A 57,671-nucleotide genomic window follows, 5' to 3' on the forward strand; every position below is an offset into this window, starting at 1 on the left:
GGTGACCAGTCAGGATATTCCCTACTCCTTGGATCCAAACTAAGGAACCTGCCAATTCGCGGATCATATATCCTCGCTCCGAAGTCTAGACTATTCCCCTCTCCTTTGATCTCATTATCATTCTCCTTTCCATTAAATCCGTACCGATATTTGTCATTACTACTACTCCGTCCCGGCATCCCCATTCCAAAAGGATAGTACTCATGCGTAGACAGTACATCGGCCATAAAATAGCTGATACTGGTGCTATCTGTAGAAATCCCCGTCTTCTTATCTGATATCGTTGCCAGCACATTACCCAGGTAATCGGACAGTTCAAAGAACTTCCTGCCACGTACAAAACCTATACCTATCCCATTACCCAACCCTCGCAAAGTAACTACGTCCAATGGTGACACGTTCTGCACGTCAGTATTCGGTATACCGATCCCCAGGCGCTTACTGCCATACAAATGTGTCTCCGTTTGTGTGAGATCACCACTATTCACAGCGCTATTTCCCTTGGTATATGTGCTCATTACATTGCCGGAAGCATCACGTACATACCATGTCTGTATGCCATTCACGGTCTTACTGATGCGATTAGACGCCACATCATATGTATAATTAATAGTCGTGCCATCCGTTTTAGTGATGGTCGCGATCTTACCATATACAGTCCAGGTTATGCCGCTAATTCCGGCAGCAACATCCTTAATAAGATTGCCCGTGCTATCGTAAGCGTAGTTACCTGCTGCCTGACCATCAATATCTACATCATAATTAGCCGCACTTACAGTATCTCCTATAAAATCCAACTGATTCTTACCTGCCTTATAGTTATAGGTAAGATTATCCATTGCCAGTGGTTTGCTGGCAAACGTATTGTTACCATTACGAACGTAAGTTAAGATATTTCCGTCTTCATCATATGTAACACCCTCTTTGAAATCCTGAATAGCTACAGGCGTCCATTTATTAGTCGTTGTATTTAATCCACGGGTTGCCTGCATTCCTTTAAGGCGGTTCAATACATCGTAACTATAGGTAGATAACAGGGATTCTCCCAAAGCCGGAATATGACGGCTGATTGCCACAATATTTCCATTATACAAAGGCTTATACCCAGTGCCTTCAATCAACGCAAAAGGCGCCAGACTGCCGATCTGGTTGTAATCCCTCACACCATAGTAATACAAGCTATAGCCTATGGCATCCATAGCCACAGTATTACCCGCTACACCATCTTTACCCATATCTGTACTGCCGCCAATCGAAGTTGTATTCACGCCTTTCAGCCAACCTTGCAATGTGTAAGCATAATCCATTCCCTGCACCAGCTGCTGTCCTAATACCACCCTGGCAAGCCCGCCATGTCTGTAATACTGATAATACGCATCATTCTCCCAATACACACTATCCCTACTGGTTTCCACATTTATCAACCTGTTCTCCGCATCATACGTATACCTATGATAGAACGCATCCGCCTGTGAAGGCTGATAAGCCACCTGCTTTACATTGCCACTGATCAGATCATATTTATAAACGATTTTCTTAAACCTGTTCCCCGCGTCTGCCATGCCACCTTTCTTATAGTCCTGCACCAGCGTATCGACATTACCATGTATATCATAACTATAGAACGTAGCAGCAGCATAATTAGCCGTACTTATGTCAGCAGCCTTCTCATATACTGCCGTCCATGCCACCCTGTTAAGAACATTGCGGGCCGACAATACCAGTTGCGCTAACGGTGTATAAGCGGCATCATAGGTAGTACGTGTGATTTGCGTACATGCCGTCCTGGCACCAGACAACCATCTTGCCAGGGCTTGCGCGTTACGGCTGGTAGCATCCGTCATGGTATTGCTACTCGATGTTTGTCCCACTTCGGTCAATCGCCCGAGCACATCATACATTGTATAGCTGTAGTTCCGTGTAGACCGCTGCTGCGCATTTTGTGATATCACCATTCTTCCTAGCCTGTCATACCAGAACCTGGTGATGCCTCCATCCGGCGTCTGCTGTTCAACCACTTCGTTCAGGGTATTGTACCTGTACTGCGTAATCTTTTTATGCGCAGGCACCTTCACCTGCCCAGCCGCACGTGCAGCTTTCACACTGTTCACCCAGGCGGCAGATCTGTCGATCACCACTCCCGCCGGCGGCACTGTCTTCACCAGGTTACCCGCCTGATCGTAGTAGAACAATGTATAGTGATACTCACTCGTATTGTAACTCACTGTAAACACTTCCCTATTCGCCGCCAGCAGTCCGGTGTTGATATAATCCTGACCAAAGCTACCCAGCAAAGAATCACGGTAAGCATTATATAACTCCGTTCCTTTACTGATAGAGAAGAAAGCAGTGTCAGAACAGTTACTCACTGTATTTACATCGGTCGACGGGAATACAGGCGTTGATTTTCCACATAACAAAGGTCCATCATATGCCCCTGGCGGTGTTACAGGCGGCGCACTACCACAGATACCTGAAATAGCCCCACAATTCGCCTGATAGAAGCTATCTATCTGGGCCATCGTGTAGTTAGTGCCTTGCCCGTAGTTATCATTGAAGTAGATCTCGAACTCATTACACCTGTGCGCCTTGTAGGTCACGTTCAGATAGGGAGGTTTAGCGTTGGCATTGGTGCTGGAATTTGACCAGAACACAAACGCATTATATTGCTGCGCCGGCTCCGAACTCAATCGCATTATCAATCCATAGTCAGTACCACTACGGGAAGCCGCATACATATCCCGCACGAGGTTTGTACAAGCTTGGTTTAAATAGTTGGCACTACTCTGTGTAGACGTGATCGGAGGTATAGTAAGCGTATTAGTCGCTACCGTTCCTGGTTGTCCTGCCCATGTTGTCACATTGGCCACTACAGGTCCCAGCGAACGGGAAAATAACAAACTAATGGTACCCGGACTAGCGGAGTAATGCGACAACGAACCACAAACCAGCTCTCCACCAGCGGAAGCCGGCTTTGCAAACAGGTTCATATCAGCATATGTGATATTGGCCCCTCTCGCCACTTTCGCAAAATTGAACACAAGATTATCCCTGAATGTAAACCAGTCACCATTCGTCCATACCGCCGCCCCGAGGGTCAGTGATGAAGCGTATGCGGTGGTCCTGGTACTCAGCAGGTGCGTGACCCTAAGGGTGGGCGCTGTCTTACTCACAGTAATAGAATCGCCCAATGTAGCAGGATACAGGTTCAGGAAGTTGTTCCTGATATTAGTGATCTTTGTACAGGTAGCCGTCGGCGGCGGATCTGCCGGACAGTCATTCATGAACTTCAGATACTCCCATGCCTGTTTATTAAAGCCCAATTCATTATTCATGTAATTGGCAAACAGCGTATTCTTCTTTTGCTGCGTTGTATCTCCTTCTTCTATAGTTGGTGTGATGCCAGGGAACTTAGCCTTGAATCTTGTATACGCATTGTTCACCGTACTACAAGTCACACATGTCTCACCAGTATAACATTGCAATGCAGGTGGCAGACTGATGATCTTTGTAAAGTAAGTACAGCTGCTGGTAGTATTACATGCATTGAGTAACTGCGTGAGATCAGCGTCCGTCATATTGATCCCCCTGGTACGGGCCAGATAACCGGCAAAGCCGCCATCTGTATCGGTATTATACTTAAGATACTCTGCACGGAGATTGTTCAGCTTACGACATTCACAGGTGTCCGGTTTGGAATACACCGGCTTGTTGCCATAGGCGATCTGTTTGTCGTAAGGAGCAGGTGCAGTGATGACGTAACCATTACAATCAACACTGTTGGAAATACCCTGTTGCGCATTAAACTCTTCCAGTACCTGCTGGAAGGTCTTATAAGTATAGGTACTACCAGGTCTTACAGAACTTGATCCCATCGGATGGGAAACATCCGATCCCTCCTTACATACTTCTACTAATCTCGGGATGAGTATATTCAGCATCGCCTGCGTGTATTTGCATGGCGCCAGTTGCTTTACCCAAGCCTTCGCATAGGCATTACAATTATCTTCGTAATGCCGTTTCACGGCGTTATTCGCAGAATCTGAGGCTGGCCCTGATGCACTGGTATTGTTCAGATATCCTAACCCATTCTGCCCGAGGGCATCAGTTGCATTATTAAAGTTGAGCTGTTTTCCCGCAGCGAGCAACTGCGCTGATGTAGGGTTAGTCACTCCGGCAGGACAAGTGGCACTCTTTATCTTATTGTCGAGAATAGCCCTTTTTGCAGACAGGTACAACTGTCTGAAGTTACGCCAGGCCATATCCAGATCGCCTGTACATAATGCGCTCTCATTGAAAGGCGCGGTAGCTGGTGCATAAGCGGTGACACAGCCTGCGTTGTTGCCATCACATTTTACGGTAGCAGTAGCCGTGCTCCACATTGTTAATATCGAACTGCCCGAACCACCGTTAAAATTAGTCAGCTTCGCCTGTAGCGCATTATACATCTCTGTGCTTTCCAGCGACAACGGATCTCTGTTTGCCGTTACAATCGGATAGGACACACTGCTCATACCTATCGGATTCAGGTATCCTTTCGCTTTCGCTTCAGCATAAGTATCTATCTTTTCAAAGTCTCTGTCCCAGGTATAACTTGCCTGGTGTTTCTGGAATTCCAGCCATTTACAATACTCCGGATGGAACTTTAGCAATGCCGGCGCCCAGGAAGCTTTGAACTGGTTCGCAAACTGTTCCGGCCTTAATCGCTGAGGTATCACATAGGTATTACTCAACTCATCATATGCCAGATCGGGCCTGCCTGCTTCGTCCAGATAAGTAACTGTATCGCGCTTATAAGGCGGCAGTGTATTCTCATCCGGCTGATAAAAAATGGAATAGATATTCAGCGTATCTTCCGCATCTGCGTACTGACCGGAAGGCGCTGATACATCCAGCAACAGCGCTGATTTCACGTCGGTGGATTCCGTTGCCTTATCACATAAGGCTTCACAGGCAGTTACCGCCTCGGCATATGCCGCCTGCGCTTCTCCTCTGTAAGTGGCACTATCTGCAATGGCAATACCGGCTGTTGTCATGTACCGGGTACGGAAATTATCCCAGGTGCCAATACTATCCTGACACGCAGCACAACTTGGAATGCATTGTGTATTCACCAGGAAATCACGCTGTTGCTGTATAAACTGCTCCAGTGTCGTACAGAGGTTCTTCTTCATGAAGATGCTATCCCTGTAGTAGGCCATCGCCTCCCTGTTAACAGTCAAACGTTTCGTGATCTGGTAGTTACCTCTCGGCAAACGTAATGTGAACGCTACCTGCAAAGATGGCGGTGTATTACAGTCCGCCACAATCGTTCCTGTATAGTTACGGATGATCGTATCAAAAGGTTTCCCGCCCAGCCGCAGGTTATATGCATCATCGGTGATCTTTATCTCCAGATCATACAGGGCAGTATAACAAACGGTATTATTATTACAATCTTTCTTCTGTAATACCGGCGGCGCCAGTGAATACTTAAACTGGTAATCGCCATCCACAGCCACCAGCTGACTCTGGGTATTCTCCATCACCACGTCTTTGATCACATTACTGTTCATCCTCGACAAGGTATCCGTTACCGGGAAACTGGTGTTCGAAGAAAGATTATCCAGGCTGGCGCTATCGGGTGTACCCGCTAAGGCAGTAGCCACGGTACGGCCATACATATCCAGGTAGGTAATGGCATACTGTCCATTAGCATCCTGCACCATGTTCTTGAAGTAGTGGCTCTTATCGCCTGCCTCCGTACCAAACAGTACATCCAGGTCATTGTCACCAGGCGTACCATAATAGTATCTCGTTTCATGATTACTACCTATCCTGAACACAGGTCCTAATCCACTCTGGCGACTGATCCTCCCGGTGTTATCCTGTGTATATACAGTCTCTGTAAAGGCAAAGCCTCCCGCATCTGGGATGTACTGGTTTATACCATTGTTCTTGTCCGGATTGTTCCCAGAATAATACTGGTTAGCACCGGTAGCAGACGACATCTGGCTGGCTCTCGCCGTAAGATATTCAGATGGTGCGTTCAGCTTGTCATAATTGGATTTATCATATTCCGCGCCATTCAATGCACTGTTAAAGTTGGGCGCATATTTAATGACTGAATTGATGGAAGGTGCAGGCATCACCTGTATAGCAGGCCTGCCTTGATAATCATAAAAGGTCTCTCCGACAGTTGTTTTATTCGTGGTATTATCTTTTGTCACCACCTGCCTGCTCCGCAAACTTCCATCATAATATTCCACTACTACCTTGCGCTTTCCTTCCTCTGCATAATTCACCGTCATCTGCCAGTTCAGCTTTCGCTGGTGACCAGTGAAGCTATATGTTCCGAGTCCGCCGCTATAATCAGAGCTCCAGGCAGTCTCTATCCTGCTGATATTGCTTTTCTGCTGTACCGCCCTAACCCTGAAAAACAGGAGTCCTCCATTATCATACAACAAGGGAATACGATAAGTATTATCAGCAATGGTCACACGGGTGGCATTGTTACTGAACAGCAATACCGGCTTAACAGGATTGCCATATTTATTACTGGTATAAGCTGAAGAATCCACATATGCCCACTCCAGGTCATACATATCGGCGCCCGCAGTGATAGGCCAGCTGACAGTCAATTCATCCGTAGAATCAGTATTAGGTGCGCTGACAGCACTGATACTCTTCACGGCATCATCGGTACAGGACAATTTGTATACAGGAAAAACCTGCATCTCATTCTCCATAACCAGTGCATTTAATATCCTGATAGGTGCCCCCGTGATCGCAACAGTGGCAACTTTGACAGTCACCTTATGGGCATTACCAAATACGAAACTACTCCGGTTGGTGTAGCTTCCTGCTGCGTCATAGTTAATAGTAAAAATCTTATTGACAGAGTCTATCGTCCGGTCAGGCTTGGTATAGATCACCCAGGTGTTAAGGATTACCGAGAACTGTGCGGGCAGGTAAACATTGCTATATTCATTCACCTTGAAGGTGAGGATATTTTTTACCTGGTAGGGCGTATCCAGTTTACTGAGCAGTGCCGGATTAAAATACAGGCTGTCCTGAACAGTAGCGACGGAATCTCTCGCCAGCTGGCCTTTGCTGCCATCCAGTATATTTCTCAGTGTTCTGACTGTACCGGTTTGCGCAAAGCTGTTACCAGCCGCCATCATCAGCAGCAACACCGTCAGCCATAAAACGCTCTTTTTTCGCAAAGAATGCATAATATCTTATTTAATAGGGGGTGCCAGGAATAATTAATCTTTTAACAATGCGCTTCTGGTCTCTTTCACTGTCTTGATACCACTTTCCGTTTCCCGCTTCAACCTGATCAAGGTGCCATCATCGTCATACTCATAGAAGATGGCATAATTGTTCTCGTCCAGCTCCGCCATCAGGCGCAGATCAGCAGGATTGTACACAAAAGAGCGCATAGTCGCATTGTAAGGATGTATACGCAGGTCATCAAAGTAAACAGTTGATTTGCCCGTTGCCCGCAAGCTGACGCTCAGTTCAGTACCACCCACAGGTACTTTTACCAGCTGCTCATATCGTTGCCATCCGTCGATAATAGCTCCCTTGGGCGTTGCGACTATTGTATAAGGTGTTGTACTCCGCGTCACCGAAATCACCACTCTGTTGTTTGTATAGGACAATCCCTTACAATCCGCTTCTTCTTTCACCCATACACTGACCATTATCTCCTTACCCGCAAACGGCGAGTACACAGGAAGTATAGCATCCTTATTCGTACGGATACTACCGAGGACCTGTCCTCCACTCACACAATTGTTGGCATTCTTATTAAACGAGAGATTAAACACACCTGCACTATCCGGTAACATAGCTGCACTGATACCCGCACTCTTACCTGCAGCTACACGCAGACTGTATTTTCCTGTATGTTGTTGTGTAGAATCCAGATCACCTTTGTAGGAAGAGAAGTCAAAGCTTCTTCCGCCGCTACAAGCCGTATCACAGGTAGCGCCACCAAAGTAATAATCCTCAAATCCTTCATAAGCCGCTTCGCGATACTGGCTGTTCTGTACTACAGCTGTAGTTAATGCATCGTCAAATCCATAGATGGCAGCGTTAAAGCGGCCCAATGGATCTGTATTCTCCAGCTCAAATCCTTTTTTGTTATATAAGGTGGTGGTAGTGTTCCATACCCAACGGGTGGTATCATACTGTGGCTGCCAACCGGCAGTACTACCTTTTTTCCAGAAGGCAACGAAGTCTTTAATGGTGCCGTCTGTTCTGACATTGGTAGCTGTAGATGTACTGCTTTCTGTTCGTGCAGCATAGTAAGCATAACTACGTTGCACTTTCCAGTTACCCAGCAGACCATATGTATATGGATTCACGCTTGTATCGGTTACCGCACTATAACAGCTCAGGTTGTAAGGTGCCAATGTGATGTTGACGTCTGCATGAATAGGGTTCATACATATATCTGAATAGATGATCACATGGTAATTACCCCCACTGTTTGCTGTAACGGGAGATAATACCGGGTTCTGTAAGGTACTGCTGAAATGATCTGGGCCGGACCATGCATAGGTGATGGATGTTGTAGGCAGGTTGATGATCTTAAAGGCGATCTGATCGCCGATACAATAGGACAGCTTATCGGAAATAGCCAGTTCCGCCGTCTCGAAATCTATGATCTTCAATCGTTGTACAGCAGCAGCGCCACATTCATCTTCCACACGTACATCGTAGTTCTGGTTCTTTATCAGTGTATACGCTCCGCCCGAAGTAGCCGTGCTGAATTTACCAGTGGTGTTACTGGCCCAGTAAGGCCCGGTGGCCCCCTTTCCTTCAGCCGCCAGCCGGTAGGTAAACACACCCGTCGCGGCCTTACTGCCACCTGCAGCAATAGCTACTATACTACCGGAATTATCAGGAGCACCGGGACATACCCATCCCAGCGAATTATTGACGTCTACGATCAAAGGTTTATAAGCGAAGTTGATGTCTACGGCATTCCTGCCATTCCCTGTCGAAGCATAGTCTGTTATAATACTCGGATACGACGACATCCCCAACCTGTATAACCCTTCCGTTGGTAACAACAGGGAGTCTCCAAGTGTGACAATGGAATTGTCAAACCCTATCCCCCCCTGCGGCCCCCTGAGTATCCTGAAATAAACAGGCATACTGGTACCATGGTACATACTCGTACCTGTAGGTTTTATTTTTAGTCCGGTACAGGTTTGTTCTTGTGTATAGGTAAAGTTATACCTGTATACATCATAGTCTGTCGCCGTCACCGGCAGATCGTAAGTACCGCAACTATCTGTTACTCTAAAGAGATAACTGCCCGGATAAAGGTAGCGGGTAGGGCCTGTAGTCGGGCTGTACACAACCCAGGTATTATTTATATATGAGCTGTCAACCGTTCCTGTATATGTATAATTAGAAGGACTCAACATTGTTATGGTAGTGCCCCGCGTGAGATAGCCGGTAGACTTATAGATCATGAATAAAACAGCACCATCATTTCCCACATATCCTCCGTTATCGCTTATAATAACGGAATACGGATTTGCCACAGCGCCATTCACGACCACGTTACCGTCAAATATCGTCGTACTGTCTGATGTCACTCCTTTCAGGCGATAATTGCCAAAAGGAATGTTTTTCATTGTCTGTGGCCCCGTGCGGCTCTTTATAGTATCGTAACGATATTCATTAGTCGTATTATTCTTAAATGAAACATACACCGGATAGCAAATAGGATAGGTGGTATCTACATAATATCCTTCGTCAAAATTGACATTGCAGTTGAGTTTGTAGAAGTTATACAGGTAGGGAAGGTTTATATTAACAGGATAAACCAACTCATCACCGCAAGGTGTTTTTATATAGTAAGTAATTTTCTTGTTATAGATATCTTTATAGGACTGTCCCGCCGGCAGTGTAATTGTATCAGTGCGACCGAACTGTCCATAAGCCGATTTGGGCATACCATCATACTGGAAGGCGTAGGTAAGCGGTGTATTAGAGCGGATATAGCTCATAAACAGGCTGTTTGTATTCGCAACGGGAGATCTGACCAACATTTTATTGCAGGTATTCCCTATCACACCTAATTGCTGTGTAGCAACGTCGCTCGTTGTCATTAAGGGTAACTCGTCGATAGTCAGCGTCTGAACAGACGCCGCTGCGCCACAGGCATCTGTTATAGAGACGTTATAGTTCCCGGGAGGCATGCTATCAATGACAAAACCGCTACTGGCAGTAAAAGCAACACGTCCGGTATATGCAGCTGGTTTATTCGTAATAGTCACCTGATATGGGAGCAGCCCATTCGAAAATGATACAAAAGCCTGTCCTGTGCTACAACCGCGCAATGCAACACGTTGCTGGCTGATAGCGGCCCTGAAAGGAACATAATTGCCCGGCACGACCACATCAACAGTAGCCGACACCACTGCATTGTTACAGATCCCTTTAGCTAATGCCCGGTAACTACCGGCCGGAATATTTTCAAATACGGAGGAAGTATTGGGCGAAACACTGTAACCACCCGGTGTGAGCGGGTCCAGGCTGAATAACATATCAGTTACATTACCTGCGCCCGTGCCGGTAAAAGACAATGTGATCTTACCGCTCGCAGCACAAAGGGAACGCTCTGCGACAGCGCTGATCCCCCAGGCCGGGCATGTCTGTGCACTGGCGCCAGCGGCCAGCAATAACAGCAATGCCGGTAAAAAGAATATATACTTACACCTGTGTATCTTGTATATCATTGGTATAGCGATAAAGCGGTTAACGAACTACTGTTTCTTTTTATAATAACCCGTACACTCCTGTACCACCGGAAGATTCCTACCAGTGTCCATGAAGGAGGAACGCGGCAGTTCCAGTACCAGTATACCACTGCTCTGCATCTTATACTTGTAAGGCAGGTACGGCGCCTCAAAAGCTGGCTGTCCGGGTATCTCCTGCTGTGGCAAATGCCGTTCTGATTTCTGATATAACAATACTCCCTTCCCACCGATCCTGTATTTGCCGGTCTCAGTAAATCCTGCCGCATTGGTGATCTTACAGGTTTCTCCATTCACTTCTACCTTTACCGGAACGAACCCGGTCACCGTCTTAAATTCTTCCTGCTTCGTCAATGTCTTCTCTTCAAGTACCTGATTATCTTGCTGAGCTAACAACCTGGTCTCAATTTTCACAAGCTCCCACTCCCCTGTTACGGTGGCCTGGCTTTCCTGCGCGGCAGCAACACCATAACCCGATACAAGGATCATCAACAGCGCAAGTATTCTCTTTATAAACATATCATTTGATTTTACGTAGTCAGTTAATTAGCGCAAACCGCCTTCTGTTTCTTTTTATCAGCCACTTTCCAATCCTGTTTATATTCCACGGCATTTGCCTTTATCACTCTTGAATTAGCATCTATCACCAGCTGATATTTATCGCCTTGTTTCACCAACGGGTTATTGAGCATAGACGCCTCTCCAACAGCCAGGTTCATATTCTTTCTTCCCGAACGTACGATCTTCATCATCACATCATTCCCTGAGAATGGCGCGCCATCAGGGTTCACGAAATAAATATCAGGTGTACCTCCACTCACCGCGTTGGCATCCACCGCATACAGCACACTACTGGTGCGGAACGTCGCGATCTGCGGCGTACAATCGGCTCCGCCCGTCTTTACCCTCGACCCTACCAGTATCACATCTCCGCTACTGAAATAGTTAGCTTCCGTACCGGCTGTAATGCCTTTCGTTATTTTGCCTCCGGCGATAAATATGTTATCCAGCAGCACATTCACATTCTTATAGGCGCTACCCATACCATCGTATGTCCATCCCGAAGGCCAGGTAAAGTGATACACCGGATCTCCAAACAGGTTCTGGGTACTGGTCAGCACCACATCGCCTGTCTCGTTATCATATGCGATGTTGCGGATCACTACCCTGCTGCCCTTATCAACCACCACTACACTATCCAGCAAGCCATGCCGGCTGATCACCTTAGTGGCTGCAACAGATTTAAACAATACTTCTTCTCTCTGTGCCAGGTTCCACAAAGTCGGGATAAGGAATACAGGCGGGAGACTGAATGAGAAAAAGTCGCCGTTCACGTTAAAGTTGTTGGCATTGGTCACACTCTTCTGGTGACGCATGTCCAGCATCAGCTCCACATCTTCTCCTACTGTAGCAGCTGTATCCACTACACCATCCGGATCAATAGTCGTAACAGTACTGACCAGATGTTTGAACTCAGCCTTAGGCACCTCTGTTCTGTAGAAATTCTCTGTATAGGAAATAGGATTGTCAGCATCTGTTTCTGCATAAGATGCCTGCGAGCGTATCTTACCGTTCATATCATTCAGCTCCACTTTAAAGCCCTGACTGATGGCCACAAAATGTTTTGCATTGATACGCAGGAAGTTACCCAGTGCTGGTTTAAAGCGTTTCTTGCCATCTGCCACCAATGTCATATCTGTCAGTACCGGGAAATCGTAAGTAGTATAGAAGCGGGTTTCTTCAAAACCACTGGCAGAGCGTACATTCTTTGAATTGATGGAACGTACCCTTACATTTCTATATCCTACAGATGGTGCAGGGAAGAAAGATTCACATAAAGGCTCCTCAGTGTAGCCCATATTTACAGGCGCTAATGCAGCTACCTGTTGTTTGTATTCCAACGGCTGACGCCAAGGGTTCTCTTCATTTCCTATCATCGGCTCATAACTGGCCACGCCACTGCTGATCTCTACAGGAGTCCTGTTCACTTCTTTTGTAGTCGTATACTGATATTCGGTACCATATACAGACTCCTGCTGTTTGGTCATGGCATTCCAGTTATCATATATTTTGATCCGCTTTACACGGAGACCGCCACCATATTTCTTATAGAATGGATTGTCCAGTCTTACCGTCGTTCGCGAGGTATCTATTTCACGCATCCACATTTTGGTTCTGGCAGCTACATTATACGTCAGGAAAGTATTATTGATATTATCTGCCTGTGAAAGCAGGATCTTGATGGCATCGGAGAATTGGAAATCGTCTCCTGTATCTGAACCCGGATAGGCTTTGGAAGGAAGGTTCAGACGGAGATATTGAATGGCTGCCTGTGCCATCGGACTGAATATGCTGGTTTTCTCACCGGTGTCACCTCCTGCAGTAATGGCTTTTACTTTGATCCAGATCGTATTGCCATTATTGAAATAACCATATTCATTATCATCGATGATGGCATAACAAGGTACATATTCACCGCCGCCACCAAACTTATCTCCCGGCACCTGTACATATAGTCTGAAGTAAAGTCTGCCGTTCAGTCCTTCGAGATATCGTGAATAGAGGTCCTGCCTGCTGCTTACCGCTTTGGGAACATTCACGGCAACATACCTGTAGTCTATCAATCCATATAACGCGCGGTTCAGGTCACCTGAGCTACCCGGTGCTGTAGCGGAGAAGCCGGCTACTTTAAACATCTGCGCCGCACGCTTGTTCTGTACATAAGCATAGTCATCGCTCTCATAATCAATCTTCATACGGCCGCCACCGGGCAATATGATAGAATCCAGCGTCCATGCAGCCGCATTGGCAGCTGCCAGTGAGCTGTCCTGCAATGCATAAGGATACTCGGCATTATTGATCTGGTTGGACGATGTATAACCCGGGTTCTGTGTAGCAGGCTTATAATTGCCCCAACGGTCATACGACTTGGCATTATATACCGGGTTGTTCTTGTTGTAGCTAAAGACATAAGGATTTCTTTTGCCTTTATCGTTACCATTGTAGCTAAACCATACACGTTTCAGGGTCAGCTTGCCGGTGTTGTTCAAAGGTCTGTTCACACCAGGACATAACTCATAGGTATATTCAAAGTGAACAGTCTTGATAGGCTTAGCCCCTGTATTATACTTCTGGAAATCTGCTTTAGCATATAGGTTGATCTCATCCAACTTGCGGGCTACACGTCCTGACTGCTTTACACCGTCTTCGTTGATAGCAGGCAAGTCATCACGCTCACTTGTTTTGAAGGTGGCGATCATTGTTTTTGACTCAATAGAATGCAGGTACCAGAGCTCCTTCTCACCTGTTACATAACTGCCTTTATCATCCCTGTTATCAGTTCTCAGTCCTTCATTATAGGCTGCACTGTCATTGGCGGGTGTTCTCCATTGGTAAGGATTCTTTATACCGGCAATCTTTGTGTAATTGAATTTAACAGCCGTTCCCAGGTCATCATCAGAAATACCATCGCCGGTAACATCTGCATAGTCAGGAGAGACGATGCCGGTCAGCAGGAAACTATGTGCAAAGGCAGGCAGCTCCTCACTATTGAAGTAATTGTCATTGCCCTTGTTGTTGCTCAGTGTATTATCAGATCCGATAGCGTACTTTACCATGCCTTCATTCCTGTTACCACCGGAAGCCGCTACAGAGAACGCGACGTCTTTCTGTTTCAGATTGTATACCGGGATACCGTATACATAGCGGCGTCCATCGGTATTCAGCACACTGATCTCCGAGATATGATCAGGCTTGCGGAACTGGTTTACGCGTTTCTCTCTTGACAGCAGGCTGTTACCCACAACAAAAGTATCCTTATCCGGCATCAGGTAGAGATTAGAAGTGGGAATAGGTACTTCTGTGGTAGCCAGTGGCTTCCATAACATTCTCATAACCGCGCGACCTCCAGCCTGATAATATTCGGCTCTGAGATTATATAGTTCCCCTCCCACCAGGTTTACCCAGGCCGTGTCCAGTCGCTCCGGATGATCGTTCCAGCGGTCTATCAGTAATGTATCATTCAGGTATACTCTCACACCATCGTCACTGCGGGTGGTGATGCAATAACGTCCGGTAACATCTGCCTTTAGCCTGCCAGTCCAGCGTATAGAGAAGTTATTATCAAGGCTGACGCCTGGAGGTGCGATAGCGGCGAACTCTCCTTTGTTATTGAAGTTCACCTGGGGATCTATACGCTCAAATAACGGCTCTTCGAACTTCTTTCCTTTGAAATATTCTGCTTTCAATCCGACACCCTGTCCGTTCACATTATCCGGGAAATCAACACTACAACTACTCAGGCTGAACAAGTTTGGTGTATAGTTCTCAATATATTTTGACAGTCCGCCGACACTCGCTTCACTAGCCGTCAGGTAAGAAATAACCTGGCTGCGTTTATCACGTGTACCTTTGTATACGTTATCCGGTGTCAGCGTCTTTTTAGCTACCAGCTTTTTATTACGGTAAGCATTCAGTCTGTTTGTTGCTTCAATAGTGGGACTGCTATTGCTTGGCTGATAGAGGTCTACCGCCACCACATCATCGCCGCCAATAGCATCATAGAATGCCTTGGTATTACCGCTCTTTTCTCCGGGGTTCCTGAAATAAGCACTTTCAAATGTCTTATCAGACTTTTTGAATGCCACGGTAGTCGCCAGTGGATTTTGTTCCACCCAGGGTCCTACCTGTGTATAAGCGCGGGTAAGGCTTAGGTCAACACCACCATGCACGAGGTCTCCGATACCAATATCTGTACTAAGCCTGTCTGATTTATCCCTCGATCTCATTGCATGATCATACACATACCCGATGTCTCCGCGGTAAGCGCGGAACATACCGCCACTGCCTTCTCCGGAGATGGAAAATACATCATAGGTGTAGGAAGGCACGCCGATATTAGGCACCGCAGGCTTTTCTCTGTAGGCGATCTCTTTGTCACGATTATAGTCCAGCAAGGCACCTTCATTTCCATTTGCCTTCTGATAGTTCAGGTATCCATATGCGGGCAATGACAGGCGTTTATCATCATCAGCAATATCCTGCAATGATACATACCCGCTTATATAAAAGCTAGGGTGTACCACCTTCGTCTCATAGCCTATCTTGGCGGTATAACTGTAGGATGTATTGGTGTAGGCAAGATTTATGGAAGGCATGAATGCCGGCTGTGCAAAGGAGATATAGGTAGATGCGGTGCTGCTATGCGAAGGTTCCTCTTTGCTTTTCTTATCATCTGCAGTATATTGACGCACACCTGCGGAGAAGGTCAGCGCTTTCATGCCTTCACGGGCATTATAGGAAAGTCCTGTAGATACGCTGCCACTCATTCCCCCTTCCTGTGATGCCTTCTGATCAGCAAACTTATAACTGAAAGAAGTGCCCAGTGTCACGCCATCCTGCGAGCTGTTGGTAATAGACAAGCCACTGGTCGCCCTGTCCATACTGCGTGAGCCTGCGTTGATATTGGCGTTCACGCTGGTTTCGATTCCCCAGCCTTTGTAATTGTTATACAACACACCCATGCTGCCTCCTATGCCGAAGCCAACAAACTTACTCAGCCCGGTTACTTCCACATCAGCGCCGGAAGTAACACCAATCGTTTTGTTCTCCTTCATGTTGGAAGCCTTCTGCACGGTATCTGTTCCGTTAAAATCATCCGGTAGGCCGCGCATATTACGTGTGATAGATCCCGGGTTGATGTTCCATCCGAGTCCTACCCAGCTTGCTTCCTGGTCCATCGAAATACCGCTGCTGTAACCCAATGCCAGCGGATAGCCGCCTACGTCCATCAGGGGGATGTTATAAGAGAAATCGCCGGAGAACAGGTCTACCATGTTATCGCTGTTTACGGAGTGGAAGGACTGACTTTCCGGTTGTCCCGGCCCCCCGAACTCTTTTTCCGTTGGCAGCTCCTTTAACGTTACATCTGCCGCAACGACGGGTGCAGACAGCGGTTTTCGTGTACTGCCTGTTGTAACATTAACATGGCTGTAATGCCAGGTTATCCGCGGCGCGGCAAATGCGTATGCGGGCAATACTGCTTCACAATAAAGTAAAATAAGCATGGTGATAGCAAATGCTTTCTTACCTTTTGCAGCGGTCTTCAGTATCATTGAGAATATATTTTAGTATAGGAAATAAGGGTCCTGTTCCTCCGGAGAAGAGGATGCACAGGTATATGATTATGCGGCGGGCTACTCTGCCTGTTAGCCGATATACATATGTAACCTTGTATATGCTGAATGGTACAATTGTGGACTGATTCTGCCCATAGGGATAACTCTCTTCATGAGTATAGGTTTTACTGTTATATGCTACGTGAAAGATCAGTCTGTTGTGCGTTACAACATCAAATCCTTAGTTATGCTATATCTATTTTTGGCTTACTGGGCAACAATGCTCGGGCTCGGGTGTCTCTTAATGAAAATATCGGTCGTTGCTAGATTTAACTCACATGGTAAACCTACGCACAATAACGTATATTTCAAAACATTTATTAAAAAAATTTAAAGAACGATCCACCTCCTATCAGATGCTATCATCCGGAAGATGTTTTTCCAGTCCCTGATAAATACGGGGATCCAGTAACTGATTATGTACGGGCCTTACGGTCCGGTTGTAAATGTAATCATCTATAAGTCCCTTTAACGTAGCAGTAGGGTATAGGAAATAGTTCATAAAGGTGATCCTCAATTCCATATTAGGGTGCGAACTATTGGGATCATGCAGAAAGCCAATATCGCTGGCGCCAAAATTGTCAATCATTCTCTTCCCCGACATTTGGAACTGCATCGCAGGCACCAACAACTCTATATTAAATTCTACATTGAGGCAATCGTATTTATTCACCTTTTGTTTACGGACCATCACAATCGCCAGCGAATCCGCTTCCAACTCAACCTTCTTCTCACTGGTAATAAACTCCGGTTCAAGGTTGCTCTGCTGTTCTCCTAACTGGGTACTATCGCCGTCATTAATAGCATCAAACGCCCCTGTTCTTTGCAAAATGAAATGTCCGATTTCATGCAGGATCATTAGTTCCAGCAGAGGTTTAACAGAAGTAGCATCATTAAGGGTATTCTTCATCGCAAACTCCTTAATATAGCCAGGGTTGATAAGAATATAACGTGATTTTATATTTGAATAAGCGGACGATTTAAAGTTCTTCCCATTCGGCGAAAACGGAATGACCAGGATCTGGGAAGTATCCATACTGGCATACTTATCCTGAAATACAATCTTCTTATTTACAATTGGAAAGACTGCACAATTAACATCTTCAATGACCGAATCGAGCATACTTTCAAAGGAATAATCTTTTGAGAGATCATTAGCAGTAAGTACAGCGTTCTCCACTTCCTTTCCATCGATCTTTGCAACATTGCCATTGCATGCAATAATCATCCATATCGCTATCAGGCTAACTATCCAGTTCTGTCTCATACTCTTTAATTACGCCAGGTTTACCATTAGCATCTGCTTTATTGTAGGCAGCAAAGAATTGCGTTCGCCTTGTTTTTAAATCACCTACATTCTTAAAAGCTTCGGTCTTGAGTTGATTAAAGTGATTACTTGTAAAATTCACAATTGTAGAACAAAAAACCAGAACAGCCAGTATAATAGCAAATCGTTGTGGGTTAGTAGTGTTCTCTTTTTTAGCCGCCTGAATAGCAGAAACCAATGTTGCGCCAGCAGTCAAAATGGTGACAAGAAAACTACATAAGAAATAATAGTTCTGGTCTTTCTCGCCATCTGTGTTATTCTTCTCGATCTTTTGACTGAATTTTGCCAGTACCCGATTATAATCATCATTCGGATTAATATCTTCAAAACCTTTGATATCTGCATAGTTCACCCCCGCCCGGCTGTAGAGCTGATATGTGAGGTTAAAAGCGCTGATAACAGCTATTACTAAGGAAATGCCGGCAAAGGCATAAAACAATGTTTTCATATTATGCTAAAGGGGTTGAGGTTATGATATGAAATTATCACTATTACAAGGAAGTTAAAATACCAAGTAGTTGGTATTTTTAATCATATTCAAAGCAGGGTTACTATATTTTTGCAAATAAAGTCCGCTGTTCCTGTAGCCTTGCTTTATCCGGCCAGGAAGCCTGTAAATTGCAACCCGATCAAGTCCAACTCAAGTCCTGTTCATATTCGATTCAAGTTCGATGGTACTAGCTCATTACAGTCTGATTATAAGTACATTACAATAACCTTGAAGGATATACAAGGACCGTTTTTATCCCCTTATAATGTACCTGATGAATAGAGAATTATTCGAAGCTTGGCCCTGATTATCAGCCAGTTTTTCCGTAAATTGAGTTATAATCTATTGCAAGTTATGGCCCAAAACTTTAACATTCTTACCCAGGGTCTTTCCGGTCATGTCGGAGACCTGATTTATTACGAACGCAACGGCAAACAATTTTGCCGTAAAATGCCCCAGTATGGCCCGGACAGTATGTCTACCGCCAGCAAACAAAGCAGCCGGGAATTTGCAAAGGCCAGTAAGGCCGCAAAATCGATCCGTTCTGCCCTGAATGGTATCTGGCAGCCCGCACAGGACGCAACGACCGTATACAGGCTAAATAAGGCCGTTTATGCGGCTTTGAGAGAGGATACCCAGCATGTCCGTGGCAAACGTGTATTCAGTCCCGCAGCCCTGCATCAACACCTGAAAGATTTCCGGTATAACCAAAAGGCCGTCATGACCGTCGGCGGGATAGACACCATCCGCCAGGAGAATGGTAGCGTGATGGTAAAACTGCCCACTAACTGGCAACACTGGCTGAAACCTCCTAAAGGCGCCCGTTATATACAGCTACAGGCAGTAGCGCTGGATATGGACCTTGAGCAGCATACCTGCCTCGGTAGTACCACGGCGGCCAGTTGTGTGCCCTTGGGCGAAAAGCAACATACCCTGCTGTTACCGGTTACCCCGATGAGGGCAACTGCTACGATTGTTCTCTTACAGATCCGCTTTTTGCATACCGATATAGGCATTCAGTCCTCCGGCACCGCCAGCAGCGAGCAGGCATTTGTGACGGCTGTGCTGGAACCAGTGTTACCGTTGGTAGAACAGGCAAAAGATCCGCAGCCAGCCAAAGCCCCCAGGATTGTAAGGAAAAGCCGCTCTGCAGCAGATATGCTGGCTGTCAGTCAGCAAAGCAAAGTACGTATACCTGTTTGCAGAGAGGAAATCAGCGAACCCCTTATTCAAAGAATAAATATATCCGCAGAAAGCCTTTCACTAGCAGTATTTCATCAATACGATTATGATCAGTTTTTGGTCTGACATAATACTTCCTTCCGGTTAAAGGCGAATTACAATGACACGATGTGAATCGTGCTTTTTTCCTATGCAAAAAAGACATGGGCGGAGATGTAATTGCCGACACCATTCCTCATTTTTAAACGAACAGTTTAAAATTATTCTCTAAATTGTGTGCATATACCTACAACGCTATGCCACATGAACATCATGCCACTCAGACCAATCAGACGGCCACTCGTTCTGTAGCGGATAATCAATATTCATCGGGGATATCGAAACCTGCTGTTCAGCCATTGCAAAGGATGCCAGTCTCCGCTCCTGCCGGGACTAACAACAGTCAAAACACCCAACCATTTCAATTAAAGCCAAACGATACGGGCCTTCCGGACGATTTAAAATCCGGTATTGAAAGCTTGAGTGGGTACTCTATGGATGATGTGAGGGTGAACTACAATTCTGCCAGGCCGGCGCAGTTGCAGGCGCATGCGTATGCGCAAGGCACAGACATTCATATAGCACCCGGACAGGAACGGCATCTGGCACATGAAGCATGGCACGTGGTGCAGCAGAAACAGAGAAGGGTATCGCCAACGGTCCAATTGCAGAAAGATATTCCTGTGAATGATGATGCGGGACTGGAGCAAGAAGCAGATATCATGGGGACAAAAGCATTGCAAGCTAAGACGACGGCGCAAGCGCCGCTGCAGTATAAGCATATAGACAAAGCCGTATTGCAGGGTGCTTTCCTCGACATAGCGGCCAACAACTTTACGGATTATATTACGGAGCAGGAAACAAAGCAGAAACAAATAGGTGCACATAAGGAATCATTTACCACTGTTGGCTTCGAGCACGAATTCACCCAGACAGAAGGAGAAGGAAATGTGTTAGCAGGTATATCGCATCTGGAGCTCGCCAAAGCCCGTCCGCTGGCTTTCACCAAATTACCTTTTATACTGGAAACTGATGCGGCTAATGCATTGGAACTGGTAAGTCCTCCATTCCTGATCAAAACACTGTCAAACTCCATGATCCCCGATCCTGCAGATGTAGAAAAGGTGGATAGCATCATACGAGCCAGTCTGGACACATTATCGAAGAAGGGAACCATTGATGGAATGATCAAGGGATTCAAGACAGCAGGACTTGATTTCTCCGCCGCTGAAAACCTGAAGATACAGCAGAAGAATGTATCTCATAAGAGCGGGGTAAAAGACTATGACAGCATGCCGGAACTGGATTTTACGGAGCTGAAAAAGATAAAGATCAAACCTTCTGAAAAAGGCGGCGGCATCACCAGTCAGGTAAACTTTGCTACAACAGCGCAGACCTTCGATGATCTGCAAAACATCAATAAAGAAGATGTGCTGGATACTTCCGGAGCGAGAACACCCGGATTTAATCCCAAAGCGATACTGGCCACTCTCGAAGCCGGCATTAAGGCAGCCATTGCACAAACCGGTATTACAGATACACCTGGTCGCAAGATATTCATTAACCAGCTTGCACGTACGCTGAGCGGCCAGTTTGCCGTTCCGGCCATAGAGCATGTGATGAATGAACAGAAGAAGATATTTGATGGCACGTCCGACCTGGCCGATACTCCGGCAGCCACCTCAAAGTTCCGGTTCAATGCTTATCTGTCCAGCGCAGTAAAGGATGTGGACGGGGCCTGGATCAAAGACAGCCTGATGAACATAGGACTGGGTGTATTGAATGACGAAGACTGGACAGCCATTAAGGACATGGTAGCCAATGGCAGATTGGCGGATGGCATCAGGGGCCTGGCATTGCCGGAGTTTACGAATATCAACGGATTTGAAAAAGAAGCAGATAAAGAAGCCGGGAATGCGTTGATACAAGAAACATTGAGATTGGCAAAGGGAAAAATGCTGGCGGCCCTTCCTATTATTTCAGGGCAAATAGACATGGTCTATAACCATGATCTCATGAAGAAAGATGGTAAAAAGACTACAGAGCTGGGGATTTTCCCTACTGAGGCGGTAGCTTTTATGGGGCATAATGATGAGATGATCGGTGCAAGGCAGGATACTTACATTGATACGAGAAAAGCTCAGTTGCCCCAGGTAACCAATGAACGCCTGCATGTGGCAGAAACACGCAAGGACGGCGTAGATAATCTGTATAAGCTGGCTTTTAATACAGATAAGCTGGATGATAAAGGATTGGACGCTATGTTTGCATTTCAGGCTGATAAAGTCGCAGAGATAAATAAAGAGATCGTCGAGTTACAGCAGGCGAAGGCCCTGGCGGAAAAAGATATCCAGGACATTAAAGATAAAATAGTAGAACTGGAGCCCAAGGTAAAGACGCTTTACGAGGGATACGAAGCTGCCTTGGCAGAATTTACAAAGACTTATCAAGGCAAGCCAAAACAACTTAAAGCGCAGTTCGAAAAAGCCTTTGATCCTACAGGTCTCAATGATCAACTGATCAAGCAACAGAAAGCATTGCCCGGAAAGATCAAACAGCAAACGCCAATTATTGACAAGAAGAAGAAAGAAATCACGGCAAAGCAAGAAGAACAGAAGCCATACCTCCTTTTGATGAGTGAGATAGACTCACGCAAAAAGCAACGAAAGATGATGCAGGAACTACGACAGCAGATATTGAAGCAACAACTGGAACAGCAGCAACTGTTTTAATACCATATACTGCCCTTACAGGGCATGTCTGAAAAAGCCTGGCTTCTTTCGAAACCAGGCTTTCCTTTTAGATTATAATTTTACCTTTTCAAGGTACTCATCACTTAGTAATCCATTTTCCTGCAGCTTCAGTTTCCCGATCTTAGCTACCACCTTTTCCAGGTCCTTCCTATATCCCGGATCAAAGCCCATAGCCTTATACAAGAGCAATGCCTGGGTCTCATAAAAAAGGTTCAGCACATTCTTCTCTTCGATCGGTGATATGGTCTTCATGGTTGTTTTGATATGCTTAAGCCCTTCCTCTATTCCTTTCAGATCCGTGGCTGTTTCATAGCAATGGTATGCCAGATTGTTATGAGCAGCACGCAATGCCGCACGGATAGGGTTAAACTCTTCCAGGTAATCCCACAAGGTAATTTTACTTAATTCAGCAATAGTACCACGGCATACAGCAAGCGACTCCTCTTTCCTGCCAGCCTCATAAAGTGCATAGCGCTGATGATCCCAGACATAGGCCCATAGCCTCATTTCTGAACATTGCGCATCTCTGAGCAGTTTCTCTGCCTGATTGAGTATGTCAATTGCCTGGACATAATTCTTATCCTCCACCAGTAAGGTCACTTCGCGCATTTGCTGGTCAAATTCTTCCTGGCTAAATTCATATACGCCTGGAACATCCGGCAGCTGGAAGCTGGCGTAAGGATATGTCAGCCAGTCTTCGTCCTCGATCTTCTGCGCTTTCGCAATGTCCTGCGATTTCCGGTAGTATTCAGCTGCTTTGCCGGTATCTCCTTCCAGGAAGTAAGTCCAGCCGAGATAATAAACAGACTGATGAAGGTGTGAGGCGTTGACATTCGTCGTAGTTTCTACTTCTGCTAATTGCTTCCTCGCCTCGTCAAACTTCTTATCTATAATCAGTCCCAGTCCGCGGTTCACGAGCAGATAATCCAGGGAGAATCTGTTCTTATACTTTGTGAAAAGCATTTCAAAAACGGCAGCATACTGCGCATGCGGAATATACTTACTCAGTTGGTTGTTGCTCAAAACAGCGCCTGCACAAAACGCTACCGTGCGTAGCTCAAGGGGTACGAATTTAATATTGGCAATATCTCTGCCGATAGCCAGTTCACAGACCTTCGCTGTACGCATCGATAAAGGAACATACTCGAGTGCCGCACCGTAGTCCATAGAGCAGGCCTTTTCACACATTTCCTGCGTAATAAAGTGTCTGGGCACAAACTGGAAATCGTATGAATCCATTTTCACAGCAATATCACAGATCTTCTGTGTCAGGTATTGCGGTGGCACGTCATGTATACGTTCGTTTGACCCGGATTTACTGGCTGTAAGGGCTTTGATGATAAAGTCTTCGTCCCAGTAGCAGGCCCACACCTTATCAAAGGTGTCGTAATTAAACTCGGGTTCATCAAAGTACTCATCTCTTACCTTACTCCGCTCGTTCCAACCAGCAGCAGCGGCCTTCTCATTGAATCCAGACAGGTTTCCCAGGTGTTTTTTATAATAGGCATAGCTTTGCTTGTGGATACGCTCGGCATCTACATGATCAAAGATGCTGATGCCGTATTTCTTTACGGCTTTCCCCATTCTCTCCAGATCAGACTGGGATCCGAAGCGCCATCTCTCCCTATCGTACAGTTCAACAATAAAAGGCCATTCGCGGTCCTGACTGTATTTTTCCGAAGCATACTGGTATATTTCTTTATCGACCAGTCTCGGTGGAATGTTCTTGATTACATGAATACCCAGGTCAATCGCCTGTTTAATGTATTCGTTGGCGTAGTATTTTGAAGGCAGGTCTTTACAGTGTGTATCCTGCAGATTACCACCGGCAATGAGCGCGATGTTCATCCGCTCGTCTTTAAAGGCCACAGGCACATGACTGTAATTGTATTGATTACCCATCACTGCGCGGAAACATAACTCATAGGTCAACTGCTCCTTAGGCACACATGAAAGATCTATACCGTGTGGATGGACATTGTAAATCTCTTGCGTGAGAAATTCGGCGGGAATCTCCTGGTAAAAGCAAGGTTCCTCCCTGTTTACAGCCAACAGGATAATGGCCGGTGTATATAGTTCCTGTTTAAAATACGTGATCACCCGGCCGCGTACATCGTACTCTTCGTTTGTTTTATGATCGAGTAATGCCTGTAACATGTCTTTAGTACGGTATTGCTCGGGGATCGTTGATAGTTTATTGCCAAGCCATTCGTCGGGGAATTTACCCGTCTTCTTATACATGTCAGGACCATATTTTCCCAACATGTCGGCAAAATACTGATCCCAGTATGCCTGGTCTTTGACTGTTGATGCTGGTTGCTGAGTATCCCAGTTCACCGTTACAGGATCCCCGTATAAATAGCGAAGATTAGTATGCTGCGCATAAGGCTGTGCTTTGTCACTTTTTTGAGCAGCCACCTTGTAGAACTTGTCTGCTGTTTTCCCGTCGCCCTGTAAATGATAGACTAAGCCCAGTAGCCAGTTATTGGTAAAGATGCTATTTATCTCCACTGATCTTTCCAGGTAGCCTTTGGCTTCTGTCAGCTTCTGCTGATAGATACGCGCCTCTCCTAACACCCGCAGCGCAAAATAGGCAGACTCGCTCTTTTGCACGGCTTTATTGGCCAGTTCGATCGCTTTATCATATTCCCCGATCTGTACAGCACATAAGGCAGCTTCTTCCATACAAGCCCACTCATATTTAACTCTCTCAGGGGTATAGGGAATCCCTTTGGCGAATGATTCCATGGCCTGTTTGTAGGCCTTCTGCCCGAACAGGCATTTACCTGCATGATAATACGCAAGGTAATAACCAGGCGCTTTTGTGATAGCCTCCTTGAAACATTGATAAGCGCCGGTAATGTCCTCTTCCGCTTTCAGACGTACTCCTTCGCGGGTCAGTTTAATACCTTCAGGCGTCACCCCTTTCTGCAACACGGGTTGATTGTTCTTCAGCGCCTCATAGACCTTCCGGACACTGATGTTCAGTGTATCATGATGGGACTCATCCAGCGTATAACCAAGCTCCGGCAGGAATGCGTAAGCATAATCATGCCAGGCGAGAAAAGCATTATCTGTCACATAGGATGACAACTCGTCGTAATTGTACAGGGCCGTAATAAGTGTCTCCGGTGCGAATTCGAAACAGCGCAGGCTATAGAACCAGGAGAAGAAATACGGCGCGTTAATACTCCGGAAAGGCATGGAATGTACCATTTCATCATCCTCTCCCCAGGCCGAGGCAACATAGCGGATGGTTTCTGTGCCCATGGTCTTCTGGAAATACCCCAGCTCGAGGTAATCGACAGTTGTATTACCGGTAACATAGTAACCATTGGAAGAACTAACCTTTCCCTGTATGGTCATATTACCACGTACCACAAGAAGATCTATATTAGCGCGTGGGATTTCCAGGTCGCCTTCAATAAGCAGATCACCATCGCAATAATAAATGGCGTTCAGGTATTCTTCATAATATTCCCGCTCACTCTCATAATTAGCGGCATAGGAATTGTCCTCGTCTTCCCAATAGTCAAATAAATTTTCGACGTTCAGGACTTCTAATACTTCACTATAGGAGACTGCTTTTAAGCCGTGCTTTTGCAGGAAAGCTTGTGTTTCTGCATCATCATCATCGTCCTCATCTTCTTCTGTTTCTGATTCAGCCTTGTTTGTATTACGGGCTAATGCCTCGAAAGCCGCCACCCCAATGATTGATTTCATTGAAGCCTTTGCTTCCATCACAGGTGATAAGGCCTGCGTAAATGCCTCCTCGCTGGTATTTCTTAACGATTGGGGGAAATGAATACTCTTTATCGTTCCTAATGGATCGCTGACAAATATCCTCATCTCCTCCCCGTTGATGATCATCCCCAGCACCCACCAGCATTTCGATAAGTAGCCTTCTTCCTCACCGATCAGGTTGAATTTACATCGGTAGAAATTCTGATAGAAGTTCAGGAAACCATACAGGTTATTACCATTGACACCTTCTGCGTTGTAACAATATACTGCACAGATAAAATCGTCTTTACTAAAGAAGAGAGAGCCTTTCTCCAGCCAGAAATCAACGTATTCTTCCGGCATCTGGAAGCCGGCGGCGGTTTCCATTTCTTCGATGTTCTCATCTGTTACGTCGACTGTTTCCAGTTCTCCGGGATATTTGCCGTCAGCAAGATACTGGGCAAGTGTCAATAGGTCTTCGAACAAATGTTTAGGGGGAGTATCACTGGCTGTATCGGAGATACTTGCCTGGATGCTAACTGGTTCATCATTAACTCCTTCGACAACCTGGCTATACCCTTTCTTCACCTTTTCGGCAATCAGCTTTTCAGCAGCCTTTCTGCACTCTTCTTCTGATGCGTATTCTTTGGTTTGGGTTTGTCCCTGGGTACCTGTTTTACCGTAATAAACGGTAAACTGGTCACCTGTAATTTCAATGTCCCAGAACTTATCGGATTTTCCGTCCTGGTAGATAAATTTGATTCTCATGTAAAGTCGTTATTGTTCCTGTTATCACTTTGCCAATAATTGTGGCGTTAAGCTACGTATAGTCAGCACAGTACAGTTGGCAAAGGGGGTTTATTGGCCGGCTAAGATAGTATAAAAGTTCATTCACAATGCTGGTTGTTAATCAACCAATAGCGCCTATTGCATTCTTCAACATATCATTGGCTTCCGCCACTATCTTTGGGTCAATCTCTGAAGTCTTATTGGTCAGCCTGAAAGATGCCTGCTGTCCGGTAAACTCCATGTGCATCATCACACTTCCACTACCCCAGAAGAAATCATAAATGATGGCGACACCCTCGTCACCGGTTTCCATATAACCTGCTAAGCTCTTTAACCAGGCCAGCATCGGTAGAATTTCCGTATAGTTCTGACTGAAAAGTGCGATAGCGAGCTCCCACTCTTCTCCATCTCCTCCCCGTTCACGCGTTCCTGTTTGCGGGTCAGACAGATAGGAATCCACCAGACCACGGTTCGTTTTTATCCAGGCATAGATGGGGACTTTTGTCAACGGGGATTGGGAATGCATTTTACGGCTGTTCCACCAGGAAGTCCAATCCTGATCTATTTCAGGAGATAGTGGTTTGTCCTGGAAGAATCGGTGGAGGTTATCCTTGTTGGTTTTGACTTTTAAGTAGAGAGAGCGAGGCTCTGACATAGGGTTATATATTTAATTGGGTGTAATATATGAGGAAGTTTTTGATTATGCAAGGTGGCCATTATGGGAAAGAAGGCAGTACATATACATTGCAGTAATCTCTGCGGGGATTAAAATGTTACAGTTACTCAAACGTATCCCCGAATTGCATTAACGCAACGGAGGATGGTCTTCTAATATCCCTCAATAACTGCGTATAGCAGACATCGAAAAGCTTCTTTTGGGGATAATCATATGATATAAAAAAACTAAAATTCTTGCTAACGCTCCCTTCGGGGAGCGGTTTAATCTTCTGCAAGAAAATACTATCCGAAATTATGGCCTTAATAAACGCATCTAGCTTGCGACCAGAGAATGTTTTATGCTTTTTTGCCATTAAATCATAATACATCCCTCTATTTTTCCCACCTTCATCAACCACAAACATCAACTTTGCTTCAGAAAACGCACGGACCCCAATAACTTTCATGCTTTTATATCTTTTTAGCAATCTGCTACTAATGCTGTCTGCTTCATTCAAATATCGGTCTAAACGATAATGCGAAATATAAGAGCATTTACACTCACATGAATTCTGGCCACTTGCATAACTGAATTGCAAAACAGCAAATAAAAAAGTAATAAATCTCATTCCTACTGTTATAAATGTGAATTAACCAAGCGCAGTTTCGAAAATAGCCACAGTACAGCAAACTTATATGCCCCGATCCACCAAAGTCCCGAAGCTCTCAACCACCTCCCTGGTCAGATTTACTTTTGCTTCCAGGTTAGCTTTATCGCCCTGGTAAAAGCGAATAATGCCATTCAACAGTGCTGATACAGACGTTATATCTTTCCGCACAAGATCAACATAGACAATTCGATTTCCATTTTCTCTCCGGTAACCAAAATATTGGCGGTAGTACAAGGGCAGCTCAATATTCGCATAAATTTTGTGCAGTTTGAAGATCTGTTCGACCTGTAACTGCAAGACCCGTTTCGTCATTTCTATATCTTTGCAGCCGAGCTCAATATCTACAATGTCCCCATACTCTACAGTATGACCATAGGCGGCTTCCTTGTGGAATACAAACCCTTGATAATCCTTTCCCTCACAGAGAAATGAAGGCAACTTTTCATCCATATGGTTATATATCCAGACAACATCCTGTGCTTTTGCGGTCAGGTCACACATCAGGGCTTTATCACTTGCGGTTTTAAACTGAATTAAGGGATGGTCTAAAACATTCAGCTTATGATCGATGTGTTGAGATTTCAATACAACGCGGAGATTTTTATAAAAATCATCGGCGGTTTGAGGTGTTACATAGCCCTTTTGTCTATCGAACACAAGCGGTGCAAATTCGATGTAGGTGTAGGTAATATATAACCACCAGGAGGCAGCTGCAATGCAAATGGCTAACAATGAAGCGATAATGGAGATTTTAAGTATTCGTTTCTTAGGCATAGGAATGGGATTGATAGTCAATAATAGGAAAAATTATGATACTTCAGCGGTGTTTCATATGGTTTGGCTACCTAAAGGGACCGACAATAAGACTTACTATAAGGGTATACTAAGTCTTAATAGCAAATGCCTATATTTGAATTCCATCCTCATAATGAAAATGTTCCTGGCCGCCGGCAGTAAATCTACCAATGAACTCAGGGGTAGAATGTTCTTCCCTTTTTTGCGTAAAAATTCCTGAACTAATTGCCCAGTCATAAACTCCAATATTAACGGGGTATGCTGTTAAAACGCCTGTTAGTTTATGTAAAAAGATCCATTCTTTAGCAAGTTTTCTTTCTGTAAAAACACCGCTGGCAAATCGTCCATTAATGCCATGAAATACCCATATCACATCGACATTCATAAGTCTCTATTTTCTATTGCAGTCGCTAGCAGTTACAAACAAAAGTGACCTGGTATAGGAAACTGGAGATATCCTTATCACAAACAAGCAGTTCAGGCTAGTTTCCCAGGACTATTTTAAAGAGGACAATAATTTCCAAAATCATTCTCATTCAAGATCCACCCATTACAATCTATTTATCTTTTACCAGATACCAGCTTTCATCCAGCTTTCGCCCAGACTCTATATATTTTTTCCATTGCTCATTTTTGACATCAGTAACATCTCTGACGTATAACAAGGCCCCATAACTTTCAATATATATTTTCATATCGATACCAAACTTTCTAAAATCAGCGGTTACGCCAATAATTTTAAAATGATCCATTACTTTTAGTGCCACTCTTAGCTCGTTACCCAAAGCGTTTCGATAACCGGAGGTATCGGTAACATTAAAAGAGGACAAAACAGCAATATCAGTTAAGGGATATTGAAGAATTTCATTTGTAAACGTGAAAGTACTATCGTTCTTCTCGAAAAAAAATGTATTCACCAACTGTCCTTTGCTATATGATAGTTGATAGAATTTATCACTTCGATTTAAAATCGTTTTGTCTTTAAATTCCTTCAATAAATACGTACGCTTATTATAAATATTCTTGGCGGTTTTCTGATCATCTGTCTTACAGAACAAATAAATCGCGATTGCGATAAATACTATGATCAAGATAACAATTACAAATACTTTTTTCATGTTTTTTATTTGAGATTGAATTTAGGCCAGCTTTGATGGTCCTTTTTTATCAGCATCGCGCCTTTAGGACTATTTGCATATCCCCGGTGTATCGCTCTTTGATCTGATTTGGAGTCAAATATACCAGGGCTTCCATTAGTCCCAGGGCCAAAATCATAATATGGGGTATGGTCTCTTCTTCCATTAACCATATTATTTATGTGGCCGCCCATTGAAGCTGTCGCGAGGCTAATTCCTAATTCAGCTGTTCCCCTTCCAAATAAATAGTTACCTAGATCGCCAACATTATAAGCAAGTCCCTCTCTGATGTAAAATGTGTTTGTTTGCAAATCGTTTGCCTGAATCCCTCTAACACCATAGTCCATTGCACCCTGTCTGCCACTTTTATTGGCAAATCTCATGGGATTTGCTTGTGCTTCGGGACTCCATACGCCACTTCTATCAAGCTGTCTTTCAACCATTTCATCGCTCATCACTGTTACTCTATCTATTTTACCATTCTTAATCGCTTGCACATCCTCAGTAGGGTCATTAAACTCGAAGGTCTTTCCTTCTGAATAGACTCTTTCTTCATAACGAACACCATCTTTTTCAAAAGTAGAAGTTACGGTAGACTTTTGATAAAATACACCAGACCATTCCTTTCTACCATTATCCTGAAACTTCCAGAAAGTACCATCTGGTCTGAAAAGAGCAAGCGTATCTCCCAATGGGTCTGCATAACGAATCGGGTTATTGGCCATTCCAGCATACAAGCTAACCATATCGGTAGGTTTAGTATCTAAATTCTGCCAACGTCCTATTTGTGAGTCATATGTTCTATAATAAAATTCATATGTATTTAAATCGAAACTTGTATTATACTCGGCTCCATTAAATCTCTCCTTTTTGTTCTCCAACGAGTTCACTGCTTTAGGAGAAATACCAACCATTGTCAAGCCATAGGGATAATAATGCGTCTCCTCCAGCAATGGACCACTATTCACCGCCAAAACAACATTATCAAAGAACACATCCTGCTGGCTTTCATTGCTTGTATAAACATACAAAAATCCGCTCTGTTCCACTGCCATTTTCTCCACTCCTAACTCCTGCAGCTCATCGGGACTCGCCTTCACCTGCCTCACTCCACTATTATCCTCCACTAATTTAAAATCATCATTAAATAAAACAAAGTTCAAATATGCCTTTGGGCGGCTTGACGGCCCGTTGTCATTATTCTTTTCTTTTAAACGTTGATAATTATTGTTATAGAAGTCTGCGTTAAAAGGTGTGTTATTATAAATTCCCTCTGATGCGTGTGAGCCATTTTCGGAAGCAGTACCACCAAATGCCTGCACCAGACCAGCAATCATATCCTCTACCGGAGCCTTTCCATTATTCTTATCCGGCCCCTGGGACTTATAAAATGCTTTCGCCTTAATTTGAACGGTATCTCCAGCCATTACCCGCAAGACCAATGAAGGGCCTATCTTCTTCCCTCCTGCTTTCGCATTCAACTTCGCAGCAAACTTATTTTGTTCTGTAGTCTGGTCCACAGGATAACCAGAAGGTACTTCTGCACGAGTCTCCTCTACATTGCTAAACAGTGCTACTTCCTGAGCCGCAACTTCTGTCTCCATTGTGGCGGCATACATTGTAAAGTCCGTCTGGTCTGTCAAAACCGTTCTTACATTACCCAGGTGATCCTTTTCAAAATAATCATATGCATATTGCACCGTCTGACCGCTCTTATAAACAGGGCGAATACGACCTTCTTCATGACTAATAAGCTCCAGGCTGTCTTGCTTGTATACAAATGGTCCCGCATAGTCAGTTACAGTTGTTTTGGATGTACTACCAGTGTTATCCAGTACTGTCTTACTTAGCTTGTTACCTGTGGCATCATACTGGTAAGTAATTGTCCCCTTGCTCGCAATAGTGATCACCGAAGGAAGATTCAAATAATTATATACTATTGAACTAATGTGCTTATTAGAATCAGCCACCATGTTACCATTTCCATCATAGAAATAGTCATTACCGGCATTTGTTCCATCAATGAAATCTCCCAGTTTAGCAGATACAGTCTTTGCAGGATTTGGATCAGCCACCGCAGCCAACTTGTTACTATTGGCCAGGTAAGTATAGCTTAACCGGTCTACCGTATCAATCTTTGTTCCAATCATTCCCTTCTGCCACATGGATTTAATATTACCATTAGCGTCATAAGTCAGATTACTAACCGTAAAGTCCTTTTTGTCCTGCGCCCAGCTACCACCATTCTTCTGAGTGAAGTACGCTCCCGTCAACCGGTTAGCTTTATCATAGCTATAGCCATAAGCCCAGGCACTGTCGGCACGCGTCTTCCACTTAACACCAGATATGTTGCCGTTATACAGGCTAGAGTCAAATCCATAATCATAGCTCAACTCCTGGCCGAACCAGTTAGATGTACTCGTTCCGCTGTTTACAAAATTCTTGTTGATGCCTTGTAACCAACCACGGATATTATAAGTATAGTTTAAACTGTCAATTACACTATTAGAAGAACCTACACCTAAACGTTTCAGTTTCAATTGACCCAGCTCGTCATAATCGTTTGCTGCAATCATTCTCTCCTGACCTGCATCATCATTTAACCGCTTCCTCACTGCAAGCAATCTACCTACATAGTCATATGTCATACTTGTGAGCAGCGTAGTTTGTGGGGTAATACTTTTAGGATTCTGATGACGAAGGTAAGCTGCCAACGCAGTACCTTTGAAGTTGTATAAAGTTGACAATATGTCTTTCCCGCCTAAGTTGTTTTCACTTACTACCTGAATGACACGGCCCTTATCATTATAATAGGTAGTCGTCGTTAACCACTTTTCTGTCCCGAGCACTCTTACCTTACCACCGGTAACCAGTCCCGTTGTCATATTGCTCACTGGCAACTTCTCAGGATATAATGTATCCGCAGCCAATAACTTTCCAGTATCGTTGCCCGCAAAAGCCAACTTGCCGGAATAATTATAGTTGTCGTAAAAGGTATAAGTCAGCGGTGTCAACGCTGATGCTGATATATTAGGCAATGGATTTGTAGCAGTAATCACAGTAGTGTCACCTGCCGCTGCAGGATCAATTCTCGTCTCGGTATCTCCCCCCGTGTTGGAGTCAAATCCATCCAATATAGTAATGCTGTTGGTAGCTGTGTATAACGCACTACCATCGTGACCATACAAGGCCAGATCCGCTTCTGCTGCAGCCACATAAGAAATGGTCTGGGATGTAGATGCCGAATTCATACTCGTCTGCAAAGCATCCCTGGTAGACGTCCCCTTATAGATAGCCGTCATGGTTGGGCGATTCAACTCATCATAGAAAGTCACCAACCATTCCATAGGAGATTTCATCCGTTGAATGGAATCCTGCGTAAATACAAGCCTATCCCGAACGTCATACACCATGAACACTCTACCGGCACCGGGCACCTTTTTCACTACCATACGCTGCCTTCCATCATATTGATACTGGAAACACAACTCATCAGCGATAGCGGCACTTATTGTCCAGGAGCCTTTTATTGCCTCCACAGCCAGTGGAGGGATAACAAAGCGAAGATTGCCCAGATCATCATACACATAATAAGTACATAACCAGCCTATATGTCCTGTACCAGGATTGCCCGAGATCTGCACCTTTTTTAATACCACCTGCCCTTGCTTGTCCTTATATTCAACCACCTGGCTGCCTTGCTCATCAATAGTCACATTCTCTTCTAGCTGCCCCGCTGCGTAATTGCTTACACTCGTAGGTATCCCTGTCCCAATATTCCATAATCGTACCGAATCAGACACGGAATTCACCTGATACCGGATTTCTACAGGATGATTAACCCAGCTATTGCCTGGCGCATAGGATTTAAGCGGCCTGTTAAGAGGGGATTGCTCAAACTCCTGCTGAGCATAGTAAATGTTCTCACCTACAATTCCCGGATTAAGCACTCCATTCTGATAAAAAGCTTTCTGCGCATTGAAAGGATCCGTCTTAAATTTTCCATCGCTAATGTTCCCTGACTGCTGTGCATAGGGAAGATACTTGTACTGTTCCCTTCCATAACTATCATATATCACGGGCGCAACAAGATCCTTTCCACCACTACTGATTCCTTTTGAGACTATCTGTATCGGACGACCAAGACCATCAAGATACTGAGTAGTCTGTTTCACTTCCCTTACCGACCTGCTAGTCGATGTAACTGCTGCCGTATCCGCCAATGGTCTATCTGGCTCCCAGGTCCGGACATAGTTGATCGAAGTAGTATTATACGCCGCCGGAACTGTTACTGCCGTTGCCGCACTACGTGTTCCACCGGGTTTATTACTTTGGGCAAAGGCGACATCAGTAATAAGCGATGTCACAGCCAATGCGCCAGCATATATTGCGTATTTTACAAGATTCATAGGTACGCGGTTATTTAGTGAGAGGAGCCTGATACTGGTAATCAATTTGTTTCAGGACATTTCCGTCCTGGTCTCTGATCACCTTCAATCTGCCCAGGCCATCATATTCATATTTCAATATATGATTCTGATCGTCTGACTTGCTGGTCAGACCTATTAAAGGCTGATAAGTAAAACTGTTCATTTGAGATGAGGACGGCCGCAGCTTAATATCGTCAAACCACACCTTTCCGGTCCCATTATTGTCTATTCTTATACTCATACTTTTGACGTCTGCAGGTACTGAATATTCCTTCTCAACATATATCCATTTACCTGATTGTGAAATAGATATATTGTCTATATATGAATACGCTCCGGCCTCTCCGCTCCGTTTCATCAGCAGGTTAACAGTCGCACCGGGGCCGCCGCTATATACCCAACCAGAATATTTGAATTTCGTCGCTGCTGCCAGGGATACATTTGTCCAACGCGGACTAACATAAGTACCAGCATTGGTAATCAGCCCCGCATAACGTCCGGTTCTCGCTTGTCCGTTATCGCGGACAACGCCAGCCCAGCTGCCGGCATCTTCAAATCCATCATATAGTACGGAGGTATTCGCAGCCCCGATTGTCTGAGTTACCGGATAAGTACTATTTGCGTCCCAGCTATAGCTGCTGGTGATTCCATTTCGCTCGGTCAACTGCAGAATATTGCCGTATTTATCATATCCCTGATAAGCCACCGCAAGCTCGGGCTGTGCTCCCCCCAAGCTCCATGTACTATCTGCCTTCGGCATAATCAGACTATCGTTAACACTCCATTGATCACTGAATAGCGTGCGGCCATACTTTAATAAGGCATTCTTAGAGTAACTTCCCTGCCAATAAGGCTGGCGGACCATATTTCGTCTCACCATCCTGTTTAATACACCGGCATCAGTTAATGACGCAATATGATCACCAGGAAAAAGTGCAACAGTAGAAAGGGTATCGTTTTTACTATTAGTACTCTTTACTGACTTAGGATACCCGTATCGATTATACTGATAGGTTATCGTGTTCTGCAGGGTATTTCCATTATCGTCAAACAGAGTTTCCTCGGTCGTGCCTAACCGAAGCCCTCCTGATTTTATCCGAAATATAAAGTATCCGAATTCATCCTTATTCACACTGCCACATCTATCAGGTGTCGTATATTCATAATTGTGCCAATAAGTTACTGCGGGTATGAATACAGTTTCAAGAGGGATATAACTATTAATCGTCCGTTTCTGAAGCGTATAGTCTCCACTAGAATTGTACTTATATATATGCTCTGACTGCAACCGTACATCTGACATAGAATTATCAATTAACTCTTTTCCTCCCATAGACCCCGGGCTTGGTATGGATATGTAGTCCGCCGGTAGTTCATACTGCAATAAAGTCTTTCCATTAGGTTTGCCATCGACAGCCAGATCATACTTTGTAACAGATGGATAAAGCACCTGTGCTCCCTGTAAACTAAGCGTGGGATAAACATTTGATGCTGTATATGTATATCTATATCCGGGAACCGCGCGACAACCGATCGGATCACCTATGATAGTCCTGGTTCCCATGGCCTGAAAATTGTTATAAATAACCTCCGTGCCAGATATCGGCATAATTCCCATACCATTTTCATTAATCCCATAAGCATACTTTTCACGTTTCTGCAAACTATTGTCGGCATTGTAGGAAGAAATCGTGCTAACCCTTATACCTCCACCCAAATTTGTGGAAATAGAAGTATTACGCTTCGTGCTGCTTATGTCAACAGTTACACTCGTAGAGTTTTCATCATTTACAGAGGCAATTATTCTGTAGGTATGGGAAGTGTCACAAGTGTAGAGATATTCAATCGTATGAGGCTGCTCATAGCCTCCATTAGCACTGAAAAGATCTGACGTCCATGTGATTATGCTAGCTCCTGTAGTAACGTCTTTAAAGGTCACACGCTGCGCAACATCCAATGCATCAGGCGAAAATGGAGAAAAGTTGATAACTATTTTGGCTACAGGTGAAGCTCCTGTTATTGGAGACGCATTTTTAAACGTTACGCTGTCAGTTACAATAGGCCGTTTGCCCTGTCCGCGAACACTAACCCAACCCAAACCATAGCTGATCATCTCCGTTCGTGACAACTGATATGTGTTTGACTCATAATCCAACACTGTAGAGCCGCCTGTTGGATGGGTAATCTTAGTTAAGATCCCCGCCATCATGTAATAAGCTGAAGGATCTCTATTCGCTGTACCCAAAGTCCCAAATGACTGAAGGTCAGCCTGATCAGGCACTATTGCAGGCATAAGCGTGGTGTTATTCACACCATTATAAAATCCCCAGTAATCAACCTTAAAAGACGTAATATCTGGCAGAGGAATACTGTTATATTCAAACTTGTATGTCTCCGGTTGTCCACCAGTTAAATCCAGTTTGTTGAAGGAAAGCAATTTTAAACGATAAGCGTTTTCATTGGTGGGCACAGTTCCACTGTAAAAGTAACCATAGTCAAATGTAATTTTCTTTACCCTGCTATAAACACCTGAATCTTTACTGAATATCACAACACTGTCCAATGATGTCCCTCCATCCATTCTTGTGCCTTTTCCATAAAAGACGACTTTTCCCTGTCTGAACAGGATCTCACTTAACATGGTAGAACCATAGTGAATGCTTTGGTCAGCAGCGATTATCTCGCCCTTCTGATACCTTCCCCCGTTTTCAGTCTCACTCTTTGAATATGTTAATGAAAAAGATTTTGTAATCTCATCATTTCTCTCCGCCCCAGATAAGGCAGGATCGTCATATCTAAAAAAAACGGTGTCCCGGCTATCGTTTGAGATTATCTGAGATAAATACCAGGATTGTGTATAGGTTATCAGGTTGTAGGTATCGTTTATGTACTTCTGCATCTGTCTGAAGCAATAACGGGTCCCGTCATCATCTGTTATCTCATAGGTATTATTTAGAGTGGCGTCCGGGTTGTTTATGATGCGTTTTATCACAACAGGTTGATAGGGGAATGTCATGAAAGCTGAACTATCCCTTGAATAAATAAATTTCCCTGACTTACCAGGTATGTTATAGCTGAAAAAGTCTGGCTGGCCATCCGGGGTATTTTGTACCCATGCCTGCATAACATCATAACTCTGTATCAGTGGCAAAGTATCCAGTGAAGCACGATGGTTGAACCAACCATATATATCTGTTTCATCTGTAATTCCTCTCACTGCCCGTGATATACTTCCGCCTGGCATCAAAGACCAGCCCAATCCCACCCAGGTGGCTCTCTGACTAACCTTAATACCAGACGCATGATAGCTTAGCGCAATCGGCACCTTAATTTTCCCGGTATTAATTTCATACAACGGATAACTAATATCCGGTACCCCTGTCATTGGCGAAACCGGAATACTATTATATTTAAACAGCTCCGCAGCATTTGGTGGCAATGGCGCTATGGCGTTATTCTGCGTCTGGGCTAACAAACCCTGCATTTTGAAAGAAAACAAAAAAATGCAAATAAATATCCTCTTCATAATTAAATCATATGAATGCGCCCTTGGGTTCCAATAAAATTTCACAACAGCTCGTGTCTATTTAATCTCAGATTATTTCGACTCTATTTTTTCGAGTTTTTCCATCATTATCTTCATTCGCTCTTCCAGTTCCCTGTTCCGCTTATCTGCTTCTATCACATGCAACGTCAACTCCTCAATCTTCTTCAACAACACCTTATTCATCTCCGCTACATTTATCCCTTCTTCCTCTATTTCCTTCGCCGATGGCACCTCCGGCAAATGATTATTCTCTTTCACATATGCCTCCAGTTCCTGTAACGGCATCAGCTTATAATTCTGTCCAAAAACATAATCAGGCCAGTTAGAGTAAGCTTTCACCTGTATCCTCGTAAACATCGCATCCCCATTTACCGCCAGCTTGTACCCCTTTGTATCAAGCGTTCCAATGCCGACGTTACCATTCACGGCATTCCTTGCCCCGGCCAGTATCACATCTCCATTTGCCTTGAAAAGCAGTGGCGCGAAATACCCACCTGATATGGCTCTGGTTGCGTAAAATTCAAGGGTCGGACCTGTCAGATCATTACTGAAATAGCCATCCTTTCTTGAAGAAACCAGCCACATGTTCGGCTTGCCTGAGGCTATTCCTGTTGTCGTCTTTATACTAAATTTAAGGTCCGAATAAGCAGCCGCATCACCATCACTAACCATATTGATGGCACTCCTGGTAGAACCCATATCGATTGTCAGCTTGTCAGCCCCGGGAGCAGTACCGATGCCAACATTGCCTCCTGTTGTTAATGTACCCTTCATATTCAGATTACCAACATTATCGAGGTACATGATCTGGTCTGTATCTGTCGTGTAATCAACAGCGCCGTTATCATGTGTTAACCAGCGAAACTTAAACCCGGTGGACTTAGGTCCAAACAATCCGTAGTTGATGGAAGCATTTGACTGATGAATAAATCCTGACCTGTTATTGGATGTGTACAAGCCCGTCGTGATCGTATTTGTATAGGTGTTAGGAAAGTCTATACTAATAAAAGTTGTTTGTCCGTTTACGTACAGAGATGACAATAACAATGCTGATAAGCTTAAAAGTCCCTTATTCATGGTATATAGTTTATATAAAAGTGTAAATGTGTTGATCTTCACCTGTAAAACGACGATCCCGGGTTAACACACTCGTATTTTTACGATAGGCATCAACAAGGCTACGCGGACTATTGTAGTAGTCCGGCTGTTCGCTTATAATATAGATTAAGATCTGAAACTGAGAATTCTGAATATGCTCGAACAAAGTATAGGTGACTAAACGGGTAATGGGCAACATCAAATTCTAACTGACAGCAAAGGTGTCGAAAGGACTTGACAAAACACATAACATGTTAGTTGTATGTACGTTATAACACATCAATTCCCCCCTCTCACCACAAAGAAAGATACAGGCTGCGCAACGTATATGCGTAGGAGAATTTCGGCATACATCTCTTAGTCAACCAATCTGCCCGTAGGAAAACACCAAATAATTCCCTACCTTCACGCCAGTTTTTGGTTTTCAACCGCTCATACCGGCTGAAATTAAAAGGGAATTTGGTGTAATTCCAAAACAGTTCCCGCTGCTGTAAGTTCCAAATCAGCTCTTAACCAATGCCACTGTCCAGGTCTCAAAATGGATGGGAAGGCGTTAAGAGTGGAACAAGTCAGAAGACCTGCCAACAACCATGTTTATCCAACGCTTCGGGAAGAAAGCACAGGAACGAGCAAGCGTCATGTCATATGATCCGCATTGCCCCACCTCACTATTCCCCCTGAAGTCTTGTTTAATCATTAACGGGTAATTAATGTATTAAATTAAATGTAGGCAACAGTATGGCGATCAAAGACCTGACTAAAGTTCAGAAGATCCTGTTTATTTGCAATGGCGGCACCTGCAGCAAAAGCGGCGCTGACGAGAATACCAACCAGTTAAGAGCACATCTTACCGAAAACGATCTCAACGACGAAATTCACACCGTACGTACCAAATGCCTTGGACAATGTACCTGGGGGCCTATGATCTTCATGCACCCGGAAGGACTCTGGTATAAAGGCGTTACACTTGACACTACCCGTGAGATCGTTACACAACACCTCATGCAGAACATCCTGCTGGAAGAACATGTTCACTTCCCCACAGCAGAACTGGTAGATGCCAAACCACTCACCTTCAGCGGACAACCAAACGAATAATGGATCTCTTACAACAGGACCTTAGCGGGTTCATTGTCCTGTCGGTATTAGGTTTACGACACGGACTCGACCCCGATCATATAACCGTCATAGACGGCTATACATACCGCCTGCACCTGCACAAAAGTAGCTGGACCCGCTGGGTGGGCACCTTGTTCACTTTCGGGCATGGCATCATGGTAACAGCCATCGCGCTGTTTCTTTGCATCCTAAAGAACAACTTTGCAATGCCCACCATGCTGGACATCATCGTGGAATGGCTTTCCTCTGTGATGCTACTCTTCATGGGCATCTCTAATATTATCTCCCTTACCCGCCGGGATAATACACAATTGAGCGGATTGCGGAAAAGGTTGCTGCCAAAGTCTTTCAGCAATAGCCTCAATCCGTTTACAGTGATCGTAACAGGGATCATCTTCGGTTTTATCTTTGACACCTCTTCCCAGATCGCCGCTTTCGGATATGCTGTAGCTGTTTCCAATCAATGGGTATATGCTATACTAGGCGGCGTGGTATTTTCCCTCGGATTGATCCTTACCGGTACCTGCGACTCCCTCCTGCTAAGCAAGTTGCTGAAAACATTCGACCAGAAAAAGATCCAGAGTCACCGTTTTAAACTGAATGTGCTGATCACGATCATGTGTTTTGCCATTCCTCTTTATAAAATTGCAAGTACAATGAATCCTACGCTGGAACTGACTGATTTCCAGAATAATATTGTCGGTCTGGTTTTTATCAGTATCATTATATCGTTATATGCTGAGCTGTACCTGCGACACAGGTATGCCAAAAGCGAAGCGGTATTGGAAAGCGTTAAGGACAATTGACTATGACTACACAGACATCGACAAATACGATCAGCATTCTTGGTTGCGGCTGGCTGGGATTACCACTGGCAGCACACCTTGTACGGGAAGGTTATGCCGTAAAAGGTTCCGTTACCCAGACTGAAAGGTTTGAAGAGTTGACACAAAAAGAGATCACACCTTACCAGGTGGAGATCACAGATACAAGTATTATCAGTAATGACCTCACAGGTTTCCTGGAGAGTGAGATACTGATCATCAACATCCCTCCTTCCCGCCGGGAAGATGTGCTATTCTATCACCAGGCGCAGATGAAGTTGTTGCTGGACCAGGTACTGAAAAGTCCTGCAAAGCACGTCATCTTCATCAGCTCTACCTCAGTGTATCCTGATCTGAACCAGGAAGTTACTGAACTCGAAACAGCACCACCGTCCAAAGACAGCGGCAAGGTTTTACTGGCAGTAGAGAAGCTATTCAGGACGAACCCTCACCTGATCACTACCATCGTCAGGTTCGCCGGATTGATAGGATATGACCGCCTGCCGGGACGGTTCCTGGCTGGTAAAAAGAATGTAGAGAACGGCGATGCGCCCATCAATGTCATCCACCAGGACGATTGTATTGCGCTCATCACCGGGATCATAGAAAAACAGGCATGGGGAGAGATCTTTAACGCCTGTGCAGATATGCATCCCACACGAAGGGAATTCTATACAAAGGCTGCGGCCAAAGCAGGACTTGAACTGCCCACTTTCGCAGCTACGACAGATCCTCATTTTAAGATCATTAATTCCGATAAGATCAAGCAACGGCTGAACTATTCGTTCAGGTATCCGGATCCGCTCGGACTATTATAAAGTCATTTCATGAAAGGGATATTAATATGTGGTCATGGCAGCCGGGATCCCGAAGGAGTCCAGGGCTTTAAGGCATTGGTGGCACTCCTGCAGAAACGCTATCCCGAAAGGATGGTGGATTATGGTTTCCTGGAATTTTCCCACCCGGTATACGCGGCCGCTGTAGAGCGCATGTACCTGGCAGGCGTAAGGGAGATCATCGCAGTACCAGCCATCCTCTTTGCCGGAGGCCACGCCAAGAATGATATTCCCTATGAAATGAATACGCTGCAAAGTCAGTATAAAGATCTGACCATCAAATTGGGCCGCCATATCGGCATTACGCCTTCCATCCTTCAGCTGGCGAAACAACTCATAGAACAAGCAGAAGCAACAGCACCGGCCCTCGACAGAAAAGACGCTTGTCTGCTGTTGGTAGGTCGGGGCACTTCTGATCCTGACGCTAATTCAGACGTGGCTAAACTCACCCGCATGTTGGGCGAAGGACTGGGCTTCGGATTCTCTACCACTGCTTTCATAGGCGTAACACAACCTCTGTTGAAAGACCTGTTGCCGGTCATCGAACATCTGCCATACAAAAGGATCACGGCATTGCCCGTATTCCTGTTCACCGGTGTGCTGCTCAAAAAGATCTATGCGCAATTGGATGAATTCAGAACAGTGTCCCATAAAGAAATCATCACCACAACATCCTTCGAATGTGATGAACTGCTGCTGCAAACCATTGATGAACGTATCAGAGAAGTAGAAGAAGGCAATCCGGATATGAACTGCCAGTTGTGCAAGTATCGTACACAGATCCTCGGGTTTGAGGATGCTGTAGGCAGTCCACAGGTAGGCCATCACCTGGCAGTGAAAGGAATACTCTTCGAAGAAGATGAAAAGCCCGGTGATAGAAAAACAGTGTTCACAAAGGTTAAAAAGATCCTCGGTATCTGATACATGCATAAACAGGGAAAGATATATGGCGTTTCATTAGGCCCCGGCGATCCGCTGCTGATCACTGTAAAGGGTCTGCAGACACTGCAACAGGCGGATAAGATCTATTATCCGGGATCGCTGTTGCCTGATGGGACCACCACCAGTTACTCGTTACAGATACTACAACATTATCAGCTGGAAGAAAGTAGGCTGCGAGGGATGTTCCTAAAAATGTCTGACGACCGCAAATCTGCCGAGCAGACCTATGCAGCTACCTTTCAGCAAATGCTGACAGACTACCACAATGGCCTCCAGGTTGCATTTGTCAGTGAAGGAGATATCTCCTTCTATAGCACGTTCGCTTATCTCTTACAACACATCCATGCGCATAAACTGGACCTGGAGATCATTGCCGGCGTGCCTTCTTTTATACTGGGCGCCGCCGAGCATCAATCATCCCTGGCTATCCTCAATGAGAAAATAGCTATTCTTCCCAGGATGAAAGACAGGGATACACTCTCCCGCTACCTGGAAGAGTTTGAAACAGTAGTGCTGATCAAAGTGCGCAGCGTACTGCATGAAATCCGTACACTCATTCATCAGGCTGGCCTGCAGATGGTCTATTGTGAACGATTGGGCACAGCACAACAATACATTACAACAGATATAAACGATTTGGAAGGAAGGGAGATCCCCTACTTTTCTTTACTCATTTTAAAAAGGATATGAAGCTAAGTGTAGTTGGCATAGGACCTGGCGGCAAGGATTACATTCTACCTGTAGCACAGCAGGTATTGGCAACAGCCAATATTGTGATCGGCTACAGTTATTACTTTCAGTTCATCTCACATCTCCTGCAACCGGGTTGTGAATGTATCGGGAAAGACCTGACAGAAGAAGAAGCCCGTGCTGAACTGGCTGTTAATCGTTGTGAGCCGGGCAAACATGTAGTGGTGATCAGCTCTGGTGATGCTGGCATCTATGCTATGGCTTCCCTTGTTTATCAATACGCCAGCACACTTACTGATAAAGAGATTGAACTGCAGACCGTCCCCGGTATCAGTGCTTTTATTGCTGCTGCCGGCAGACTGGGCGCCCCACTGGGACATGACTTCTGTTGCATCTCACTCTCCGATCTGATGACCCCCTGGCCTGTCATCGAAAAAAGGATACAGGCAGCAGCCATCGGCGACTTTGTCACTTCATTGTATAATCCCCGGAGTAAAAAACGTTACTGGCAACTGGCCCGTTTTAAAGAACTGTTCCTGCAATACCGGGAGCGGGGTACTCCGGTCGCGATCATCCGGCAGGTAACAAGACCAGAAGAAGAGATCACTATTACTACACTGGCAGAACTCTCTGTGGAAGATGTTGATATGTTCTCTCTTGTGATGATCGGCAACTCACAAACCTACCAGTTCAAAAACTTCCTCGTCACCCCCCGCGGATATATGGCAAGAAAGCCGCAAAGCGGTCAGGAGATACAGGACGAAAGCTTCCGCCAGATTGCTGCGCAGCTGAAACGCGAAGACGTCACAGAAGCTGACAGGTGGGCTATTATGCGCTGTATTCATACTACGGCCGACTTTGAATACGAAGACCTCTACCTCTCTAACAGAGACGCCATCACACAATGGCACAACTATCTGAAGGAAGGCGGTACCATCGTTACAGACGTAACCATGGTGCAATCAGGAATTACAAAGGAATTTCTGAAAAAATACAATGCCAGTGTATACTGTTATCTGAATGATGAAGCAGTATTACCACTGGCGGAAAAAGAAGGACTAACCCGCAGCCAGGCAGGCATGCGCATCGCAATAGAAAAACATCCGGATGCACTGTTCGTGGTGGGGAATGCGCCAACGGCACTCTTTGAGCTCTGTGATCAGTTACAGGAAAACAGGTTTAGTCCCGCGGGGATAGTCGGCGCGCCAGTCGGCTTTGTGAACGTAATAGAGTCCAAGCTCAAATTACAGGCAATGAAGAACGTACCTTATGTCATCATACAGGGACGCAAGGGCGGTAGCAATGTAGCCGCCAGTATTGTTAATGCAGCGTTCACCATAAATGATAAGTAGTGGAATACATTGTGATCGGCATATCAAATGAACCTGACTGTATCCTGCCGGATGCCGTCAGACACCTGCTGCCATCGCACAAAGTATTCTCCGGTGGTAAGCGGCACTATGAACTGGTGAAGAAATACCTGCCTGCACATCATCAATGGATAGATATCCAGGGCAATATGCCCGCTCTTTTTGAACAGTTCCGCGATCATAATGGACCTATAGTGGTATTTGCTTCCGGAGATCCGCTGTTCTACGGGTTTGCAGGCACTATACAAAAGTTTGATCCGTCGGCTGATATGCAGGTTTATCCTTACTTCAACAGCATACAGCTGCTTTGTCATGCGAACAATCTCGCTTATGCCAGTCTGGTAAATGTTTCTGTACACGGACGCAGCTGGGACGAGTTAGACAGTGCCCTGATCAGGCAGGCGCCAATACTTGGCGTACTGACAGACCAGCTGAAAACACCGGCAGCTATTGCGCAACGTATGCTGGAATACAATTTCACCAATTACAGGATGATCGTAGGTGAAGACCTGGGAGGCCTTCATCACACTTCCACCGTATTTGAATTGAATGATGCGATCAATTATACAGCCCATCCGCTCAACTGTGTGATACTGCTAAGAACATCGAGACGGTCATTCTCTCATGGCATACCAGATCATCTCTTTTATGGCCTGGAGAACCGTCCGAACATGATCACCAAAATGCCCATCCGCCTGACCAGTCTTTCCTGCCTGGACCTGGCGGAACGCAATGTGTTTTGGGATATTGGCTTCTGCACGGGCTCTGTTTCGATTGAAGCAAGACGCTTATATCCACACCTGCGTATTGTGGCCTTTGAACAACGACCAGAATGCAGTGAACTGATGGACGAAAATATGCGCAGACATTCCACTCCGGGTATTACGAAGGTAATGGGCGACTTCTTTGAAACAGATCTCCTCGGCTACCCTTCGCCTGATGCTGTTTTTATCGGCGGACATGGTGGCAGGCTGGAGGCGCTGATCCAGCGATTGGATGTTATTCTTCCTTCACAAGGCAGGATAGTACTGAATGCAGTAAAGGAAGAAAGCAGGGATCAGTTTACGAAGATTACACAAGCATTTAATTACAGATTATCAGCGCCAATAGTAATAAAGGTGGATGATCATAATCCTATCACCATACTAACGGCAGAAAAGAGATAACATGAGTAAGACAGTCATCATAGCCAGCACTGATAACGGTGTTACATTGGGCAACAGGATCAGGACAGAGTTCCCGAAATCCCTGCTGGTCAGTACCCGTCATCATGAACAGGCGACACATATAGACAGCATTGCTACTTTCCTGGAAGCCAATTTCAGCACCTTTGAGACATTGATATTCATCGGAGCGCTGGGCATCTGTGTGAGAAGCATTGCCCCATATTTACAGGATAAAAAAGAAGATCCTGCCGTCATTAATATCGACGACAGAGGCCTGTTTGCACAATCGGTGGTGTCGGGGCATCTCGGCGGAGCCAATGACATCACCCGCAAACTGGCCGCTGCTATTGGTGCACAGGCAGTGATCACCACCAGCAGCGATCTACAGGATATCTGGTCGCTGGACACACTGGCCGGGCAGTTTGGATGGAAGCCGGCCGCCACCCAAAACATGAACAGTATTATTTCCCTATTTGTCAATAACCAACCGACAGCGCTGCTGCTCGACATCAAAGACAAAGGCACGGCATATCTCGAAAAGACCCTACCTGCCTTTGTGGATGTCTTCTATGACCTGAATCAGGCAGACTTGTCGAAGTATGCATTGCTGATTGCCGTGACGTACAGAAAGTACCCGGTGGCAATACCCGTGTTGTACTTCCATCCGTCGGTATTAAGCATCGGAATGGGCTGCTCACGCGATATCGAAACAGACCTGTTGGCCGCTTCTGTATATCAGCAGTTTGCAGAACAGGAACTGGCTATTGAGTCAGTCAGGGCCATGGGTTCCATTGATATAAAACATGATGAAACTGCCTTTATTTCATTGGCAGAAAAACTACAGATACCCTTTGTCACTTATACAGCAGATGAGCTGAATACCCAGACTGTACGTAATCCATCCGAAGTAGTGCTATCCAAACTGGGCGTACATAGTGTATCTGAAGCATCGGCGATGCTACTGTCAGGGAACAAAGAACTGCTGTTAGAAAAGCAGAAACTCACTGTTAGTTCCGGCAAGAAACATACGATCGCTATTGCCCTTGATCGCCAGGTGATCCGGAAAGCAATGATAGCCATTGTGGGCGCCGGTCCGGGAGATGCGGAGCTGATCAGCCTCAAAGGCAAACAATTGGTGGAAGAAGCAGACCTGATCTTATATGCAGGTAGCCTGATCCCGGAAGAGATCACCCACTATGCGAAGAAGGAAGCGATTGTAAGGAACTCCGCCAGTATGACGCTGGAAGAGCAGATCAGCCTAATGGAAGAACATTATACAAAAGGACATCTGGTAGTAAGATTACAGTCTGGCGATCCAAGTATTTATGGTGCCATACAGGAACAGATGACCATCTTCGATGAAAAGGGCATGGACTACTTTATTGTGCCGGGCATCTCTTCATTCCAGGCAGCAGCTGCCAGCCTGAAATCAGAATTCACGATCCCTGAAGTGGTGCAGACCATCATCCTGACACGAGGTGCTGGTAAGACGCCATTACCGGAACATGAGCAACTGAATGAGATGGCTAAACATAAAGCCACCATGTGCATCTTCCTGAGTGCTACCATTGCAAAGTCGGTACAGGAGCAACTGCTGGAACATTATGATCCGGAAACACCGGTAGCCGTATTGTACCGGGTAAGCTGGAAAGACGAAGAGATCTATACTGGTCAGCTGAAAGACCTGGCACAGATCGTACGCGAGCATAAACTAACACTCACCACACTGGTGATTGTAGGCGTAGCCATCGGTGCCAGAAAGAACCGTTCACATTTATATAATCCCAGCTGGAAGCACACTTTCAGAACGGGAAAAGCAATAAAAACAAACTAGATGATCTTAGTATTTGGCGGAACAACAGAAGGTAAAAAAGTGGCAGGCATCCTGGAGAAGGTTGCATGTCCCTATTACTATTCCACCAAAACAAGTATTGACTTCCAGGCGGGTCCATATGGCAGATACCGGCATGGCGCATTGACAGCAGCACAGCTACAGACATTCTGCAAAGAGCATGCTATCAAAGCCATCATTCATGCTAGCCATCCTTTTGCCACCCAACTGCATGCTACCATTCATGAGGGCGCACAGGCATTGTCACTTCCGGTGCTTCGGTTTGAACGCCGTTATCAGGATCGACAGAAGCATCCGCTTGTGAAATATTGCGCGGCTTATACGGAAGCACTGGCATGGCTGGAACAGTATCCGGTAAAACGATTGCTGGCATTAACGGGCGTGCAGACTATCGCTCCCCTGACTGACTACTGGAAAAAGCATGATACCATCTTCCGCATCCTGCCCAGGGAAAGCTCACTGGCGCTGGCGGAACAAGCTGGTTTTCCAAAGGAAAAACTAATACAGGAAATGCCGGGAGATGATCTGGAACAGGAACTGGCCATTATCAGGCAATACAACATCAGCTGCATACTGACAAAAGAAAGCGGGGAATCCGGTTTCCTGGCTACCAAGATTCAGGCCGCACTGCAAAGTAGTATTCCCATCCTGATCATTGAACGTCCTACCCTGCCGGACACCTTCATACTGGTCAGCGATGAAGCATCACTCATGGCTGGGCTCAACAGGGTATTGCCATGAGCCTGCAGCCGGTGCCTGAAGGGGCCATGAAACAAGGCTATACCACAGGGGCATGTGCCACTGCCTGTACAAAAGCAGCGCTGCTGGCCCTGATCACACAGGAACCGGTGAACGAAATAGAGATCACACTGCCGCTGGGTGAGAAAGTTACCTTCCGGATCAGTAGCTGCTCTTTTAGCGGAGAAAAGGCTACTTGTACTACGATAAAAGATGCAGGAGATGATCCTGATGCCACTCATGGAGCAACTATCGGTGCTACGGTGTGGTTCCACGATACGCCCGAAGTAAGGTTCTTCCGCGGGGAAGGTGTTGGGATAGTCACCCTTCCGGGGTTGGCGATCGGAGTAGGAGAACCGGCGATTAATCCGGTACCGCGGAAAATGATGACGGATGCAGTCCAATTCCTGACACACCGCTATTCGCTCAATAAAGGGGTAAATATCGAGGTTTTCGTAATAGGCGGCACTGAGATAGCTAAAAAGACTTTAAACAGCCGTATTGGCATCTTAGAGGGCATTTCCATATTGGGCACTACCGGCATCGTGAGGCCCTTCAGTTCCTCCGCCTATATCGCCAGCATTACGCAGGGCATTGATGTGGCGCTGGCCAACAACTGCAGGGAGATCGTCATCAATTCAGGCGGCCGCTCGGAAAACATTCTGCGGAAACGCTTTCCTCACCTCCCGGAGTTTGCCTTTATCCAGTACGGCAACTGGATCGGGGAAACGCTGGCAAAGATCCGTTCCGTGCCACTGCAGAAGGTGACCATGGGCATCATGCTGGGAAAAGCCGCCAAACTGGCCCAGGGCGAACTGGATACCCATAGTGGGAAGTCCTCCTGGGATAAACAGTTCATCTATACACTGGCCAGGGATTGCGGTTATAGCGAGGAACAATGTCAGCCGATCCTGGAATTGAACATGGCCCGGCGACTGACAGAGTTGTTCTCCTTCAATGAAGAGGAACCCTTTTTCCGGGAATTGGCAGCCCGCTGTTATGCCGTCTGCGCACCACTGGCGCCAGACGTGCAACTACAGATCCTCCTGATTGACGCAAATGATACAATTCTAACTTTTTAATATGATCGGATATTTATTTACAGACTCTATTCTGCTGGGCATCCAGCACTCATTCGAACCAGACCATATGGCGGCCGTATCTGTGCTGGCATCGGAAAAGGCGAATAACAGGATAGGCCTTTCAAAACTGATCTGGCGTTCTTCCCAATGGGCGTTAGGACACTCCACATCACTGATCCTGTTCAGTTGCTTCGCCTTATTACTCAAGTCTGCGCTGCCCCTGGACATTTCGTCCTATGCTGAAATGGTAGTAGGTCCGGTGATGATCTGGCTGGGGATATCTGCCATACGCCGCAATCATCAGCTAAAACAGATGATGGCTACCCATAAGGTCTTTGCAGAACATGAGCATATCAATAATGCACTTCATATCCACGGCAAACAGGGACAAGAGATCGCCATGAATCCTTTAAGCCGTTCCTTCTGGGTAGGCATGCTGCATGGATTGGCCGGAACCGGCGGGGCCTGTGCTATCGCGCTGATCATGGCCTCCAGCAGTACCAGTATTGCCATTGGTATCATCGTCCTCCAAAGTGTCGGTATCGTAGTGGCCATGACCGCCTATAGCTGCGTACTGGCCTTTTCTGTATCAAGATTCATAGAACGCAACCAGCTGGCCTTTAAATCGCTGAATGCTGTCGTGGGACTGTTCTCCATTGGCGTAGGCTGCCTCTGGATCTATAACAGTTTCGCTTAACCAATAAAGCCTTTTTGATGAGATCATTTCCTTTTACAGCGATATATGCACAAGAAGACTTTAAACTGGCACTCATACTCTGTATGATAGATCCCGGACTGGGAGGCGTACTGGCATTGGGCGACAAAGGCACCGGCAAGACCACTACCGTAAGAGGGCTTAGCCACCTGATGCAACGCTGCATCACAGGTTTTCCTTTTGTCAACTTGCCTATCGGTGCTACTGAAGACAGGGTGCTGGGTACTATCAGACTGGATATCCTCATCAATGAAAAAAGAACCGAAGTACAGCAAGGGCTTCTGGCGGCTGCCAATCAGGGCATCCTGTATATCGACGAGGTCAATCTCCTGAATGATTACCTGATGGATGTACTGCTGGACGCTGCTGCCAGCGGAGCGTATCACCTGGAACGGGATACAGTATCCCAATGGTTTGAAAGTAAATTCTGCCTGGTCGGTACGATGAACCCCGAAGAAGGCGAACTACGCCCACAATTGCTGGATAGGTTCGGCCTGAGTGTAACCGTGAAAACACCCATGGACAGAATAGACCGTATGGAGATCATTAGCCGTCGCTTACAGTTTGATACAGATACACCTGCTTTTATTGAGAAATACGACAGGCAGGAGCAACAACTGGTCCAACAGATCATGTATGCCCGGGAACAACTAAAACAAGTCTCCTACTCTGACATGATCCTGGCCAATATTGCAGATACCTGTATTCAATACCAGGTGGAAGGTCTTCGTGCTGATATCCTGCTCCTGAAAGCAGCAAGAGCACATGCCGCCTTCTTTGGTAAAAAGGAAGTTACTACTGATGACATTCACAAGGTGATGCCTTTTGTATTGTCTCATCGTTCCAAACACTATTCCTCCACACAAAATTCTCAGCAGCAAAGGGAAAATCAATCCCCCAGAGAAGAAAAGGAGGGCGACTCGATAAGGATCAGCATGAGTTGAGTAGCAGCAAAAAGTACCTGCTACAGGCAGCGAAGACGGAACAATATGTACAGCTGAAAACACGGTCTGCCGGGGCAAAGAAAGGTGTTACACTGAAGATATCCCTTCCCCGCCAGGGCCACCAACAAAAGACAGCTGCTCCATCAACACAGATAGACATACTGGAAACAGTGAAACACTATCTGGTACATGATAAAGTAGCCATCATGCATAAACGCCAGCAGTCAAAGGCAAGCATGTATGTATTCTTTCTGATTGATTCCAGCGGATCAATGGTGAAAGACAGACAGATTGCTTACATCAAAGGGCTCGTTGCACAGACTATTGCCCGTTATAAAACAAAGCGGGTAAAATATGCGGCAATAGCGCTCAACAATGGAGACGCAGCATTATTATCGGTTCCCACCCTGCACGCGGAAGAACTACTCAATGCGCTGGCGCAGCTGACCACCGGAGGAAAGACAAACATGAGAGCGGGATTTGGCATAATTAGCCAATTGCTGAAAAACAATATACAGGAACAAGTAAGCCTGTACATTCTCACCGACGGAAGGATCAATACAGGCAATACAGCAGATCCGTTCGGCGAAGCAGTAATGTACTATAAACAATATTTAAATAGTATCAAACAAACCACCATCATCGACAATGAGAGCGGTTTTGTAAAACTGGGATTCGCAGAAAAACTGGCAATGGCCATCGGCGCCGGATACCAACATTTACAACAAAACGTATCAGCCCCTGGCAACAATATAAAATCCATCAAATGATCCACTACATATCAGGCGGTCAACGCTCAGGCAAAACAAATTACGCGGTCCAGCAGGCACAACTCCTGTCAGAGCACCCCGTATACCTTGCCACGTCCCGCATCTGGGATGAAGACCATAAAGCCCGTATCCTGCTGCACAAACAGAACAGGGACACACGCTGGGAGAACATAGAAGAAGAAAAAAATATCAGCAAACTACAACTCGCAAATAAAACAGTCGTCCTGGACTGCATCACCTTATGGCTCACCAACTTCTTCGTTGATAACAACTACGATGTAGACAAAGCATTAGCTGAAGCAAAGCAGGAATTTGATGCATTTATACAACAGAACTTTAACCTGATCATCATCTCCAATGAAATAGGGATGGGCGTACACGCCTCTACAGAAGGAGGCCGGAAGTTTGCCGACCTGCAGGGCTGGATGAACCAATATATCGCGCAACGGGCAGATAAAGCAACACTGATCATATCGGGTATTCCACTCACATTGAAATAACAAGTAACCAGACATTTTATATGGCAACATTCAACATTACACCAATCAATAAAGACATTACAGCAGCACTGCAACATAAGATAGACAACAAGACCAAACCCTTAGGCGCATTAGGGTTGCTGGAAAATATCGCCTTACAGATCGGCTGTATACAACAGACATTAACACCTGTATTGCGTCAACCAAACATTGTTGTCTTTGCAGGCGATCACGGTATAGCAAAAGAAGGCGTCAGCCCCTTTCCGCAGGAAGTGACCTACCAGATGGTCTTTAACTTCTTACAAGGCGGCGCAGGCATCAATGTATTCACCCGGCAGAATGGTATGCAGATCAGAGTGGTAGACGCTGGTGTTAACTTCGATTTCAATCAGCATCCCGGCCTGATACATGCGAAAGTAGGCATGGGTACCAAAAGCTATCTGCACGAACCGGCTATGACACAGGTACAATGTGCCGAAGCCATGGAAAAAGGCGCTGCTATCGTTCGCGAGATACATCAGGAAGGCTGTAATGTGATTGGATTTGGCGAGATGGGTATCAGTAATACTTCGGCTGCTGCTATCATTATGAGCCTGCTTGGTGACATTCCGCTCGAGCAATGCATTGGCCGTGGAACAGGGCTTGATGATGAAGGACTGACAAAAAAGAAAGCGATTCTAGCTGAAGCGATAGCCCGCCATAAGCCTATTGACAAGACGCCCATAAATGTATTAAGTACCTTTGGTGGTTTTGAAATCGCTATGATGTGTGGCGCTATGCTACAAGCGGCGGCATCAGGGATGATCATTCTGGTGGATGGATTTATTTCGACTGCTGCCCTGCTGACAGCATCCAAAATAAACGAACACATTCTGGACTACTGCATCTTCACACATCAGTCGAATGAGCGGGGCCATCACCTCATGCTCAGCCACCTGAAAGCTGTACCTTTACTGCACCTGGGCATGCGTTTAGGAGAAGGAACAGGCGCTGCAGTGGCCTACCCCATTATCCTGTCGGCAGTGACCTTCCTGAATGAAATGGCCAGCTTTGAATCTGCCGGCGTATCCAACAAAGTAGAAGCATGAAAAAGGAGGTCCGCATATTTCTGACAGCACTGATGTTCTTTACCCGGATACCCGTACCCAAAGGTATTGATCACAATACAGCTGATCTGAACAGGTCCAGCCGCTACTTCCCTATGGTAGGCATCCTGGTAGGTATTATAGGCGCTGCCTGTTTTGCGGCTGCACACAGTTTGTTTAAGGACATCTTTACAGCCGTTATCCTCTCCCTCATCGCTACCCTACTCGTCACTGGTGCCTTCCATGAAGATGGCCTGGCTGATGTAGCCGATGGATTCGGCGGTGGATGGACGAAACAACGTATCCTGGAGATCATGAAAGATTCGCGTACCGGCGCCTTTGGCGTCATCGCCCTTATCGTGGTATTACTGCTGAAGATATGCCTGCTGGCGAAACTGGCTTTGCTGATGATCAATACACACCTGTTGCCGTTCTGCCTCCTGTATATTACCGCACATGCTTTTAGTCGCACCATGCCGGTATTCCTGCTACGGTATATGCAATATGCAAGAGAAGATGATGCAACAGCCAAAAGTAAACCACTGGCCACGAAAATCAGCTGGCGAGGGCTCTTGATAGCCCTTGTCACCGGACTGGTACCGCTGTTCCTGCTGATATATGCGCTTCATTACTCCTACCTGCTATTGCTGGTAGTGGTCCCCTGCGGATTACTGACTTTATATCTTGCCCGCTTCTTCCATAAATGGATCGGCGGTTATACAGGCGACTGCCTCGGGGCTACACAACAACTGAATGAGATCACCTTTTACATAGGCGTGCTGGCAATATGGAATTATATCTGATAAGGCATATCAAACCGGATTTCCCCGAAGGGACTAACTACGGACAGACAGACGTTCCACTGCCTGCGGATTATCCTATGCAGCATCGAGGGATTATCCGACTACTGCCCAGGGAATATGACGTCGTGTATAGCAGTCCGCTGACAAGATGCAGGTTACTTGCGCAAGCCATCACGCCCATTTACATTACCGATGAACGCCTGATGGAGCTGCACTTTGGCGACTGGGAAGGCAGAAAATGGGATGATATCCCACGGGATGAACTGGATACCTGGATGACTGACTATATCCACCTGGCCCCTCCCAATGGAGAGTCCTTACAGGTGTTAGTTGACCGCTTTGCAGCGTGTATCAGGGATATACAGGCAACACAACACCAACGGATCATCATCATCACGCACGCAGGCATCATCCGAAGCGCCATGCATCTGTTCAATAATATTCCCCTCCACCAGATCATGATGGAGAAAGTAGAATACGGCGGCATTTACACATTCAATCTAAAATAACCAATACATGAAAATATATACCAGGAAAGGAGATAAAGGCACCACTGCACTCTTCGGCGGCAGCCGGGTGTATAAAGACGATGTACGGGTCAACTGCTACGGTACATTGGATGAAGTCAACTCCACCATCGGATTGCTACGTGCAAAATTGGGCGCAGACCATGAATGGCAGCCTAACCTGCACAAGATCCAGAAAGACATGATGGATATGATGTCTCACTTAGCACGTCCGTCTGATTGTAAAAAAGAAAATCCAAATCCTAAACCGGAAGATGGTCCGGCATTCTGTGAACAATGGATCGATGAACTGGAAGCAGGTATGACAACCAAGTCAGATTATTTCCTCTTACCCGGTGGCAATGAAATATCTGCGCTATGCCACGTAGTAAGAACACAGATGCGCAGAGGGGAAAGACTGCTGGTATCGCTTATGAAAGTAGATACAGTAGACGATTATATCCTGTCATACATCAACCGCCTGTCTGACCTCTTCTTCATTATGAGCAGAGCAGAAATGGACAAGGCGGGTGTGGCAGAAGAAAAATGGCAGTTGTTCCTGTATAAGAGAAAGAAAACCACGGAGTAATATTACTACAACAATCCAATAATCATAATACGCTTTAAAAGATACACAATGGCAACAAAAATTCCTGTTACTATCATCACAGGTTTTCTCGGTTCAGGTAAGACTACGCTGATCCGCAACCTTATTCAGAATGCTAATGGCCGCAGGCTGGCTGTTATTGTCAACGAGTTTGGCGAAATGGGTATAGATGGCGATATCCTGAAATCCTGCTGCTCCAATGAAGACGACGTACTTGAACTGAACAACGGTTGTCTCTGCTGCACCGTACAGGAAGAATTCCTGCCCGTAATGCTGCAACTGATGGAACGTAAGGATACTATTGATCACATCATCATTGAAACATCAGGATTGGCACTCCCTAAACCTTTACTGCATGCCTTTAACTGGCCTGAGCTGAAACCTCAGATCACCGTAGATGCAGTAGTAACGGTGGTAGATGTTGTCGGACAGGCCACTGGTGAGATCTGCGACAGGGAACGTGTACAGGCACAAAGACTGGCAGATGATTCCCTGGATCATGAAACACCCATTGAAGAGCTGTTCGAAGATCAATTGTCCTGCGCTGACCTGGTTGTGATGACCAAAAAAGACCTCGTAGACGAACCCCAATATGAAGAAGTAAGAGCGATCATCGCAGGCAAGGTACGTCCGGATGTGAAAATGGTCGCTGCTGCCAATGGGGTATTATCCGCAGAGATCCTCTTAGGTGTAAATGCAGCTGCGGAAGATGACCTGGACAGCCGCCACTCTCATCATGAGGAAGATCACGCCAATGGCCTGGAACATGAGCATGACGATGATATTGATTCCGTAGTAGTGAATATTCATGCACCGCATACACCGGAAACACTGGTAGAAGCGTTAAAAGAGCTGATCGAAGAATATGAGATCTACCGTATAAAAGGATTTATAGATATCCCCGGTAAGCCGATGCGGATGGTATTACAAGGCGTATCTAACCGTTTCGATCACTATTTCGACCGTAAGTGGAAAGATGGTGAAACGCGTAAAACAAGCCTGGTCATCATTGGAGATGAGTTACACGACAAGGACCTGGGTACTATTATCAATGAAAGACTGAGTGTAGTCAGCTAATATCAGACATGCATCTTATTCCAACTATTCCGGGAGGATGGAACCCTAATGGTGAAGGGGTCTTCCATATACAACAACAGCCAGGCGACATTGTGTTCCTGTCTGCCGCCGATACAGAGATCCATTCCCTGAACAATGCGTACCGGGAGCTGTATCAGCAGGCAGCAGGTGAACGGTCACTCAGCCGGTCCATACCAGGGAATTCCCCCCTGCCCTCATTGCGTATCGCCAACCTGGTATACCTGAAACAGGAACTGACGATCGATAAGTATGTAGAGGAAGTGATCGGCGAGGCAAAACTGGTCATATGCCGGTTGCTCGGCGGTAAGAACTATTACCCTTACCTGTTCGAAGCTGTCAGCATCACCTGTGAGCTGAAGAAGATCCCCGTACTATTCCTCCCGGGATATGATGTACCTGATATTGAACTGCTCAACAGTTCTACCGTTGACATTCATATAGCGGACACGGTCTGGAAATACCTTTGCGC

At 45.7% G+C, this 57,671-nt stretch carries 37 protein-coding genes and 1 riboswitch (2 of these 38 running past the window's edge); of the genes, 22 read left to right on the forward strand and 15 right to left on the reverse strand.

The genetic code is table 11. The annotated features are described in order from the left end of the window. From CLV42_RS23235 to CLV42_RS23260, 6 genes are all read right to left on the reverse strand, one after another. Nucleotides 1-7,214, reverse strand: partial view of an RHS repeat domain-containing protein gene (locus CLV42_RS23235; RefSeq protein ID WP_106604321.1) — the 5' portion only. It extends 745 nt beyond the left edge of the window; only the first 7,214 of its 7,959 coding nucleotides appear in the window; its start codon is at nucleotides 7,212-7,214; the stop codon falls past the left edge of the window. A gap of 33 nt (nucleotides 7,215-7,247) precedes the next feature. After that, complete coding sequence (locus CLV42_RS23240) at nucleotides 7,248-10,745, reverse strand: hypothetical protein (RefSeq protein ID WP_106604322.1); 3,498 nt, start codon at nucleotides 10,743-10,745, stop codon at nucleotides 7,248-7,250. Between the two features lie 27 nt (nucleotides 10,746-10,772). Then, entirely contained in the window at nucleotides 10,773-11,282 is a 510-nt protein-coding gene (locus CLV42_RS23245; protein ID WP_106604323.1) for a hypothetical protein, read from the reverse strand. Between the two features lie 23 nt (nucleotides 11,283-11,305). Then, a complete protein-coding gene (locus CLV42_RS23250) occupies nucleotides 11,306-16,876 on the reverse strand; it encodes a PA14 domain-containing protein (RefSeq protein ID WP_106604324.1) in 5,571 nt (1,856 codons plus the stop codon). Between the two features lie 415 nt (nucleotides 16,877-17,291). Continuing rightward, entirely contained in the window at nucleotides 17,292-18,206 is a 915-nt protein-coding gene (locus CLV42_RS23255; protein ID WP_106604325.1) for a hypothetical protein, read from the reverse strand. Next, on the reverse strand, nucleotides 18,184-18,714 hold the full coding sequence (locus tag CLV42_RS23260) for a hypothetical protein (RefSeq protein WP_106604326.1): 531 nt from the start codon (nucleotides 18,712-18,714) through the stop codon (nucleotides 18,184-18,186). Before CLV42_RS23260 ends, CLV42_RS23255 begins: the two co-directional genes overlap by 23 nt. Before the next feature lie 396 nt (nucleotides 18,715-19,110). Here CLV42_RS23260 and CLV42_RS23265 point away from each other — a divergent pair, with 396 nt between their 5' ends. Further along, nucleotides 19,111-20,064, forward strand: coding sequence for a hypothetical protein (locus CLV42_RS23265; protein WP_146154461.1), 954 nt, complete (start codon nucleotides 19,111-19,113; stop codon nucleotides 20,062-20,064). 170 nt (nucleotides 20,065-20,234) lie between these two features. Continuing rightward, nucleotides 20,235-22,709 carry an eCIS core domain-containing protein gene (locus tag CLV42_RS23270; protein WP_106604422.1) on the forward strand — a complete coding sequence of 825 codons (2,475 nt, stop codon included), beginning with the start codon at nucleotides 20,235-20,237 and terminating at the stop codon, nucleotides 22,707-22,709. A 72-nt stretch (nucleotides 22,710-22,781) separates the two neighbouring features. Here the strand turns inward: CLV42_RS23270 and CLV42_RS23275 are convergent, their stop codons facing one another. From CLV42_RS23275 to CLV42_RS23315, 9 genes are all read right to left on the reverse strand, one after another. After that, a complete protein-coding gene (locus CLV42_RS23275; protein WP_106604328.1) occupies nucleotides 22,782-27,221 on the reverse strand; it encodes a WGR domain-containing protein in 4,440 nt (1,479 codons plus the stop codon). A 142-nt stretch (nucleotides 27,222-27,363) separates the two neighbouring features. After that, complete coding sequence (locus CLV42_RS23280) at nucleotides 27,364-27,897, reverse strand: hypothetical protein (protein ID WP_106604329.1); 534 nt, start codon at nucleotides 27,895-27,897, stop codon at nucleotides 27,364-27,366. Between the two features lie 124 nt (nucleotides 27,898-28,021). Further along, nucleotides 28,022-28,528: a hypothetical protein gene (locus tag CLV42_RS23285; protein ID WP_146154462.1), complete on the reverse strand. Its 507-nt coding sequence runs from the start codon at nucleotides 28,526-28,528 to the stop codon at nucleotides 28,022-28,024. Between the two features lie 63 nt (nucleotides 28,529-28,591). Beyond that, nucleotides 28,592-29,344, reverse strand: coding sequence for a hypothetical protein (locus tag CLV42_RS23290; protein ID WP_106604331.1), 753 nt, complete (start codon nucleotides 29,342-29,344; stop codon nucleotides 28,592-28,594). Nucleotides 29,345-29,474: 130 nt separating this feature from the next. Next, nucleotides 29,475-29,750 carry a DUF7710 domain-containing protein gene (locus CLV42_RS23295; protein WP_106604332.1) on the reverse strand — a complete coding sequence of 92 codons (276 nt, stop codon included), beginning with the start codon at nucleotides 29,748-29,750 and terminating at the stop codon, nucleotides 29,475-29,477. 172 nt (nucleotides 29,751-29,922) lie between these two features. After that, entirely contained in the window at nucleotides 29,923-30,483 is a 561-nt protein-coding gene (locus CLV42_RS23300; protein WP_106604333.1) for a hypothetical protein, read from the reverse strand. 5 nt (nucleotides 30,484-30,488) lie between these two features. Continuing rightward, entirely contained in the window at nucleotides 30,489-34,910 is a 4,422-nt protein-coding gene (locus CLV42_RS23305; RefSeq protein WP_106604334.1) for a DUF6443 domain-containing protein, read from the reverse strand. A 10-nt stretch (nucleotides 34,911-34,920) separates the two neighbouring features. Beyond that, a complete protein-coding gene (locus tag CLV42_RS23310) occupies nucleotides 34,921-38,406 on the reverse strand; it encodes an RHS repeat domain-containing protein (RefSeq protein ID WP_170117618.1) in 3,486 nt (1,161 codons plus the stop codon). Between the two features lie 123 nt (nucleotides 38,407-38,529). Continuing rightward, nucleotides 38,530-39,555 carry a hypothetical protein gene (locus CLV42_RS23315; RefSeq protein WP_106604336.1) on the reverse strand — a complete coding sequence of 342 codons (1,026 nt, stop codon included), beginning with the start codon at nucleotides 39,553-39,555 and terminating at the stop codon, nucleotides 38,530-38,532. Between the two features lie 422 nt (nucleotides 39,556-39,977). After that, nucleotides 39,978-40,176, forward strand: a riboswitch (cobalamin riboswitch). Between the two features lie 138 nt (nucleotides 40,177-40,314). Here CLV42_RS23315 and CLV42_RS23320 point away from each other — a divergent pair. The 20 genes in view from CLV42_RS23320 to cobN are tightly spaced (at most 48 nt apart) and all read left to right on the forward strand, a layout consistent with a single transcriptional unit that may run on beyond the window. Then, nucleotides 40,315-40,674: a (2Fe-2S) ferredoxin domain-containing protein gene (locus CLV42_RS23320; protein WP_106604337.1), complete on the forward strand. Its 360-nt coding sequence runs from the start codon at nucleotides 40,315-40,317 to the stop codon at nucleotides 40,672-40,674. Next, nucleotides 40,674-41,501, forward strand: a complete 828-nt coding sequence (locus tag CLV42_RS23325) for a HoxN/HupN/NixA family nickel/cobalt transporter (protein ID WP_106604338.1) — start codon at nucleotides 40,674-40,676, stop codon at nucleotides 41,499-41,501. Before CLV42_RS23320 ends, CLV42_RS23325 begins: the two co-directional genes overlap by 1 nt. A 2-nt stretch (nucleotides 41,502-41,503) precedes the next feature. Beyond that, nucleotides 41,504-42,337, forward strand: coding sequence for an SDR family oxidoreductase (locus CLV42_RS23330; RefSeq protein ID WP_106604339.1), 834 nt, complete (start codon nucleotides 41,504-41,506; stop codon nucleotides 42,335-42,337). Between the two features lie 9 nt (nucleotides 42,338-42,346). Further along, nucleotides 42,347-43,276 (forward strand): sirohydrochlorin chelatase, encoded by a 930-nt coding sequence (locus tag CLV42_RS23335; RefSeq protein WP_106604340.1) that lies wholly within the window; start codon nucleotides 42,347-42,349, stop codon nucleotides 43,274-43,276. A gap of 3 nt (nucleotides 43,277-43,279) precedes the next feature. Further along, nucleotides 43,280-43,987, forward strand: coding sequence for a precorrin-2 C(20)-methyltransferase (cobI, locus tag CLV42_RS23340; RefSeq protein ID WP_106604341.1), 708 nt, complete (start codon nucleotides 43,280-43,282; stop codon nucleotides 43,985-43,987). Beyond that, nucleotides 43,984-45,339: a precorrin-3B C(17)-methyltransferase gene (gene cobJ / locus CLV42_RS23345; protein ID WP_106604342.1), complete on the forward strand. Its 1,356-nt coding sequence runs from the start codon at nucleotides 43,984-43,986 to the stop codon at nucleotides 45,337-45,339. Before cobI ends, cobJ begins: the two co-directional genes overlap by 4 nt. Beyond that, nucleotides 45,339-46,523 carry a precorrin-6y C5,15-methyltransferase (decarboxylating) subunit CbiE gene (gene cbiE / locus CLV42_RS23350; protein WP_106604343.1) on the forward strand — a complete coding sequence of 395 codons (1,185 nt, stop codon included), beginning with the start codon at nucleotides 45,339-45,341 and terminating at the stop codon, nucleotides 46,521-46,523. Before cobJ ends, cbiE begins: the two co-directional genes overlap by 1 nt. A gap of 1 nt (nucleotide 46,524) precedes the next feature. Beyond that, nucleotides 46,525-48,357 carry a precorrin-4 C(11)-methyltransferase gene (gene cobM / locus CLV42_RS23355; RefSeq protein WP_106604344.1) on the forward strand — a complete coding sequence of 611 codons (1,833 nt, stop codon included), beginning with the start codon at nucleotides 46,525-46,527 and terminating at the stop codon, nucleotides 48,355-48,357. Next, the gene (gene cobK, locus CLV42_RS23360) at nucleotides 48,358-49,116 is read left to right on the forward strand and encodes a precorrin-6A reductase (RefSeq protein WP_106604345.1); all 759 of its coding nucleotides are present in this window, start codon (nucleotides 48,358-48,360) and stop codon (nucleotides 49,114-49,116) included. Further along, nucleotides 49,113-50,195 (forward strand): cobalt-precorrin-5B (C(1))-methyltransferase, encoded by a 1,083-nt coding sequence (locus tag CLV42_RS23365; RefSeq protein ID WP_106604346.1) that lies wholly within the window; start codon nucleotides 49,113-49,115, stop codon nucleotides 50,193-50,195. The genes cobK and CLV42_RS23365 overlap by 4 nt, the downstream gene beginning before the upstream one ends. A gap of 1 nt (nucleotide 50,196) precedes the next feature. Beyond that, on the forward strand, nucleotides 50,197-50,892 hold the full coding sequence (locus CLV42_RS23370; RefSeq protein ID WP_106604347.1) for a hypothetical protein: 696 nt from the start codon (nucleotides 50,197-50,199) through the stop codon (nucleotides 50,890-50,892). Nucleotides 50,893-50,909: 17 nt separating this feature from the next. Further along, on the forward strand, nucleotides 50,910-51,854 hold the full coding sequence (locus tag CLV42_RS23375) for an ATP-binding protein (protein ID WP_106604348.1): 945 nt from the start codon (nucleotides 50,910-50,912) through the stop codon (nucleotides 51,852-51,854). Next, a complete protein-coding gene (locus CLV42_RS23380) occupies nucleotides 51,851-52,624 on the forward strand; it encodes a vWA domain-containing protein (RefSeq protein WP_106604349.1) in 774 nt (257 codons plus the stop codon). Before CLV42_RS23375 ends, CLV42_RS23380 begins: the two co-directional genes overlap by 4 nt. Continuing rightward, nucleotides 52,621-53,124, forward strand: a complete 504-nt coding sequence (locus CLV42_RS23385; RefSeq protein WP_106604350.1) for a bifunctional adenosylcobinamide kinase/adenosylcobinamide-phosphate guanylyltransferase — start codon at nucleotides 52,621-52,623, stop codon at nucleotides 53,122-53,124. The genes CLV42_RS23380 and CLV42_RS23385 overlap by 4 nt, the downstream gene beginning before the upstream one ends. A 20-nt stretch (nucleotides 53,125-53,144) precedes the next feature. Continuing rightward, a complete protein-coding gene (cobT, locus tag CLV42_RS23390) occupies nucleotides 53,145-54,191 on the forward strand; it encodes a nicotinate-nucleotide--dimethylbenzimidazole phosphoribosyltransferase (RefSeq protein ID WP_106604351.1) in 1,047 nt (348 codons plus the stop codon). Continuing rightward, entirely contained in the window at nucleotides 54,188-54,991 is an 804-nt protein-coding gene (locus CLV42_RS23395; protein WP_106604352.1) for an adenosylcobinamide-GDP ribazoletransferase, read from the forward strand. The genes cobT and CLV42_RS23395 overlap by 4 nt, the downstream gene beginning before the upstream one ends. Beyond that, nucleotides 54,976-55,500, forward strand: coding sequence for an alpha-ribazole phosphatase (cobC, locus tag CLV42_RS23400; protein ID WP_106604353.1), 525 nt, complete (start codon nucleotides 54,976-54,978; stop codon nucleotides 55,498-55,500). The genes CLV42_RS23395 and cobC overlap by 16 nt, the downstream gene beginning before the upstream one ends. 7 nt (nucleotides 55,501-55,507) lie before the next feature. Then, entirely contained in the window at nucleotides 55,508-56,086 is a 579-nt protein-coding gene (locus CLV42_RS23405) for a cob(I)yrinic acid a,c-diamide adenosyltransferase (RefSeq protein ID WP_106604354.1), read from the forward strand. 48 nt (nucleotides 56,087-56,134) lie between these two features. Beyond that, nucleotides 56,135-57,181: a cobalamin biosynthesis protein CobW gene (cobW, locus tag CLV42_RS23410; protein WP_106604355.1), complete on the forward strand. Its 1,047-nt coding sequence runs from the start codon at nucleotides 56,135-56,137 to the stop codon at nucleotides 57,179-57,181. Nucleotides 57,182-57,189: 8 nt separating this feature from the next. After that, nucleotides 57,190-57,671, forward strand: the 5' portion of a protein-coding gene (cobN, locus tag CLV42_RS23415) for a cobaltochelatase subunit CobN (RefSeq protein WP_106604356.1). It continues 3,316 nt past the right edge of the window; 482 of the gene's 3,798 nt are visible here — the first part of the coding sequence; the start codon lies at nucleotides 57,190-57,192; its stop codon lies off the right edge, out of view.

This window comes from Chitinophaga ginsengisoli, from assembly GCF_003014595.1.
Taxonomy (GTDB): Bacteria; Bacteroidota; Bacteroidia; order Chitinophagales; family Chitinophagaceae; genus Chitinophaga; species Chitinophaga ginsengisoli.

Coding starts and splice junctions, on each gene's coding strand:
- CLV42_RS23240 (WP_106604322.1), bottom strand. CDS start 10,745: ATGATATACAAGATACACAGGTGTAAGTATATATTCTTTTTACCGGCA.
- CLV42_RS23245 (WP_106604323.1), bottom strand. CDS start 11,282: ATGTTTATAAAGAGAATACTTGCGCTGTTGATGATCCTTGTATCGGGT.
- CLV42_RS23250 (WP_106604324.1), bottom strand. CDS start 16,876: ATGATACTGAAGACCGCTGCAAAAGGTAAGAAAGCATTTGCTATCACC.
- CLV42_RS23255 (WP_106604325.1), bottom strand. CDS start 18,206: ATGAGACAGAACTGGATAGTTAGCCTGATAGCGATATGGATGATTATT.
- CLV42_RS23260 (WP_106604326.1), bottom strand. CDS start 18,714: ATGAAAACATTGTTTTATGCCTTTGCCGGCATTTCCTTAGTAATAGCT.
- CLV42_RS23265 (WP_146154461.1), top strand. CDS start 19,111: ATGGCCCAAAACTTTAACATTCTTACCCAGGGTCTTTCCGGTCATGTC.
- CLV42_RS23270 (WP_106604422.1), top strand. CDS start 20,235: ATGCCACATGAACATCATGCCACTCAGACCAATCAGACGGCCACTCGT.
- CLV42_RS23275 (WP_106604328.1), bottom strand. CDS start 27,221: ATGAGAATCAAATTTATCTACCAGGACGGAAAATCCGATAAGTTCTGG.
- CLV42_RS23280 (WP_106604329.1), bottom strand. CDS start 27,897: ATGTCAGAGCCTCGCTCTCTCTACTTAAAAGTCAAAACCAACAAGGAT.
- CLV42_RS23285 (WP_146154462.1), bottom strand. CDS start 28,528: ATGAGATTTATTACTTTTTTATTTGCTGTTTTGCAATTCAGTTATGCA.
- CLV42_RS23290 (WP_106604331.1), bottom strand. CDS start 29,344: ATGCCTAAGAAACGAATACTTAAAATCTCCATTATCGCTTCATTGTTA.
- CLV42_RS23295 (WP_106604332.1), bottom strand. CDS start 29,750: ATGAATGTCGATGTGATATGGGTATTTCATGGCATTAATGGACGATTT.
- CLV42_RS23300 (WP_106604333.1), bottom strand. CDS start 30,483: ATGAAAAAAGTATTTGTAATTGTTATCTTGATCATAGTATTTATCGCA.
- CLV42_RS23305 (WP_106604334.1), bottom strand. CDS start 34,910: ATGAATCTTGTAAAATACGCAATATATGCTGGCGCATTGGCTGTGACA.
- CLV42_RS23315 (WP_106604336.1), bottom strand. CDS start 39,555: ATGAATAAGGGACTTTTAAGCTTATCAGCATTGTTATTGTCATCTCTG.
- CLV42_RS23320 (WP_106604337.1), top strand. CDS start 40,315: ATGGCGATCAAAGACCTGACTAAAGTTCAGAAGATCCTGTTTATTTGC.
- CLV42_RS23325 (WP_106604338.1), top strand. CDS start 40,674: ATGGATCTCTTACAACAGGACCTTAGCGGGTTCATTGTCCTGTCGGTA.
- CLV42_RS23330 (WP_106604339.1), top strand. CDS start 41,504: ATGACTACACAGACATCGACAAATACGATCAGCATTCTTGGTTGCGGC.
- CLV42_RS23335 (WP_106604340.1), top strand. CDS start 42,347: ATGAAAGGGATATTAATATGTGGTCATGGCAGCCGGGATCCCGAAGGA.
- cobI (WP_106604341.1), top strand. CDS start 43,280: ATGCATAAACAGGGAAAGATATATGGCGTTTCATTAGGCCCCGGCGAT.
- cobJ (WP_106604342.1), top strand. CDS start 43,984: ATGAAGCTAAGTGTAGTTGGCATAGGACCTGGCGGCAAGGATTACATT.
- cobM (WP_106604344.1), top strand. CDS start 46,525: ATGAGTAAGACAGTCATCATAGCCAGCACTGATAACGGTGTTACATTG.
- cobK (WP_106604345.1), top strand. CDS start 48,358: ATGATCTTAGTATTTGGCGGAACAACAGAAGGTAAAAAAGTGGCAGGC.
- CLV42_RS23365 (WP_106604346.1), top strand. CDS start 49,113: ATGAGCCTGCAGCCGGTGCCTGAAGGGGCCATGAAACAAGGCTATACC.
- CLV42_RS23370 (WP_106604347.1), top strand. CDS start 50,197: ATGATCGGATATTTATTTACAGACTCTATTCTGCTGGGCATCCAGCAC.
- CLV42_RS23375 (WP_106604348.1), top strand. CDS start 50,910: ATGAGATCATTTCCTTTTACAGCGATATATGCACAAGAAGACTTTAAA.
- CLV42_RS23385 (WP_106604350.1), top strand. CDS start 52,621: ATGATCCACTACATATCAGGCGGTCAACGCTCAGGCAAAACAAATTAC.
- cobT (WP_106604351.1), top strand. CDS start 53,145: ATGGCAACATTCAACATTACACCAATCAATAAAGACATTACAGCAGCA.
- CLV42_RS23395 (WP_106604352.1), top strand. CDS start 54,188: ATGAAAAAGGAGGTCCGCATATTTCTGACAGCACTGATGTTCTTTACC.
- cobC (WP_106604353.1), top strand. CDS start 54,976: ATGGAATTATATCTGATAAGGCATATCAAACCGGATTTCCCCGAAGGG.
- CLV42_RS23405 (WP_106604354.1), top strand. CDS start 55,508: ATGAAAATATATACCAGGAAAGGAGATAAAGGCACCACTGCACTCTTC.
- cobW (WP_106604355.1), top strand. CDS start 56,135: ATGGCAACAAAAATTCCTGTTACTATCATCACAGGTTTTCTCGGTTCA.